We start from the raw sequence: 42,255 nt of genomic DNA on the forward strand, positions 1-42,255 counted from the left end.
CCTGCTTGGCCCCATCGGAAACATTCCGCCAGCAGAGGCTGAAGAGAACTTCTATGCACAGCGCGACGTGCTCGATATGGTCGCGTGAAATGAAGCTATAGGTCTCCGGTAAACCCGGGGCGATTCAGATCAATTCGAACTCGTCCCCCCAAAAGAGTTGTGGCCTGTCCATTACGACCAGCAAAGGCCGCGCCATCCAGCAGGAGCAGCGGCACGGTTTAGCTTGCAAATGGGTCGGCTTGAGAGGCTACGTTCCTGATTAAAGTGATTGTGTACGGAAGCTTGAACAGCGACGAATTTCTGCAAACTTAGTATGCGCCCGACCCGGAGCATTGCGCGCTCTCGTCGTCGAAACGGCAGATGTGAATTCTCGGCCCGATTATTCAACCAACGGTCGACTTCATGCCGGTTTGCCACACACCGATCTCTTTCAGTGCCGCACCGAAAGAGCGAAGCCGGTCTGTCGCGAAAACTTCAGGCCTGCAGTGCTTACGCATTACTTTCTTAAAGAATTTCAACGCTGCCTTCTTATTGCGCGTTTTTTTCATAAAGCTTTCCAGGACTTCGCTCTCGTGATCCGTGGCGTGCCAAAGGTAATTCCTCTCACCCTTAAACTTCGCTAATTTCTCATCTAAGTGCCAATGACAAAACGTGCATTTCATGCCTGTTATCAGCCACTTCCAGATCTTGGGCGCAAAGGCCGGACCAACCCCATGCCACCGATATCTTGCAGGTTCATGGCCGACTTCGACACCTCGTTCGTAGAGCCATCTTCCACATTTCGAAGGACAGCGGGAAACGAACGTAAAGGATCATCGCCAAGCGGATAATCCGAAGCCCGTTTTGAAATAGCGAAACGGATCAGATCTGGTCATGTCCAGACGCTACAAATCCCATCTGCCCAACTCGAGTCGGCGTGTTCTGACAATGCCGGAACAGGGCATGTTTTATGCCCTGCCCCGAACCGGATCTCGAATTTGGCCCACAAGTAATTCAGCCGCTTCATGCGCTACGACGCAAGGCTGCTCCCAGGCGGCTCAGAAAGCCGCGTTTCTGGATCTTCTTGTCACTGGCGACGACGGTTGACGCGGGTGCGGCCTTATGGGCCAGCGGTTTTCTGGCAAAGGCCGTGGCCGCTGCCAGGACAACTACCCCGGCCTCGCCTGCGGTACGCATTGCGCCGATCTGTTGCGCGTCCTCCCATTCAACCAAGGATCCGGTAACGGGATCGAAGATCAGTGCTCCCTGCTTGTCATTGCCTTTCCCCTTTATTTTATCTACGGGCACGGGGTCGTCATCCGGCGTCAGCGCGACTGTTGTCGGTTCTGCCGTCGGCTCTGTACCCACTTCGATCCGCGTAGATGTCTCAAGTTCTTCGGCCATGATGGCAAGCTGATCGTGTTCATATCCGAGCAAATGACCGATTTCGTGTCTCAAGACGGTCAACAAATCCACGCCCGAGGTCACGATGGCGCCCGCAGACGGTTCTTCATCGCTTTCGATATACCACCCTGCGCCAGCGGCCGTCGCATCGATCAGGATCGTATCGTCGCCAACCGTCCGCGCCAGAGTCGAGCCCTCGAGATCGGTGATGCTCAGGGTGACATTTCCAAGGAACGCGAGTTCTTCTTCCGAGATCAAACCGCTTGCCGCCCAATCTTCAAGTGCGATAGCGAACACGCTTTCAACCTCGGCCTGACTGAGCGTTCCCTCGATATAGGTCTCGCTCGAAAGCGCCTCATAGCTTTCCTGAGCGAGCTGTAACGCGGTGTTGAACGCTTCGTCATTGGTGGCAAGGCGGAAGTCGTCGAATATAGCTTCGCCGTCGAGCACGATCAGACCGAACGCCCCGTCAACAAGAGCGGCATTGAAGCCGAACTGACCAACGCTCGCCCCGTTGACCGTGATCCCGAGACCAGCGCCCTGGATCGTCACCTTGAGGCGGTCGTTAACATTGGCATTGAGATCGAATGCGAAGACGCCGTCGATGACCTGGCCATCCTCATCCGTGGCATGGCCGACAAGTACGCGGTCGTTCGCTGTGTCGAGAACAATGAACTTGTAGTTCAGCGCATCATAGCGGTCGAACACGAAGCCAGCCGTACCGTCGCCTTTCACATCGACTTCCATTTCCAGAATGCTGTTGGAGCCAAGCGAAACACCGAGGTCGACCGTCTGGACCGCCGGGGCGAGCCCTGCGGCAACACCGGTCAGGACACCCGATCCCTCGTTCCAGCCACTTGACTGCGACACGCGGGGCAGCTCGGCCACCGGCGGCGAGAAGTCGTCGGTTTCATCCAGCGTCCAGTCGGGTGGCAGCACCTGAACCTTGAAGTTGTCAATCCTGCCGCGCGAGCCATCCATGCCCACACCCACCATGCCGCGATTGAGCGGAATAGGATCGCCATAAACATCAAGTTTCGGTGTGTAATCGTAGGTGAACCAGTTCACACCAGCCACAGCGAGCGTCACGTTGTTGCCGTTGACGGCGACGGTCACGCTGTAGTTCTTGCCCGGCTTGATCTGGACCGGCTTGTTCGACTGAACGACGTAGTGCCAGCCGGAATCATCAACATAGCCCATCTCGATCTTGTTGGTGGACACATTGAGGCCCGCAAACTTGAAGTCAACGTCGCTGTAATAGTCGAAGATCACGTAACCATTAGCCTTCCATCCACCGGTCGGCTTGTCGAGATTGAAGGTTGCTTCGACCTCGTAATAGCTCGGCAGATAATCATCGAGCAGGAATACGGACGAGGCTTTGCCTGAATTAATGTCGGCACTGATTTCCAGTACGCCGCCCGTGGCCGTGAACTGTCCTTGATCGGCAGCGAAGCCACCCATGGTCCGGTCATTGAAATCTGCTGACCGCAGGATGTCGCGACGCCCGCCCGGAATATTACCGGCCTGCGGGTCGGTCGGCGGGCCGGACTGGTCTTGCCAGAACCCGCGATCACGCTGGGTGACAAGGCCGATTTCGCCATGCGGGTTGCCCTGGAGCTGGATCACGTTTGAATACCGCGAATCCTGTTCGATAGCGCCCAAGTCGCTGGTCCGGGTGATATCCACGCCGTCCGAATAGGCCTGAGCCGCGAGGAAATCCCACAGTTGCGGCGGAACCTGACGGCTGACCGTCGCGATACCGAAGGGGGCAAAGGGCACCAGATAGCTGTTGAACTCGCCCAGATGGTCGATCAGGCGGTCGCCGCCGGTGTTTCCGATCAGGATATCGAGCCCGGCACCTCCAAAGACCCGGTCTTCCCAAGACAGGTGCGACTCGGGTGTCAAATTTAGGCCTCCGTCGGCCTCGTCTGCCGAGCCGAATGCACCAGTGTCCCATACGGAGATATCGGTTCCGATCACGTCATCGGCATTCATGAGATCGTTGCCGAAGCCGCCGTAAATCCGATCCTGGCCCGTACCGCCGACAATCCAGTCGTTGCCCATGTCGCCGAATATCCGATCATTGCCGTCGCTTTCAACGGCGACCTGATCGCCGATCGGTGTGCCGTTCGGAGCGAATTCAACATAGCTTAGGACCGCCTCACCCTCGTTATCGGGAGCGTTCAGGAAGTACTGTTTCAGGCCATCTGGCGAGCCATCTTTCCAAACCGTTCCATCGTCGTGGAACAGGATCACGCGCCGCGGATCGTATTCGTCATAGAGATAGAATTCGCCGGTGCGCTCGCGTGTCGGGGTCGGTTCGTTCCAATGCTCGTCGCCATCGCCGAAGAGCAGGATGTTACCAGGGTTCCAAGGACGTGTGAAATCGGTCCGCGTCAGGCCGATCGGCGCAACGGCATCAGGATTGTCGCCACTGACATCGTCTATACCCGGTGTTTCGCCGTCGCCAAACAGCAGGATGTAACCTTCGGCAATCGCCTCATGGCCGCCCACCGCATCATCCCCCGATCCGCCGTGCAGATAGTCGGTGCCAAGACCGCCGAAGATCACGTCATCCGCGAAATACGGGTTGTGCGATGTCGGATTGGCCGAAGACACAGGGTTGATCGCACTGTCGATCACGTCAAACGGGGTCAGATCGACCGCTTTGACCAGCTCGAATTCGATGTTGATCGTTTCCTGCTGCACGCGTCCGGGCGTATAAATCTCTTCGTTCAGCACGTTGCCCTGGCTGGTCCGGCGATCGGGATCGTTGGTCAGCAGTTTCAGTGTGCCATAGAGATCTTCCGAGAAAGCCTCGCCGAAAGTCTCGCCACCCGCAAGTCCTTCGTTACGCTGGGTAAATATACGACCGTCATCGCCGAGTACGCCGTCAATGCCGGTGCCGCCCGAAATCCAGTCATTGCCCCAGCCACCAATGATGTCATCGTTTTCGGCATCCCCGAAGGCGATGTCGTTTCCGCCGCCGAGATACACGACGTCATCGCCGATACCGCCGTGGACCTCATCATTTCCACCGATGTCACGCAGAGCCCAGAAGCCGAACATTTCACGCCAGGTATCGCCCTCGACCTTGTAGGCAAGATCGGTGTTGGGATTACCCGCGTAGGTTGGATCGGTGATGAAATCGCCGTCAATGCCTGCTGGGTCGTCGCGCAGGAAGTCCGGTCCGCCCGGGCTGTAATCGAGCTGGCTGACCCCGCGCACGATGATCCGCTCGCCGTCTTCGGCATTGTAGGTGTCGTAGTCGAAGGCCAGGTAGAGGCCGTCGCGCGTTTCGTACAGCTCTCTGTAAACCGACGCGAACGCCGCCGGATCGCTCAGATCAATGGTTCCGTCAAGCACATCGGTGTCATTGATCCCCACGATGCGGACGATATCGGCATTGTCACCGGCAATCACATCAGCATCAGAGGCATGCCGCGACAGGGTCACCGTGGAGCCGTCGGTGTTTTCGGCGCTGTTGCGGGCGATTTCGTCCGCCGCGCCGGTTCCGCCAAACAGCATGTCGTCGTGGTCGGGGCGCAGATCGGGATTCGTCAGGCTGAAGAAGCTCGACGAGCCGCCAACGATGTCATCCTGGCCCAGGCCGCCAAAGACGGTATCACAGCCGCCGCCGCCCTCAATATAGTCGTTTCCATCGACGCCGTTGATATCGGCACCGGCAGCGACGACCTTCAGCGGGCCGACGGGATCTTCGGGGCCTTGCGGGGCGCGCCCGGCACTTACATAGCCGGTTGGAAGCTCGATTCCGTCGAACGTGCCGTCGCCACGACCGGCAACCGCGCCTTGGATCGTTCCATCTCCCTGGATTATGTCATTGCCAAGCTGACCGAAGAGTTGGTCATTACCACCGCCGCCTGCGATGAGGTCATTCCCGAAGGTGCCCGCCCCGGCAATACCGTCATTGATCTCGAAGGTGTGGAATTTGGCATAATCAATGGAATACTCGTTCCACCAGCCCGGTCCGTTCGGATCACGATAATCGCGGGCGACACGCTCGCCGTCCTCAAGCGTGACCATCAGCACACCGCTGCCATCTTCGGTAATCTCGAAGACACCCGGGCTCACTTCGGTGCCGTAACCGTCCGACGGTGCGCGGTCTGTGCGACCATACATGAGCGTTCCGGCCAGTGTCTGGAAGCGCAGGCTGGCAATGTCGTCATAAAGATTGCCATCGATTTCACCCATGCGGCTGAGCGTGACATTGTCGCCAAAAATCAGATCGTCGCCGTCGAGACCGTCAAGCGCATCGTTGCCAGCGCCACCAATCAGGATGTCGTCGAGTTCCGAGCCGAGAATGACATCGTCACCGCCAGTCGCAAACTCCGTCGTGACAATCGCGATAACGGTCGAAAGCTCGGTCGTCTGGATTTTTTGCGGCAGAGCAAAGGGCTGGTTCGGATCAACGACCAGTTGTTCGACCTGCCCATGATCACCGAAGATGATGTCCGGAGTATTGTCGGTATAGGCCGAACCGTTACCGATTATCATGTCGTCGCCCGCACCGGCAATATTGTCGAGACCGGTGGTGTCGCCGACACGGTCACCAAGGGGATCGCGTACCGGGCTTTCATACGGCGCAAAGGTGCCTTCCGCATGGGGCTGCCCTTCGATCAGCGTCGGCTCGGGGCTTGCATCGATCGTGGCAACCGTCAAGGCCCGCGTCAGGATATTGACGTTGAAACCGCTGTCGCCATAGATGTGATCGGTACCGGCTTGACCGATGATCGTATCGTTACCCGATCCACCCGCAAGATGATCGCCGGTTTGCGAGCCGATGATCAGGTCGTCGCCCATCCCGCCATAGGCGGTGATGCCAACGCTCTTGTAGATCCCCGCTGCGGCGTCATCTGCAAACAGCGCCGAGGCGTCGATAATGTCGTGACCGTGAAGATCGAACGGATTGGCGACAGCGAAAATGAACTCGTCGTCTTCATTCTGCCCATCCGGCAATTTCGGGAACGGATCAAAGGGCTTTTCACCGAACTCAAGCCCATAGGGATCGTTTGGATTGCCCGAGTACCAGATGCCATCCTGGCTGGTATCACCATAGATCACCAGCGGGCTGTCGGGCCCGGCGCCGCCGGTGACGATGAAGTGATCGCCCCCCTTGCGCTGTTCGCCGGCCGTCGTCCGGTCGTAGGTCGTGATCGTCAGGGTCGCACGACCGTGATCGTCACCACAATTGCCCAAGGCGGCATCGAGCAGCACAAGCGTGCGGTCATCCGCCAGGATGTCAGCGATGGTAAACGCACCGGCATAGCCCTCAATAAAGATCACGCCACCAGCTACGAAGCCAAGATCCGACCAGGTTTGCGCCGGGTCGTTGAGCACGACCACGGTTTCCAAGCCTTCGGTTGACGTGCTTCCCGGCACTACTGAAATCTCTACGGTCACATCAATCGTGACGGTGACTTCCTTGGCCTCCACCTTACTGATCAGGAAGAGGTTTTCGGGATGCGCACTCAACGTAACCGTATCGACATCTGTATAGTTGGAAGTCGATCCGTCATTTGGCGCACTGAGCACCATGACCGAATCCGTGCCCCAGTTGTCGAAGGTTGGCGTGACGCCGTAATCACCGGCCACCGCGTCTTCCAGGGTGACAATCGTACGGGTGAAGGTCTCGCCTTCCAGTTGGATCAGGTCGCCAACCGCAAATCCTGCCTCGACAAAGCTGCGGCCGTCAAGGCGCGCGGCCTCGGTCTGGCCAGCCTCTGTGTTCAGGTTAAACTTGCCGAGCACGTCGACATAAAGATTGCCGCCACCATGAAGCACGGTCAGTCCGCCATGGCTACCCTGCACCCAGAACGTGTCGGACAGCGTGCTCAGCCCGTCGAGCCCGGCGCCTTCGACGACGATATCCATGCCATCGTCGCTGAATTCGACAATACGGTATTCGCGGGCATGGTTGCCGATACCGATATTCAACAGATGTCCTTCCAGGAAGCCCGCATCGGCCCAGCCGGTTGCACCAGTCGTTCCATCATTGGCGTTCCAGCGCAATGTCGCACCGGCAGCCGTGGCCGCAAGCACATCGACCGTCAGAAGCTCGATCACGTCGTCATCTTCGGCAATCAGCTTGGTCGAGCCGCCGAAGTCAACGCCTGGCTCCAGTCCAGTAGCGCTCAGGATCAGGAGTGAATTGTCGGACGGATCGCGATATGGCTCGGTCGTCTTGGGATCGATATCGTCCACCGTGTAGGTCAGGGCGTCTTCAATGCCTATGACCCTCCCCAACTCGACCAGGGAGCCGTCAGTGCCTTCTGCGAAGACCGTCTGGCCTACCAGAAAACCCTCGGCTTTCCAGTTGAACCCGTCGCGAGTAATAACCAAGTGACCCTCGAAGTCTGTCCGGTCATAGAGGAACTGATAGTCGCTGTCCGACCAGTCTTCGATCGCGGTGAACTCATTTTCCGCCGAAACCGCAGGCGCCGGATTGAGCGTGCCTTCGACCTCGAGAAGATCATTGCCTTCCCCGAGCAAGACGTTGACGACTTCGACTGTGCTGAACTGGGTATCATTGGTGACAGCAGCGGCGCCAAAATTGACCTTGCCGAAGCTGATTCCGCCCGGGAAAACGAGTGTCGTGCCGGTTTCGCTTTCGGCCCCTTCACCGAAGAGCGGACCGGTGACATTCGGGAAAACCAGATCTGACCCCATGCCGAAGCCCGACAGGGTGGTTTCTGTCAACACACCCGAGGCGTCGGCTTTCGAACCGTCGTTGAAGATGTTGAGCACGTCGATCTGCTGGCTTTCCGGCGGCTGCGTGCCGATGGCGATCAGGAAACTGTCTTCCTCTCCCGGAAGCTTGACGCCATTTGTCAGCGAACGGTCTGCCCCAGACGGGCCGCCCTCGACAGCCAGCGGGCCGCGAAGATCGGACAGGCGATGCGCCTTGACCGGAAAGATTTTGACCCCTTCGCGCGTGGTTGGCACTTCGTAATAGGGATCAGCCGTCAGCTCGACCTCCTGCAACTGGTAATAATCCGTCGGCGTAAAGACCGCATTGGCGGCAATCCGCGTAACCTTGACCTCATCGTCAGCGGCATCGGTCAGCCATGCTGCGGCAGACACATCTGCGTTCGGATCAAGCGTGAACTGGATCGTGTGATCCTGGGTCGCGTTGAAGCCGCGGATAATGGCGATCTTCGCCTCGATCTCGTTCGTACCATCCGTGATCCTGACCCACTGTCCCTCAAGGAATCCTTCCTTCAGCCAGCCCTGCACGTCTTCATTCGTCGCGCCGAATGCCTCGGTGCGGATCAGGGCCGGTGCGCCGTCAACGGTGGTGTAGGCCACCGTGCCGGACCAGACGTCGCGCTCTGCCAGACGTGACAGCACCACATCGTCTTCGACCTCGACCATGGCGATCGCCGGTCCGACGGGATCGAGATCGCTTTGAACCAAGGTCAGTACCAACTCGGTGACCGACAGCACCTCGAAGTCGCTATCGGCAATGCCGGATCCGGAAATCCGGATCAGATCGCCGGCCTCCCAGCCTTCGGAAACGAAGCTGCCGAAGTCTTCGCCTGTGCCGCGCGTCAGAGTGGCATTGGCGCCTGTATCATCGAAAATGATTGAGCCGACAAAGACTTGCGCCGCGCGCAGGCCACCAACCTCGACGTAATCGTCCAGAGTTACCGCAACCCCGTCGATGCTTGTCACGTTGGCCAGACCGTCGGTCACAACCGCTATATTCACATCGGCTGTTGGTGCCTTGGTCAGACGCAGACTATAGGTATCGGAGATGGATTCGTCGTCCGGGTTAGTGCTCAGATCGTCGGGAATAAGCACCGTGTCGCGCCCGCTTTCCAGAACGACCGACCCTGCCGTATCGTTGTCAATCACCTCGATATCGAGCAGGCCGGTGCCCGAGCGCAGGTTCGGGAAGACGTAATCGCCATTGGCATCGAGCGTCGTGGCCCCGGAGGGGGCATCGCGCGTGACGGTGACACCGACAAGATCGGTCTCGACGATGCCGGTGCCGTCAACATTCAGGATCAGCGTGAGCCCGGCCTTGTCAAAGCCGATGATCTCGGCGTTGGTGATCCCTACAACCCCGGAAATGGTGACCATCTCGCCAATCTCAAAGCCGCTGGCAATCCAGCCACCCGACCTCAGGCTGAGGGCAGCAAATTCCGGACCGCCATCTTCATCGGACCACGCCGAAAGCTCCATGTCGGCGGTGATGTCGGCAAGGTTCTGACCAAAGCCGAGCACCGCGGTTTCCGGGTCTTCGCGGGCATCATCATTTTCGGCGTGAATGGTCACCAGAACGCCCTGATCCCAGTTGGTGGAATCGAAGGAGATCGTGCCCGATAGCGCATCGAAGCGACCGGTACCGCCATCGCTCATTTCGATGGCCTGATCGGTCAGAACGGTCAGTGCGCTGTCGCCATAAAGCCCGCCAAGGTTAACTTTGACAACGATGGTGTCACCTGCTTCGGGCGCTTTCTGAAGCCGGACGAGAATCTGATCGGTCAGTTCTGTGCCGTCCAAGTCCGAGGTTCCTTCGACGACCAGCGTGCGACCGTCTTCGGTAAAGGCGGTGACAACGCCGGCGACAATAGTTGCCGAACCATTCTCGATCTCGGTCACAAGAACACCGGGCGTGTCATTATCACGTACATCGACTTCGACGTTGCGAACGTCGATCGCGTCGTAATCGTCTGCGTTCGAGATCACCGAATGCTGAACCACGGTCACCCGGTCACCTTCAGCGCGCAGATCGTCCACGGCCAGCAGATTGACCGTCTGGGCTGTATCCCAATTGTCTTTGGTGAACTTGAGAACCACCGCACGGTTCGGCACATAATAGGTGGTGCCGTCCAGCACGATTTCGCGGAGGAAATCGTCACCGACCTGCGAATTTGTCGGGTCGAGATAATCCACACCAAGAATTTCAGCCTGCGAGATACTCGTCCCCGCCGAACCTGTGGAAGACACCCACATGCTGTCGCCGTTTCCACCGGGCAGGCCGTCATTCGGCAAGGTCCCGTCCTGTTCTTCCTGTGGTGAACGGGCGGCTGAGACAGTGACGTAGACGACCTCATCCCCGATCAGCTGGCGGGCAAGGCGCACAGTGTAGCTGTCGGTTTCGCGGAAGGTATCACCCTCGCGCACGGCTGTCAGGCCATCAGTGCCTTCGTCAATGACAACAAGCCCTTCGCCATCGGTCGTGACGTTGTAATCCAGCCCGTCGATGACAGATCCGTCGTAAAGGAAATCGTCGGAGACCACGATGTGATCCGCAGCGCCCGAAACACCTTCAAGCTCGCGCGTCACGATGTCTTCCTGAACGTCGCCGGCAACATTGATGATGTCAGAGCCGAGCCCGCCAATTACACGGTAGGCCACGCCAAACGCCGTCGAGCGGATAAAGAACTTGTCATCCCCCTCAAGTCCGTCGACCTCTACCACTTCAACCGTAGAGTACCGCACGTTCAGCCCAGCGCCGAACACGCCCTTGTCAGTTATCGCGATGTCATCTGCAAATTCGGTACCCAGAACCACCAGCTTGTCAAAGCCCGTGCCGCCTTCGACCGAGACCGGGGCGTTGATATTATAGCGCACCTCGTCCTGGCCGCCGCCGGCGCGGATATCCGGCGCCTGCGCGACAGAGAATCCGAGTCCGATCTGTGGGCTCGCCACGCCATCTTCATCCAGCACGATAACGTCATCTTGGGTGTTCCCGACAGTGATGAAGACGTCGAGATAGTTAATGCCGCCGTCCGCATTGCGGTCGGTGATATAGCCACCCCCTCCATCCGACAGCAAGGCCATGAGCGTCACCTCGTCGGCGCGACCGGCAAAGGCCGCATCGCCATTGGCCGCGACGTCTTCGAGCAATGCGACTCCGGCATCAAGATCGGCGACATCAATCGTACCGTCTTCGTTCCAGTCGTAATCCGTTGTTGCAGCGATCGCGAAGGCGCGGACGATAAAGAGGTCGTTGTTGTCATCGCCTTCCAGCCGCAGTTCGGATTGGTTGGAATAGACACGGAATTCATCGTTGCCACTGCCGCCTTGAGCGAGCATCGGCGCCGACGATCCGCGGCTGAGCCAGCCACGCGTTGTGGGCCTGAGGTCGGGGAAGACGTCCTGCGCAAGCAGGTTCCCGTCTGCCTCGTTCCGGTTTTCGCCGAATATCTGGCCGATCTGGAAGACGTCGTTGCCTTCGCCGCCGTCCATGGTGGTGATGACCGTTGTATCATCGGAATAGAAATGGTCGTTACCACCCTGCCCTTCGATCGTCAGGCGTCCGTTCAGCCCAGCATCGTAGGAGATTCGCTGAACTTCGCCGCTGTCAAACGTGTCGGGCAGAACATCCTGATATCCATCGAGCGTGCCATGCAGCAGAGCCACATAGCCCGGACGATCCGCAGTCTCGCCCGGCAGGGACGAGGCCGCACGCAGCAGGAAGATATCGTCGTTCGGGTCATCGACCCCGTTCAGATCGCTGTCAAATCCATAGATGAAGGCCTCGTCGACGCCGTCATCCTCTTCGCCAGTATCGAGAATGTTGATGATATAATTACGTTCATCCCCCTGGCTTCCGAGCGTGAACACTTCGTAGGTGTCGGTATCGGACTGACCATCAAGCGTAAGTGTGTGCATTGCCAGCACCGAGAGGTCAAAAAGCTCGCCAACCACAGCAGTCTCAGTGTCATAGGGCACTGTCGCATAGGTGATCGTTTCGATGGCCGGAGAGGTCTGTGTCGCCGCATCCTGCAAGTAATAGACGACAAAGCTATCTTGCCCGTCATCCCGGGCATCGGGCGTGGCATAATCGCCGGTCACCGCATCTGCCGATCCGTAGGCGCGGGTTTCCGAGCCCAGATAGATATACCCGTCATCGCCCCATCCGGTCATGCCAGTGGAACCGCCCGTGTCACCGAACTGGATGAGATCGACGTCTGTGTTGCCAAAGACCCGAGTGATCCCGTCAGCCGTGCCGTCTTGCAAGATATCGTCTTGCGTACCCCAAGGGCGCCATGTTCCGATCGGCGCGCTGCGGGTTGTGCCCGTTGGCGTGCTTGGTGAACCCGGCACCCGGTTACCCAATGCCACCATCACCGCACCGGCGATGATCTGGCCGCGCAAAATGATATCCGCGCCGTAATCGTCGTCGGCAAAGCCAAGGTCGCCATTGTCATCGCCAAAGATGTCGATTGCTTCTGCGGCCACGATGGCGCTGTTCTCGTGGGTTGCAATATCGTCGCCCACGCGCAGTTCGACATACCCCTGTTCGGCTAGGATCAGCCCGTGTGGCACGGGTCGCAGGGCATCATCATGCGTGCCCGGTTGTACACCGTTGGTTTCAGCGAAACGGGCCGAACCATTCTTGATCAATAGCAGATCCTGATTCTGCGTCGTATCATCGGCTTCGCGCACCGTGAGTATGACATCGCCGAGATAGCTGTGGGCGAGCACAAGGCGCAATTCGTCCTCGGTCTCGATGACCACGATGTCGCCATCCGCCTCAAGCGCGACATCGTCAAGCTCCAGCGTCAGGCTGCTGTTCGTCGGCAGATCAAAGCGGCTGTCGATTTCGAAGGCGTTGGTTGTCGTCCCGATCGAGCCACCATTGGCGTCAAGATCAATCGTCCGGGCGATCACATTGGCCGCCCATTCATCATCGCCGTTGGCGTCAAGAATCGAGCCCATCTTGGTTCTGAGGCTGACAGCGTCGCTGGTGGAAACGATGTAGGTGCGAAGATCGCCGTCGATCTCGTCAATGAAAATACCATCGGTCAGGGCGACTGCCGCAGCATCATAGGCCCGCAGCGCACCCGTCGCGTTGTCGGCATTTGCGACGTTGATCTCAAGATAGTTTCCGGTCTCGCCGATACCACCGCCCAGACCGCTGTCATACACGATAGGCGCACTGACCTGCGTGAAGACATCGGCGGAGTCAGGATTGACAAAGCCAGGTGCCGCGTTGAGCAGCGACGCAGAGGCGGACACCATGGTGATATTCCGGCCAGATACATCGGCGGGATTGGTGTTGTCGTCGTTATTCGCATCGATGATCGACTGAGGCGAATACAGAAGCACGTCCGACCCGGTCGACCGGATCTCTTCCACCCGCATGTGATCCGAGATTTCCGTGAGCGCGATATACCCGTCGGTCACCACCGTGATGTCGCCGTCGTTGTAATTGACGCCATGGTTGTCGATTTCCGTCAGTGCAAGAACGTTGATCTGCGGTTCGCCCGGAGTTGTGCTGGCGGCCTTGACAATGATGTCGCCGTTCTCGTTCGACGTGGCATAAGTCCCGGCCCCGGCCTCAAGGCCGGCAATGATGCGATCTTTGGTGACGCGATCAAGCCCGCGGAAGTCATAGGTGGTCTGCAGGATCGTCGTCTGCACCAGTTCGGTGCCGATAAAGCCTTCGATCGGCCCAACATAGGAATTTGACCCGGAATCCGGCTCAAAGAAGAACTCGAAGTAGTTGCTTCCCACAGATGTAGAGTTGTCGCCGACGACAGCATCGTCGTCCCATTCCACCGCAATGCCCACGCGACCCGCTGTGCTGGTCTGGTGCAGGCCATTCCGCAGCAGCACGTCGACCGTGTTGCCGGCAGCGATCCGGTCAACGTTGACGATATATTCGCCCGCGGCGACGCCCTCGCGCTTCAGGGCGCGCAGATCGAGGTCGATGTTATCCACGGCATCGACGGTGATCGCTTCAACCGTCGTCAGCGAATGGGTGTCAGAGAAATCGGCCCCCGCCAACAGGTCTTCTGCTGCACCATCCGGCGTCAGCGACAGTTGCACCGACAGGCCATCATCGCTGACCTTAACGTAGTAATAAGCACCATTGGTCAACCCGATATCGGGGCTCGAGGAGTTGTAGCGGACCAGTTGGCCATCGACGAACTTGCTGCTCTGACCGACAAAGATCGAATTGCTGAGCGCGCTGACCTGGCTGCTCGCGAAGCCCAGGCTGGCAGGCAGGCCCGCAACGCTGACCAGATCGACATTCAGCCGTTCGGTGTTGGACCCGACATCGTTTGCCGCGTCGACATTCAGGATATTCGTGATGATCAGCGCGGCTCTTCCATCAGGCGATGTCACGCCGCGGTCCTTGCCGGACAGGATCGAACCGAAGCCGCCGCCACCCGTGTTGATGATTGATGTCGTTCCGATCGGGTTGTTGATCGTACCGTCGATGATGACATTGCTGTCACCGGTATTGATGATCTCGATCAGCGTCGGCGCAACTTCCGCCTTGATCGTGAAGGTCAGCGGCGCGGTTTTCGACGGATTGAGCCAGACCAGCGGCCTGTCGCTCGACTGAACGTCGATGTTGTTGATCTCGATATCGCGATCCGAAGCATTCGTGATCCGCACCCGCTCAAGGGTTTCCCGGAAGGTCCAGACGCCGTTGGCGCCGGCCATTGTCGTCGAGTCAAAGGCCACATCGCCGGGACCCGGATTACCAATATCATTGACTACGATCAGGTTGCTCTGAATTTGGCCAGAGTCGAGCGTGGAATCGGTACCCTCGGCGCTATCGTCGATCGTGACGTTTATCGCTTTCTGAATGAAGCCGCGGTCATCAATGACGAGATCACGGATCACATCCAGTTCGGGCGAGCGGCCCGACAGGATCGTAACATCGCTGTCAAACGCAATATTTTCCGAGAAATCAGTGCTTTGGTCCCCGCTTTCGTCCGACCCGCCTGTGGCCAGCGAGCGCTTGGAATGTCGTGCGTTGTTGTCCACGGTGGTATGGCCACCGTTTACGGTGGAGACATAGAACGCGAGGCGGAACTTGGCATTGTTGAACTGCGCCAGCTCGGTGAATTCGCCATCTGGATTGGCCACGCCTGGCGTCACCAACTCGATCCGCGGACCGGCAATGATTTCGGCATTATCGACGCCCGTGACAAGACCAGTGAGATCCTGCTGCACGGTCGTGTCCGAACTTACATAACCGAACAGACCGGACGACCGGGTATATGCCGAGGCCTTGGTGCGCACGTCATCGAAAGACGTAATGAAATCGACGCCGCGATAGCCCGTCACTTCGGCATTCGCCGACACGGTGATGACGTTGTTCGCCTGGTACTTGGCAGTCGCGTTAGCCGTGCCTTCGGAATAAAATCCCCCGCCACGCGCATCGGAATCCGCCCTGATATTCGTGGCCCAGGAGGAGTTATTGTCACTTGCATCGCCAACGGTGGATTGCAGGATCACCTCCTGCGCCTCCAGCTTGGCGCTGTCACCGATCGAAACGTCGGCACGGGCGCTGTCGGTAATGAAGTCTGACCGGCCTTCGCCATCGCCACCGAACCCGTTACCACGTGCGGTCGACGTCGACTTGCCGCGCACCGCACCCGATGCGGCCAGCTTGGCTAGGTTTCCAACGAGGATGACCGCGTCATCTCCGATCGTCGCATCGACATTGTAGTCAAGATTGATGCGGCTGTCGGCATTCGCGACGCCGACGAATCCACCGGTTTTGGAGGTTGCTGCACTGTCAGAGTTCGCATCCGCGCCTGCGGTGATCCGCAGATCGTTGCCCGCGACAACTTGGGTATTGGCCCCGATTACCGACAGGCTGGTCAGCAGAGTCGTGGTGCGAGAGTCGACATTGCCCACGGCCACGAGACCGCCCGAGCCATTCGTCGTGCTGACGGTCTGGTGCACATCAGCCAGCGAGTTGAGGGTCACGTCGTGACCGGCACGCACGAGATCGGCGTTGATCGCCGCTGTTGCTGAAGAGGTTGAGGTCAGGTCGGCGCGGTTCTGTTTGACGCCGATGATCGCCCCGCTGGAGCCTTTTGCCGTGGCCGACGAGATTCCATCGCCCGATTGCGGCGCAAACAGGCTGAGCGGCACACCGCCCGGCCCGAGCAACGTACCGCCGCTAGCAAAGCTGGTCAGATCTATGGTGAGGCTGTGGTTTCCCGTGCCCACGCTGATATCTTCGGCAATCGCGCCGAGGCGATGGCTCGTCACCCCGTCGGCATTGGCGTCAAGGTCCAGCCGGGCGCCGCCCGGGGTCAGCGACAATCCGAACTCGGTAGCGCTGACAAGGTCGACGTAATAGGTCTGGCCATCGACCAGATCGACAAGACCGCCATCATTGTATTGCAGCGGCAGGTCCGCCAGACGGATCAGCGAATGAATGTCGGAATTGCCCGGATCCGTTGCATTGCCCGGGCTCGTGTCATTCGCGGTACTCAGATCGTCGAAGGGGAAACCCTTGTCCGGCGTCAGCGAAATGATCTCGGTATCGAAGGTATCGGAATCCGCGGTTGTCGCCTGCACGATAGCCCCTGCATGCGGACCGACCGCCAGACCGGCATCCGTGCGGCTCAGCCGGATCGTGTCGCCGTTTATCGCATTGATCGTGGCGGTGCCGCCAAGCGGCAAGCCGGCGAGTTCGATCGTCTGTCCAACGGTGAAGCTGGACACATCGCTCCACTGGGTTCCGCCGCCAAGCGTCAGCGTCACATAGTCGGTTGAACTGACCTCTTCATAGCCAAGCGTCATTGATTGCTCGACGCGGTTGAAGTAGCTCAGGTTGCCCGCCAGCACGATCTCGCTGTCGGAAATGGTGCTGATCGTGTAGGTGTTGTTATTCCCATTGCTGCCGGTGATGATGATGTCTTCGCCTGCCTTGAATCCGTCATCGATCCAGCTGCCGCCATCATCTCGGATGATGCGGTCAGACGAGCCGTTATTGTCGTAGTAGACGCTGACGTTTTCGGCAAAGGCGCGTTTGAGCGCGATGGTGCTGTCGTTGATCTTGACCACACGGTATAGCGTATCTTCCGTCAGCCCGCCGATCGGCGTCGCGCCGGGATCTGCAAAGCCGGGCAGATCATTTCCATCTTCATCCACCGGATTGGTGGAATCATCCACAAATTCAACGCGGTAGAGGACAAGGTCATTGTCTTCCAGACCATGGCTAAATGGTTTCCCCTCGTTGCTCGACCCATCATTGATTGAGAACCGGATGTAATCGTTGTCCACCGTTGACAGGTTCAGGTAACCACCTGAAATCGTGTTGCTTTCGTGGACATCCACCTGACGGTCGGTGAAGATCAATGCCTCCGGCGCCTCGTAGGTCACCGCCTGATCGTCGCTGAAGCCATGGGTGAAGCCGAAAATCGTGTTGTCTTCAGTGGCCGAAGCATCGCCGATGTCATCGACACTGGACGGAAGGAAGGACTTGTAGGCGCTTTCGGGATCGAGGGCGATTGCCTGATTCGTGGTCAGCTTGATTGTCAGCGCATCCACAACGATCACGTAATACGGATCGCCATCGGTCAGCCCGGGAAGCTCTGTTCCGCCGTCGCGATAGATGACCTTGTCGCCGACTCGTAATCCATGCTCGGACTCAAATGTGATTTCCTCGGTCAGCGGGTTGATCGTGGCGCCGTCGAATTCTGCCCCGAAGGCAATGGTGTTGGCATCAACAACGATGACCGCATATTCGCGATTGAAATTCTCGGTCGTCTCGACACCATTGGAGTCGAGAACGATTTCCGTCACGAAACCATTAAGCCCGCCGATGACTCCGCCATCGTCGACATATTCCACGATTTGCCCGGTTTCGAGGCCATGGGCCGCGACCGTGAGCGTATCATCATCAACACTGATGCCGTCGATCTCGAATGTGGGAACCACACCCGTGCCCGGCGTCGCCGTCGCATCCAGCGACACTGTTCCTTTGGCGTCGATGACGGCGCCGCTGTCGATCGTTGCTGAAACCACGGCTTCCAGACGAGCCACGGCGAACGACCCGCCAACATCCACGGCCCCGCCCGACGTGCCCTTGGAATAGGCATCGGCTTGCGGCTTGGCACCCGCGGTGAGCGAGACGTCACCAGTGCCGCCATTATCGTCGGTCACTAGGATCGCGCTATTGCTGCCTATATAGGCTTTGGCCGCCACGTAGTTGGAATCACGGGTAAAATTGCTATCGTCATTGCTCAACGGATCCCAGTTGCTGCTGTCTTCCTTGGAATTGGCATAAGCAACGGCGCTGTTCGCGGACGATGAGACCAGCCCGCCTGCAGCGGCAACTGTCTTGGCATTGGCGGTGTCGCTGGTGGTGGCAACAATACCGATGCCTCCGACCTGGATTTTCGGGGTGGCAGATGCCGAAGCCGAAGACTTGATACCAGCCATGGCCGAGCCGTTTGCCTCGGCATAAGTGTCGGTTTCGCCAACGCTGACGATGATCCCTACATTCAGGCTTTCGACATCGGCATCGGCGTCATTCACGCCCTTCGCCGAGATGGTTAGCGCGCCGTCGAGCGTCACGTTCGCATCTCCGTCGAGATAGCTGTCAAGCGTTGCAGAGGCGATCGCCCGCGCCTCGGTAAACTGGAATCCGAGCGCCGAAACCTTGCCCGCTTCACTATAGGCTTTCGATTTCCGTCCAGCCGCAACTTCGAAGTTATGCTGGGCGTTAATGTCGAGCGTCGCCCCGCCAATGGTCGCGCCGCTTCCGACAAATGCGCTCAACGTGGGCGACACCACGCTCGTCACTTCCATCGAACCGACACCCGCCAGAGATCCGGCCTTGGCCGAGCCCGACGCATCCGCATTGCCATCCGAAACCGCATTTACCTTTATGTCACCGCCGACCGTGGTCGTTGCATCAGCCCCAATGGAAGCCTCGATAACCGGCTTCGCTTCGGCATAGGAGATCGGAATCGTTACTTCGATCAAGCCGCCGCCGGCGGCTTCCGCGCTGGCAATCGCATCCGAGATAGCGACAGCCTGAATCGTCACATTCTGACCTCCGGTGATGTCGCCGTTCATCCTGGCTTTGACGCTGCCGCGCGATTTGGCTGTGGCAATCGAAGCACCCGCCGCTACGACACCGATCGAGAATGCAAAGGCATTGGCTTCGGTGTAGAACGCGCCATGGGCATCGACGAGTACATCGCCGGCACCGGTGTTTATCGCACCCGAGGTTGCCGGGTTTGCGTCTGCGGTAACTTCCGCAATAACGTCGGTGGTGTCTTCGGCTGTCGGCACCGAGCCCTGCCCCGAGAACAACCCGCCGCCGCCCGCGCCGGTGTCGACGAACACGCCGCGACCTGCATCCTTGACGATGGTGCCATCCATCAGCCGGTTATGATTGTAGAGCGCGATGACATCGAGGCCTTCACTGTCGGACTTCAGGTTGTTGCCGACCTTGGCGCGCACATCCGAGTCAAACTTGGCCCGTCCGAGCGTTACGCCGGCAGCAGCCAGACCGCCTGTGACCCCGATGATGTCGACATCGGCCTTATGGGATGCCCGGGCCAGAACTTCGATCTGACCGTTGGAATCGATCTCGACGTTGTTGCCGATTTCGGCACGCACCTTGGATGCATTGTCCACGTAGACGAAGTTGAAAGATCCCGCGACGACGCCCGCCGAACCTGCGGTCAGGTCGACGTTGAAATCAATGGTCGAAATTGCTTTCACGGTGATGTCGCCAACCTCATGATCGACAGTCACAGGGTCTTCGCCTGGTGCGCCCGGCTCTTCAGTTGACAGACCGATATCGACATTGTTGCCGATGCGGGCGTGCGTTTCGATGGTGCTCGCGTTGCCGTCGTCCGCTCGGATCTTGCTGAACGCGGCACCGACTGCAGCACCCCCAACTGCAACGCCAACGGTGTTGGACTTGAAGTCCTGATCCGTTTCCGCAACCACGCTGAGACTGTTGGCATCCCGAATAATCGAATTGTTGGATACTTCTGCCAGCAACGTGCTGTTGTCGTTGATCACCGTGACGGCAGCGCCAAGCGCGGCAATCCCGCCCGTCCCGACGAATGCAGTATAGTCGATATCGCGCATGCCATAACCGTCAACAGTGATGTCGCCCTGCGCGGTAATTGTTCCGCCAAGTTTGGCCTGAACCTTGCTAGTGACATTAAACACCGCGACAGCACCACCCGCGCCGACGAATCCAACGGCAACGGCGCCATCCACAACCTTGACTGTGATTTCTTCAGAGGCATCAACATTCACGTCGTCGCCCGCATTAACGATCACGCCGCTCTCGACAATGGCATTGACGCCACGCTGCGGCCCGGCAGAGGCCGCCGTGAGCGCAAGATTCATGTCCGATCCGGTAAAGCTGTTCTCATCCTCACCCAGTTTCAGCGCGGTGCTTTTCAGCATTTTGCCAGCACGGTCATCGGCGGAGTTTTCCTCGATGTCGCCGCTGGTTGTCGAGTCATCCATGCTGGAGAGGCCATCATTGATGTCGTCGGATGTGTCGTCAACATTTCCTTGCGTTTCAGTCGACGCATTTTTTGAATCATCTTCGTTGTTCAGCGCGTTCTGCGACTCGCTGGCGGCGGCGCCGTCCGTGTTCTCGCTTTCGGAATCGTCATAGACCGCACCGAAATCTTCGCCGATCGACCAGACGTTGATCGAGGCCGCAAGCCCGACTACGCCGCCTGCCCCTGAAATCGTGAAGCCTTCCAGAGTGCGCTTGGCCAGCGCATTGACGCTCAGATCGGTCTTGGTGTTGAGAACAGTACCTGTGCCGACCGATGCATTCACGTTATTCTTCATGGTCCCGAAGCTGACCGCACCAGCGAGGCCCGCAATACCACCCGCAACACTGCCTGCCGCGTCGATCATGCTCGCGTCGTTAGATGCGCCCACGTAGACGCCCTGATCAATAGAATCAGCCGTCAGGGCGTTGCGCGTATTGATCATCGCATTTTGCCCGATGCGGGCCGTGGCGTCGCTGTCGATCAGGCTGACGGTCACCGCACCCGCAATACCGGCATAAAGGCCGCCCGCGGCAGCCACACCGATGTTAAACAGACTTTCCGTGCTGTCGGCCTGCACGACAAGGCCATGTGCCGTGCCGCGATTGAAACTTCCGTCGCTCTCTTTCAACCCGTCGAGAAGCACGTCATCGACACCGATCAAGCCATTGCCGCCCGCGTCGATCTTGGCGCTGTCGCCGATCTCGGCGGTGGTATCCTTGTCGAACAGCATAACGCCGACGCCAGCGCCGACACCGCCGCCGCCGAGCCCGACAGCAACAGCGCCCGATACCATCAGCATCGAACTGTCGTCCTGCGCCCGCACCACCACATCGCCACCGGCCTGGACATCGGTAATATTATCCGAGGCGCTATAGATATGCGCAGAGGTTACATCGGTGAGCTTGACAACGCTGACACCACCGCCGCCAGCGGCGGTTCCGCTAATCGCAACACCGAATGCGACGATGACAAAATCGGCCTGCGCATTGGCATCTACATAGACATCGTTTGAGGCATCGATGGTCGATCCCGCACCGACCCATGCCTTGGTGTTGAGGTCGACGACAGAAACATCCACACCCGGCGAGAACGCCGCAGTTCCCGCGAACGCCGCGCCAACACCGACACCGACGTGATTGAAATCAGACGCCGCGCCAACGATTACCGATTGCGCACCCGCAGGCGTTCCTATGTGCTGATTGATATCCGCATCGGTGCCAATAAAGGCCGACGTGTCGGAATTGATGACGTTGACCGCCGCACCGACAGCGACGCCGACGGTTCCGCTCCCTGCCCCGCTGATGGCGAAGGATTCGATATCGTCCTTAGCGCTCGCCGTCACGGCAACACCACTGAAACCCATGTTTTTCGCAGCAGAGGCAAGGCGTTTCTTGGTCAGACCCTGCGCACTGTCGCTGCCTGCGTCGTCTGACCCGTCACCATCATAATCGCTTGAAATCTGGCCGGTCACTTCCGAGCTCTGACCAGCGCCGATTTCAAGATCGTTCTTGGTCGGCGCGTTCGCACGCAGCGCGGACTTGCTCGGCGCCGATGCGGCGCTTGCCTCGTAAGCTGTGCTATCCATCGCCGCGTCTTCGGTGACATACGAGGTGTCATAGCTACCGGTTCGCGCGGCCAGCGACTTATTGCCCTGGCCCGTCACGTCTGCGCCAGCCCCGATAAAGGCCTCGGTCACCTTGTTGACGACCGCGACGCCCGCCGCGACACCAACACCGGCACTGCCGCCGATCGATACCCCGCCCACGATCAGGTCAAGCTCGGTTTCGTCCACCGCTTCGATCCGGACTGAGCCATTGGCATCAATATCCGCTTTGGTAAGTGCTGCGTTGTAATCAGCCGGATCGTCATAGAGGCGCGGCTCGTCGCCGATATAGGCGCGTGTCGTTAGCGTCAGAACAAACACGTCCGCCGTCAGGTTGACGGCAGCGGATGTCGAGGCCGAAGCCGAGGCCGACACTGTCGAAATATCTTCCGCGCTGAAAGCATCGACAGTGACATTGCCGTCGACGTCAGCCTCGACATCATTGTCGATGAAGGCCGTGGTGGTCTTGGTCAGCGTGTGGACGTTCACACCCGCGCCGACGCCCGCGCTTCCAGCCGACGCAGCCACCGATCCGGCAATGGCCAGCATGTCCGTGGTATCCGAGGCTTTGACGGCGACATCGGGATCCTCGTCGCCGTCCTGCGCCGTAATCGTTGTGCCACGCCCGATGGAGGCTTCGGTAGTTTCTGTCTGAACGGAAACAACGACGGATCCGCCAACCGCCGCGCTGCTCGTTGACACGCCGGCCGCCGCCGATATCATAATGAGGTTGTCCGTCGATTTCGCATCGACTTTCAGGCCGACATCGCCGCCGGTAATCAGCTGCGCATTGCCTTCAACTACCGCTCTGACCGTGTCTTCATGCACCAGAGTAGCGCTCGACACGCCCGCGCCCGCGCCGCCGAGACTGAAGGCCACGCCACCCGCCAGCATGAAGACATCCGCATCGCCTTCGGCCAGAACCGATACGTTCCCGCCCGCATCAAGCACGGTGTTGTTCGCATCTGCAGCACCGCCATTTTTCACGATGGCCTGGGTGTCAGTGAAGAATACAACCACGCCGATCGAGGCCGCGACGGCCGTCGCGCCACCGCTTGCGCCGAACGTTGCGGCGATCGAGGTAACGGTATCGTTGCTGTCGGCCTTGACGAGGATATCGCCGGTTCCTGCAATCAGGTCGGCCCGTGAACCAATCTGCGCCAGCGTATCGCGCGTGATAACATTGACATCAAGGCCGATGCCCACGCCGCTGTTGCCAAGCGAAATCCCAAGACCACCGGCACCGGTGAAAATTTCGACAATATCCGTCGCGCTCACTGTCACCGCATCATCAGCATCCAGCGTAGCATTGAATCCGATGGTCGCTTTCGTCTCCATCAGTACGACGTTGACATTCACAGACCCGCCAACTGCGGTTCCGCTGTTACCAGCCGCGATACCTGACGCGAAACTTGTGAACGGCAGTTCCACCTCAGTCAGTATGTCATCCAGGTCGGAATCCGGGTCAGCTCCGTCATCCAGCAGTTGCAGCGTATCTGTCTTCGGCAACAATTTCGCATCCGAAGTCACAGAAACCGATCCACCGCCATTCGCGGTCAGGGTTGCGTTGCTGCCGACATCAACCTTGGTATCAAAATTGTTGAAAATATTAACGGCAATAGCGAGCCCGACGCCTGTTCCGCTCTTGGAGCTAAGCGCAGCGCCACCGGCGAGGTTCTGAACTTCGTTATAGGACAGCGCCTTGACAACGACGTCGCCCGCATTCGCTGTCAGGGCGGCGTTGTTGCCAACGTCCACATCGGTCTGAATATCGACGTAGTTGACGGCAATACCGCCGGCGATCGAATTATTGCCGGTAGCGGCCCCCGCAAGCGCCTGCACCTGGAACGCGTTCGGGTCGTTGACGTCGGGCGTGACGGCACGCACTTCGACGCTGCTGCCGGTCAGCACGACGCCGGTATCCTCGATGATGACCTCGTTTTTCAGATCCGCTATATTCACGCCAATCGCCGCCGAGACCGCGTTCGAATTGTTGGTTGCGACAGCCTTGGAATTCGCAATGGCGCGGGTATCCACGGCCATGTCGGCCGCCACGGTCACAGCGCCGGTACCTGTCAGCGAGGTGCCGGACTTGATAGTCGCGGTATTGTCGAGGTCGAGGTAGTTGACCACGACCGCAGCGGCGACCTTGGTGCCGGCCTTGCCGCCCGTGGCCTTGCCGGACTGTGCCGTGGAATTGCTGTCGGCCTGATCCAGCGACCCATCGGTTACATTGCTGTCACCATTCGCCGTGGGTGTTGCAGACCCGCCAGACTGGTCCTTGGCGAAATTCGAATTCTCGGTGGTTTCCTGATCAGACGTGCCCTTGCTGCTGGACTGGCCTTCGGCACCGGCCTTGGCTTCTGAAGTTACGTCGACATCGCTGTCGGCCAGGATCATCACCGTGCCACCGCCTGAGGCGTCGCGCCCCGCCAGCGCATCGGTGTCCACCTGAACAATATTCAGCGCGAGCGAGATGCCGATCCCGGTCTTGCCGCCCGAAACCTCACCGTCGGAGGTTGTGGTAACTTCACCGTCATGTTCAGCCTTCACGCGGAAATCACCGCCACCAAGACCGATCGCACCATCGCCAATGGCCTGGGTGCCGGTCGAAGCCTTGGTGTCATTTTCCACATACGATACGGCAACCGCACCACCGATATTGGTGGCCGCAGAGCCTTGCGAACCCGCCTTTGCGTCGGTCTTGACCGTGTCGTCGCTCTTGGCCTCGATGGTGAACCCGTTCGTCGTGCCGGTGACAGAGGCGCCGTCTTCGAAACGCGCAACCGTTTCGTTAAGTGTAATTCCGAGCGCAATAGAGATGCCAGCGCTGAAACCGCCGGATGTCCCGGCCTTTTTCTTGGCCTGCGAGGTGCCTTCGGCATCCGTTGTGTTCTCGGTCGTGTTCACCGCGTTCAGTACGACTGCACCGCCACTCAGCGTCAGATCGGCGGCCCCGTCATCCATGCCATCCTGGTCGGCGCCAAAGATGGCTTCGGTGGTGGTATCGGCCACACTAAGCGCGAAAGAACCGGCCACACCGGTACTGCCACTGGACGCCCCGGACATGGAGACGGCCCCGTAGCTGTGTTTCACATCGCCCGAAAGAGAGCGCATCGTCGCCGCCAGACTCAGCCCATCGGCGGTGATATTGGTCCCGTCGCCGATAATGGCGCGGTTTGACATGATGCCGACATTGACCGACACGGCGATCCCGACGGCAGTGCCGCCCGCTTCACCCTTGGCGCTGCCGTCGGCCTCCGTGGTCGCTGTCTGGTTGGCGCTTGTCTCGACCGAGACAACACCCGTACCGGCATCGTTGTCGTCATCATCCGCAATGATGGTCAGCCCGTCGGCGACAGACGCCGACGCCGTCAGGAAGGCGACGTTGACACCAATCGCAGCGGCGACCGAGACCGAGTTGCCATTTTTGTTGGCGCTCTTCGAACCGGTTAACGTTTTGCCGCCGGTCGAGGTGCTGGATTTGCTCTGTCCGACCGTAGTCGCCGAGTTTTTCTGTTCATCGGCCGATGTCTTGCTCGTCTTGTTCTTATCGGCACCTTCTGCCGACGCAAAGACCTCCATGGTCGACGATCCGTCAGCATCGGCTTTCAGCTTGACCGATCCGTCAGCGGTCACGTCGCGCTCCAGCGACACGCTGCCAATGTCGTCTACATAGGCCACGCCGATCGTAAAGCCGACGGCTGTGCCTGACCCTTTCACACGACTGTCGGCTTTGGCCACGCTCTTGCCCGAGTGGTCGGCCGAGGCGTCAAGCGTTCCGCCGAGTACCAGTGTTCCACCCGTGCCAACACGCGCAAGTGTCTCACGGTTCACGACCGCGATGGCAAGGGAACCCGCCCCGGTGGTGCCACCACCGGTCGCGCCAGAGTTTGCAATAGTTTGTGTCTCATGATCACCGAGCGCGTCCAGCGTCAGGTCGTTCGCTCCGACCAGGATCGCACCATCCGCCACTTCGGCCTCGGTATGCGTGTCCTCGACCCCGATAGCGATCGACACGCCAACACCGGTCGTATTGGCACCGGCACTTTCGGCGCCCGCCGCAACGGCATCGGTCACCGCATCTGCGGTATCCGCAGCACCATCCCGTTCGGGCGCTTCTGACTTGGATTCCGCATCGAGCGTCACGTCGCCACCACCGGTGATATTGGTGTCCGAACCAGCCTCAAGCGCTGCGCGTGTATCGAGATCGGTAATCGAAAGCGCGAATGAGCCGGCCACTCCCGTATCGGCGGTACCGGAAACGCCCGAAAGTGCCGAGGCGCCGGACCCGTGAGTGGTATCGCCACCGACATTGCGCATCTTGGCAGACAGCGTGATGCCGTCACTGCCAAGATTCAGATCCGCCCCGTTGGCCACCGTAGCGGTGTTGGTCATTGCGCCGACATTGATCGCAACCGCGATCCCGACGCCTGTTCCGCTGCTCGCGGAGGCAGAGCCGTCAGCGACAGCGTCGGCTTCCATGTTGTTCGTGGATGCCAGCGTGAGCCCGTCTGCGTCGATCGTGACGTCTTCGACCTCGGTAATGGCCTCGGCATTGGTGACATTCAGCGACAGGGCCGCCGCAACGCTGACGTTACCGCCACCTTCACCGGTTGCGGTGGTATCCTTGCTTTTCTTCTTGCTGGCCAGATCGGAACCGGTCTTTCCCGCTGCAAAATTTTCCTGATCGCTGGCCTGCGAATTGGCGTTTTTACCATCCTTGTCAGCTTCTTCGCCCTCTGCCGTCGCTACAGATTGCGCAACCGACTTGCTGGCGTTCTTGGCCACGAGAGCAACCGTACCGCCGCTGTCGATATCGCGCCGCGCCTTGGAGGACGCGCGGTTATCGACAAACGCCAGCACAATTCCCGCACCGATCGCGGTGGCTCCGCCTGACACGTCGCCGCCGGCCAAGGTCATGCTTGCACCGGTGTTATCCGCTGTCGCTGACACATCGCCCGTGGTCACGAGCTTGCCGCTGGTGCCCAGATCGGCCGTCGTCACGTTATCGACGATCGCTACAGCAATCGCGCCTCCAATGGTCGTGCCGTTGCCCGACCCCGACCCGCTTGTCCCGGCCCTGGCCGTCGTCGCATCGGTGTGGTTGCCCGTTGCCATGAGTGAAAGAACATCGAGACCTGACACATCCTCGCCAGCATAAGCCGCATCGTCCAGCGCATCCCCGACAATCTCGGCGCGCGTAGTATTCACGCCCTTGTAGAGAACGAAGGCCGCCCCGACCCCCAGGCTTGCGCCACCACCCGTGTCTTCATTGGGTGTCGCGCTCGACGTGACGTTGGTCGTACTGCTTGCAATCAGCGACAGATCGGCCCCGTTGAATCCGATGAGAGCGCCGTCGAGAACGAGCGACTCCACATCCGTGGTTACGAAATGCAGGATCAGCGCCCCGGCCACGCTGGTCTTCGTGGGATTGCCCGCGCCGGACACAGTCGTGAGCGAGTAGCCGCCAGAGCCATCAAGCGTTGCGGTCGCGAGGACGCTGCCGGTGTTATATGAGGTTGTTCCGCCCAGATGCGTCGTCACGTCTGCATCAACGACACCGATACCAACCGCGATGCCAACGCCTGTTGCCGTTTCACCAGTGTTGATGCCGCTGGCCGACGAGGTAATCGTATCGGTTTGAAGTGCGGTCAGGCTGACGCTGCCGCCACCCACGGTCGAGATGCTGCCGCCGGTATCGACGAGGACGGACGTCTCGGACAAATAGACCGAGACGACAACCGCGCCCGCAAAAGAAATGTTGTCGCCAGATGATTCGGCCTTGTCGGAATCGTTGCCGACCCCTTCCCCATCCTTGAGGGGATCCTTCAGCTGTTTCTCGGACTCGTTGTCGCCACCTGCACTGGCGTCGGCCCCGCCCGACGTCGAGGTGGCCGTCGTCACAAGCGTGCTGGTGGTGGTCGCCGCAAGCGCAATGGTGGTGGGGCTGGGGCTGGGGGTGGGGGTGGTCGTTCCGCCGATAGATGCGCTGTCGCCGACCGCAACCGAAGTTTCCACGTCGGCGACGGTCGCCGCGACGGAGGCACCCGCCGTGCCGCCCTCTCCGTCGGCAATGGTGATTGTATTCAAGGTTGTCGTCGCATGCAAATCAACACCGGCCGTGTCGTTGATGGTCGAGGTGCCGAACACACCGATAATCGAGTCGGTGAAGAGCGTCGTCAGAGCGATGGCCGCATCGGTCGCCGTATCGTCATCCGAACCGTCGGCGTCATCTTCGCCGGTTAGCGTGACGGTCACAGCCGTATCCAGATCGACCGCCCCGCCGGCCGCGGAAAGAACCGCAGCCGAGAGTAAGTCACCGGCAACACCGAGCATGATCGATGCCTGTGGCAGGCCCACGACGATTGATCCGCCAATCGGCCCAAGCGAGAACGAGCTGGCCTTCACGTCGACGAGTGCACTCGCAGCCATCACAATGTCGCCCGCAGTGGACGCCACAGATCCGAGAATGCTGATTTCGGCAATCGGCGATGCCAAAATGAAGCCGTCAACCGGACCAGTCGGAATCAGCCCGTTGCCTTCCGCTTCGGCGTTGAAGGTGACTGATCCACCCGAAACCAATCCACCCGCCGCGACTCTAATGTTCTCGGCATTAACAACAATGGCCCCGGTCGTGACCAGGCTTCCTTCGAAGACAACGGTATCCAGTCCGTCGTCACCGCCCGCACCATCATCGCCGTTTACGGTGAAGTCGGCGCCGCCCAGATCGACCGCCCCTTCGATCGTCAGAAGATCACCCGCCAGGAATTGATTGAGATCTATACCGGCAATCTCTGGCACATCCGGCAGAAGGTCGGCAAAGACAGTGCCCTGATCATCTTTCAGGTTGATCGTCAAGCTGATGGCCGGGACATCGAACGTGACTTCTTCAAAAGTCGGAATCGGCGAAGGGGCGTTGTTCCCTACCGTGATCTGGTGGCCATCCTGTGTAAGCACCGCATCGTCAGATACTGCCGAAAGATCGACTACGATCTCGTCGCCGCCCGTGACCGTGACAGGTTCCAAACCTGTAAAGTTCAGCGATTTGCCATCCACAACCACCGCTCCCGAGGTCGGACCGGTGGCAATATATTCTACGGTGTTCGCACCAGACGCATCGACGACCAGCGTGTCGTAGCCGACGTCGCCGCCGTCAACCCCACCGTCCAGCCCGCCCTCAGCAGAGACGTAGAACGTATCGTCGGTGTCTGCCGCGCCTTCGAGTCTTTCCACGGCCTCAAAACGAAGACCCTTCACGGTACCAGTGTTCTGGCCATCCACATACCATGCGGTGTTTTCTGCCGGGCCGACGACCGAGTCGTCGCCCAGACCGCCGTCAAACAGGATTGACACGCCTGCCGGGAAATCACCCGAGATATCCAGTGTCAGCCGGTCATTTCCATCCGTCCCGAAGATCGTCATTTCGGTCGTATCTGCCAGCGCTTTCTCGTGGACCAGATCTCCGGTTTCGTCGTCGTAGATTTTGAACGCGAGCGCTGTCGCGTCGAACTCCAGTGTCCAGCTATCGCCACCGTCGCTGTTGAGGTCGGTCATCGGAATGAGATCAGCGGAGAGAAGGTAGCGCGGCTCAAGTGCCTCGAGCGTCACAGCCGACACTTTGACGGGGACACGTCCGTCCTGCGCAGCACGGAATGCCCGCAGGAGACGATGTCGAGATTCAGTTGAAAGCCAAGAGGATCGGGATCGGGCTCTACTCACATCGGCCTGATCGACCTTTGTCGCACCCGCAGAAAATGCCTTAGTTCCGAATGGAAATGCCATGGACTGTCCCCCCGAATTTCATCTCTTTTTCAAAGCATTACAAAAAAACCCGGCTTCGAAAATGAGCAGCAAAAAATGTGCCCTAACAATATTTCACGCTCGGACTCATGTTGCAACTATACACAATTTTAAGAAAAATTGGAGCGATTTATGGATTTCCCCAAGATAACTCTTGCTTTCCCCAGCGATCCAAAACTCGAAAAAGATGAGTCAAATTCGGATCAAACGAGTTCTAAAGGCATCATGCCGGGTCGAAAGTCAGCGTGCAACGGTGCCCGGCCGGCAGAGCCCGATCCGGGTTTGGCAGTTCAAGAAACACCGAAAAAGTCGCGCTTGCGGCATCGAACACACTGTCAATCGAGGTTACCGTCGCGGCAAAACTGCCCTCCAGCGGTGGTGCCGGATGCACGGTCGCGCCATCACCGACGGTGATGTGGCTGTATTCTTCCACAGGCAAGAAAGCTTCGACAATGAGCGGGTCATGCTTGAGGATCGTCAGCAGGTGATCGTCGGTCCCGACGTATTCACCGGGCACCAGATTGCGTGAATCCACTACACCGTCTGCCGGACTGCGAATGGTGCGTTGCTGTAAAATGATCTCGGCGCGCTGAAGTTCCTGCTCGGCGATTTCGCGGTTGAGCTCTGCCTGGAAGAGAAGGCTTCGTGCAGCGATCCGCTCGGCTTCGACCTGGTCATAGGCCTCGACGGTAGCGATTTTCTTTTCGCGAAGTCCCTTGATCCGCTCGAACCTTTTTTCGACCATGGCAAGTTGCTCGCTTTGCGCGTCTATGACGGCAGTCGAATTGGCACGGGTGCGCAACAATTCGACGGTGCTTTGTTCAACCGCAGAATTGAGGCGTGCCACCACCTGCCCTTTGGTGACGATGTCACCGCGATCCACAAGAACTTCATCAAGCAATCCTGCGACCGGGCTTCCCAGTTCAATCACTTCAGCAGGATCCATAAGACAATCGAACCCCTGCGCCTGCACCGGCAAAGATGCCATTGCCACGACAGGGATTACCAGAAACCTGATCATTCCATTCCTCCTGCAAAAGATAAGAGCTGGTTCAACCGCCGGTCTTGGCGTACGAGATCCCGCCGCGCGCGCGCATGAACTTTCTCGGCACGTTTTTGCGCCCGATCAAAAAGACGTAACCGCAAACCAATCGTGATATAGGGCAACTGCGCAAGCGTTTTCAGAACCGGGGCCTCGATCACATCAAGCAACGGATCTTCAAGCGACAAGACAGTCGAAAATGACCCCGGTTCCCCACGTCTCGCGCACCGTCCTGCCAATTGCCGGTCAATCCGACCCGCATCGTGCCGTTCGGTCAGGATGACGTGCAGCCCCCCGGCCTTCACGACCTCATCCTCAAGCGCAATATCGACGCCACGGCCCGCCATATTGGTTGCCACGGTGATACGGCCCGTCTTGCCTGCATCCGCGATGATCCGCGCGCTTTCCGCCACCGTTTCAGCATTCAGCACTTCATGGGCCAACCCGGCCAACTCCAATGCCGCCGACACCTCGCGCGAGGCCGCGACCGAACGCGTTCCGATCAGCACGGGCCGCCGAAGCGATACTTCGCGCGCCACCTCCTGAGCTACAAACTTCCACTTCTGGGATGTCTTGCGAAAAACGCGTGGACGGCGAAACCGCAACCGTGACCGTCGGTGTGGGGGAATTCGCACAGTCGCCAGCCCGAAGACCGAATGAAGTTCCCCCTTCACCTCGCGGGCCGTCCCGGTCATGCCTGACAACTGCATGTAGCGCCGGAAGAAACGCTGGTAGGTCATCCGTGCCATGACAAGGTTCTGTCCCGTAATCTCTACATTTTCCTTGGCTTCGACAAGTTGATGTAGTCCGTCCGACCATGACCTGTCTGGTTGAAGCCGTCCGGTGTATTCGTCAATGATCTGTACCTTGCCGTCATTGACCAGATACTGTTCGCCATTCTTGAATATATAAAGCACAGACAGCGCCTGGCTGATCACTTCCTCGCGCCGGATTGGGCTTTCCCAAATCCCGGATCGTCCCGCGGCGATCTTGCCGATAGTCGTCCGCCCCCGGTCGGTCAGCCGCAGCCGCCGCTCATCACCGATCACAATAAAATCCTTCCCGCGTTCCAGCGCCTGCGCGATGTCCAGAGCCACACGGGTCCAGACAGCCTCGGCTTCGGGATCGCTTTGCCGCGAGATGATCAACGGCGTTCGCGCTTCGTCGACCAGAACGCTGTCAGCCTCATCGACTATGGCAAAAGACAGCCCGCGCATCACGGGATTTTCCGTGGCCATCGGTTGGGCCACGCGCCGCAACTTGGCCCGCGTGCCCCGCGGACCTTCGCGCCCGAATGTAATGCGGTCACGCAGGTAGTCGAAGGCGATTTCAGTGTTCGATGCGTAGACGATATCCGCCCGGTAAACCTGCCTCCGGTCATCGGGTTTCATGTCTTCGAGGATGACGCCGATGCGCAGGCCGAGCCGTTCGTAGATCTGGCTAAGGGTGTTGGCGTCGCGTTCCGCGAGATAGTTGTTCACGGTGATCACATGGGTGGGAATGCCCGCCAGCGCAGCGGTCGCCGCCGCCAAGGCCGCAGTGATCGTCTTACCTTCGCCGGTGTCCATTTCAATCAGCGAACCACGCAGCATCGCCAGTGCGCCGCGCACCTGAACACCGTGGTGGCGCAGGCCCAAGGTCCTGAATGTGGTTTCGCGTGTCAGAGCAATGCCAAGCCAGATTGACCGGTTCGACAACATGTCCCGCCTGAGCCGGACCCGGGCACGCCTGATCTCGTCTTCGAAGTCCGCATCGCTCAACTCCCTCAACCGACGCGAAATCCGATTGATCCGGAGAAGATCATACCAGACCCGAAACGGAGCGGACGTTGCGCGCAGCGGCTGCGAAAGCGCGCGTAACGCGCTTTCGCCCAATTCATCAAGCCACTGGGGATCCCGGTCCGCCCGTTCGGGGTAGAACCGAACCTGTGGCGGGGCGACCCCGATCAGAGCAGTGTCCGACGACATCGCCGTCAACTGTCTTCGGATTCGAGCTCTGCCTTCTCTGGCGCATCGCCGTCATCAGCGGGTGCAGCGGCCTGCGGGTCCGAGTTGGCGAACTGCGTCAACATCGTCTGGAAGTGCCGCATCGAATGAAGATGCAGGTATGTGCATTCGAGCTCATCGGTATCGAACATCTGCCGCAAGGTTTCATCATCGATTTTACGCAGTTTTTCGCGGTCGACCGACATGAACCCCGAAAGTGACCGGCGCTCGCCATCAGCAAGATTGAACTGCGCCTGCATCGGCTGAAGCAGTCCAAGATCCATGAGCCGTTTGCAATAGGTCTCGGTCCGACGGAACTGGCCCTGATATTCCTGCAGGAACCGCAGGATGTTTTGCAGGTAGATCGTCTGGTTTCCCTCGGAATCGAAGAGCCGCTCACCACTGCCGTCGCGATTGCAGCCTGAGTAGCCCTCGTCGATGTTCAGAATGAAATTATTGTTCTCCCTGTCGGTAGAAAATACGAAAGGATAGCGCCGGACGAAAGCGGGCACATAGGTCTGAGCTCTCCAGTTTCCGTCTTCGCCCACGAAGAAGTTCTCGTGATCCTTCACGCCAAGGATCACCGTCGGCATCACCTTTTCTTCGGTTCCGGCGAAAACGATTGGGTAATGCCCCGCCGCAGCCGCAAATTCGATTGCTGTCAGCGGAACCGAGTTGACCTTGGACGCAAATCCGTAGCCGTCCGTGCCGCGAACGCTGAGATCACCATGCGCTTTGACCGTGACCGGGCGCGCATTTTTGTAAAAGAGCAGTTGGGTCGCCATGAAATCTTCCTTCTCTCTCTCTGTTGGTCGTTCTTAATTTCAAACTCCGGCATCAAGCGATGCGAAGTATTTCAGGAATACACGGACGCCCGCACGGTAGATGCGGGACGCTAACGGGGTTTCACCATGACTAAAACGGACATAGGCACGTTCGCCGTAAACTGACAATTGAGGGGCTGCATCGAGTGTTAGGTCGAGCAGCAAAACCGGTTCCAGAGCTAAATTCTGGTCGCGCGGTGTCGCCGGATCGAGGGCAAACCGGCCGCCCCCTTCCGTCGAAAGGGCACGTGAGGGCAGCGCGCGCGTCAACCCGGGCAGGGTTCGCGACACCGAAGCTGGATAGGTCAGGTCCGGATTCGAGGACAGCCTGACACCGAGCCCCTGCGTTCCGGATCGCACAAGATCGGCTTGAGCTTCCGGAACGACAACCCGCACGACCGGATCCTCAAACCGTGCAACCACCGCAAGCAGGTCGCCGCGCTGAGCGAAACGGCCAAGAAGATCGGTTGAGACTGGCAGGATGACCTTACCACTCGCCGGTGCACGGACGATCATCTCTGCAATGCGCTGACGGATCAGCGCCCGGTCTGCCTGTGCAGCCTTGAGTTCTTCTTCCATGATGCGAACGGCAGTCTGGTCGAACAAATTTTCGGCTGCAATCCGCCGCTCAATCTCGACAATGCGCGCATTTACTAGTTCAAGCCGCGCCGAAACAAGGGGATCGGACAGGCCGACAAGTGGAGCCCCGGCAGCGACAATCTGGCCTTCCGAGACATAGACAGCTTCAACAATTCCGTCGGCTGTCGCGTTCGCGTAGGAGCCTGAGTCCGGCAGGACAATTCCCTCGGCGAGGGTGTTGTGCGGCACGGGAGTGACCAAAAGCAATGTGGCAAGCCCGGCAACAAATATCCCGGTCGCACCTAGAGCCCTGCCACGTTTACGGCGCAGTGTCGGGCTCGTGAAAACGAACCAGATGCCCTTGAGGATTGGGAAGATCAGCATAAGGAAAAGCGCCCATGCGGCAAGCGCGATCCCCACGAAAAAGAATCTCGTTGCAACGACCCCGATGATCGCGGCGGTGATAAACAGCCGGTAAATATATGCGGCGATGGCATAAAAAACGAACCAGCTACGTTCGTTGCGGGCGCTCACCGGGCTCTCGGCATAGGAGGAGCCGAAAACGTAACGCTGTACGAGATAGCCGAGGTATTTGTTCGCCCGCTGCCCCAGATTGGGTATCTCGATAAGGTCGCATAGCACATAGTAACCGTCGAAGCGCAGCAGCGGGTTACCGTTAAAAAGAAGCGTCGAAATCCCGCCGATCAGCATTACGTTGAAGGCAAAGGCACGGACCAGACCTTCTTCCGCCCCGGTCCAGACAATCATCGCCACACTCGCCAGAAAAATCTCGACAAGGATCCCCGCCGCGCCAACCAGGGCGCGCTGCCACTTGCTTTGAAACGCTATGCTTGCCGAGGCATCGACATAGGGAACCGGCATGAAGACGAGGAACATGATTCCGATTTCATGCACGTCCCCCCCCCATCGCTTGATGGTATAGCAATGTCCAAGTTCATGAAACGCCTTGATGAGCGGATAGGCGATCAAGAGAAGAACAAGGTTCTCGGCCGACAGAACACGGTCGGCCACGTTTTCCGTAAGCACCTCGATACTCAACGCAGCCAGGACGATCGCATAGGCAGTGATCCCGAAGAAGAGAAGCCACCCGAACCATGAAAACAGCGGGCGCACGATCGGCATCGTGGCGTTAAGGAATCCGTTGGGATCAAAGACCGGAACACGGAGCGCCAGCGGGTTGATCAGGCTCTTGATGATCTTGCTGCGCTTTGTCCGGCGTCCGCGATCGGAAAGTTCGATGATATCTGGCGGCACGTCGCCAGTCAGCACATCGGCCGAATATAACTGCCCCACAAGACGAACCAGTTCATCCTGTGTCACCGCGTCGATGTCCATTTTGTCGACGGCGTGTTCCCAGATTTCCTCCAGCGTCCTTGTGCCGTTCATCATGGCGATCAGCCGATAGGCAGCAGGTCGAAATCGGTGGAAGCGCCCCGATGCCCTGTCCTGCAAAACATGCCAGACATCGCCACGGTAAAGGTGCCGGTGAATGCGGGCGTGTCGGCGCAGGCGCGGCCGGAAGTCTGACACGCGATACCACGAAGCGCTGGTCCAGTTCCTCTGAGCGCTCATGGCTGCCAGGACCACAGTTTCAGGCGCATCCAGTCACCGAGATCATGCAATAGAACCCAGCCCAGCCGACGTTCATCGATCGTCGTCCGCGAGATTCCCTCCATGCCCGGTCGCAGCTTCTCAATGTCTCCGAGTAGTTCGGCCTCGATCCGAAAGAAGTTGCGCCCTTCGCCCTGCCGCGCCAGTGGCGTAATCACCTTAACCTTGTAATCCAATGGCTCTTCGGGGAAAGCCGCGAGACGCAAACTGCCGATCTGGCCTTCTTCGACTGCACGAATGTCGGCCTCGTCAATTTCGAGCACGACGCGAAACCCGTCAAGTGGGGCGATCCGGAACAAGGTCTGCCCGCGCTCAATCGACGCTCCCACAGATTGAGACAAATCACCCTCGACCACATACCCCGAAAACGGGGCCGTGATACGCGTTCTGGCAAGCTGTTCGTCGATCAGAGAAATTTGTGCCTCGGCCTGTTCCAACTGGGCGCGTATGATGTTGGCTTCCGCCAGATCCCGTGTCGCGATGGCGCGGTCAAGCTCGCGGCGGCGCTGACTGAGAGCTGTTCCAAGCCGCAGCCGTTCGAGCGACAAATCCTTTTCGTCGAGAATGGCCAGAACCTGATCAGCCCCAACGAGATCGCCGGCCCGCGCGCGCTGAGTAGCAAGATAACCGTTGAATGGGGCAACCACGCTGCGCTGAATTGTCCCTTCGAGGCGGGCCGGTGCACTGATCGAATAGTCAATGGTGCCGTACCAAAGCGTTGCCGCCACTGCTCCCACCAGAAGCGTGGCAAGTTTCGCACCGAAGTGTGACGGGCCCAGAAGGGCCTTTGCATATCGTAATGCTGTCGACGCAATCTTGTGTGGCAGCCACCTGTCAGCAAGGCGCCTGTCTTCGATTATAGGGCCGACGATGCTTGCGACCCCATCCGCGACTTCGATGTCGCGTGCCGTGAACGGGAGATCTTCGCGGCGCTCGAACGTCAATGCGCCGACAATATCGTCACCCGACACCAGCGGAATGGTCAAAGTCGAGCCGACATCATGAGATTTGGCCAGATCTGCATGAGCGATAGCCACGCGAAATTCCCAATCTTCGGGCTCAGGCCAGAGGATCACCGCTTCCTGATCCGTCGCCTCGACCATGGCGTGGGCAACTTCGCGAATCAGGCTTGCGCGCCGCCCGAAACTGGCGGCGCTAGATACAGCCTGCACCTTGATACGGCGCCCCTTGCGCAATCCCAGGCTGACGGTTTCACAGTCCATTCTACGCGCAAGTTCCGTGACCAGCGCCGATGCCGCTTCGTCCAGCCGATGACGTTCAAGCAACGTCGCGAGCATGTCAAAGGCAACGGTAACCCGTTCGCGCAGATCGCCATCTTTTGCCTCCTGCTCCCGCCGAAGCAATAACTCGATCCAGCCCGCGCCCCATTGTATGCGCCGAAACAGCGCAGAGGTTGCCACCCCTGTCTTTGGAACATGAATGGCGATAGCGCCAAACAAGCCGTCAAGTGCCATGATCGGATAGGCGAGAACGCGGCGCTCAGTACCCTCACCAAACACGACGCTTTGCCGAGTGCGAACGGCTTCACCCGCGGCGCGGCTCAGGTCCTCGCTGATCGCCCCACCTGTCGGCCATTGCGCCACCGGTTCGAATGGGCCGACATCCAATTCTTCGGTCGCGACAAGCAGCCCCGTCGCCATGCCGTCGACGTTCCGTGTCAGGATGCCAAGCCAAGATTCAAGATAGTCCCCAACTGATCCCGCATCCTGAAACCGCGCCCAAATCGTCTGGTCCAGAACAGCATATGAGACCGACGCACTGTTTTCGGCTTCTGAAACTGCATCTGCTGGGCGGGTATCGCTCACGAACATACCTCTCGCGGTGGATTCGGCACCCTGCCGTGACCGTTGGCGCCGCATTCAGTGGCATAAATCGTTTGGCCATACGAGTAACCCTGCGCCAAATTCGTCGCTAGGTGTGCCGTTGAAATTTGACCCGGAGCGACCATACGGTCACACGTGCGCCGGACTTTTTTCGCAGGTCATCTAAACCTCTCCCCTGTTCTGTCAGGCAGCATTCCCCGCTTCAATCATGCAAAACTGGCCCAACCTAAATAATGCGCACCCTTTCACCTAGTAATCGGCAAAAACGCATTTCTCTGAATTGAGACTAGCGAATTGCGAATCGTGACAATCTTTTCGATGCAAGACTGAGTGTTACAGGACAAAGCGCTTTTGCCAAGCTTTACGGCCGCTGACCTGAGCCCCTAAGACTTCTCTATTTGAGTGCTAGCAGACCAATATGAACTCGTCGCTACAAGGACAGTGGCTCTGGAGGGTGCTGTCAGAACAATTCGAACCAGTCTCTGAATGGGCAGTGAGGCCGCCATTTATCCCGCGCCAAGACCACGCCACTCAGAAAGAGCTGCTGCGCGGTTGAGCTTGAGGTTTGGTCCGGAGTTGAGGCTTCTTTCCGAATTGAACAGGTTGTAAATCGAGGCGTGGACAGCGGCGAACTTTTGTAGACTTCGCATCCGTCGGAACCGCAACATGGCCATCTCTCGTCGTCGAAACGACAGATTTGAATTCTCTGCTCGATTGTTCAGCCAGCGGCCGGTTTCTTAGCGGTGTTCCGCACCAATTTCCTTCAGCGCCGCTCCGTATGAACGCAGTCGGTCCGTGACGACAACCTCCGGCTGACCATGCTTGCACATTGCTTTCTTTAAAAATTTCAATGCGGCCTGCTTATCGCGCGTCTTTGTCACAAAGCTTTCCAGGACTTCGCCTTCATGATCGACCGCGCGCCATAGGTAGTGTCGCTCACCGTTAATTTTTACAAACACCTCGTCCAGGTGCCAGCGCCAGCGACTGGATTTCATGCTCGCAATTCGGCGCTTTCGGATCTCGGCAGCGAACAGCGGACCGAAACTATGCCACCAGTATCTCACAGCTTCATGGCTCACATCGATGCCGCGCTCATGAAGCAGATCTTCCACATTGCGCAGCGTCAGTGGAAACCGTACGTACAACATCACCGCCAGGCGGATAATCTCACGGCTCGTTTTGAAATAGCGAAATGGATCAGGTTTGGTCATCCGACGACGTTACGGAACCACTCTACCCATCTCAAACTGGTTTGCTCTTACAGTACCTTGCGAAGTAATAGTCGAAACCGGACGCACAACATCACAGCCGGGCGAATGATCCCGGGGCTAGTTTTTAAATGCCTAAAAAGGGCGCATTTTGTCATTATAGCAAGGTTACGAAGCCACCCTGCCCGTCTCAAGGCCGTTTTCTCAGACAAGACCGACTAATTCTTGTATATTAGCTCAGTGCAAAGCGGATTTCTGCGGCTTCAGATCGCTGAAGCAGTCGATGGTCGGCACAACTATGAGAGATTTGAGATGACGACCAAGAAAAATGCCGTGTTTACCACTGGCAGCATCATGCGTCACGTGTCGGTGTCATCTTTCACGGCTAGCATTGGCCTGATGGCGATCTATGCGGTCGATCTGATCGACCTGATATTCATTTCGATGCTCGGGTATGAGGAGATGGCCGCCGCAGCTGGCTATGCCAGCGCCCTAATGTTCTTTACCAGCTCTATCAATATCGGCCTATCGGTAGCTGCAGGTGTCTTGGTATCACGGTCAATCGGTGAGGACGACGAGCAAGAGGCCCGTGAATATGCCACAAGCACGGCGATGTTTGTTGTGGTTACCGGGCTCGCTATACCATTTATTTTATTGTTGAATATTCAATTTTTTGTAGGACTTCTCGGGGCTACGGGTGAGGTGGCCGAACTGGCCGCAACCTATCTTTGGATAATCGTCCCATTTACGTGGGTATCGGGGCTGTCCATGGTCGCGGTAACGGCACTACGTTGTTATGGTGAGAACAGGCTAGCGATGTACCCATCGCTTTTGGGGGCGGCGACCAACGCCGTACTTGACCCTATATTGATCTTCGGTTTGGACATGGGCATGGAGGGCGCTGCCTGGGCGACGGTTGCAGCTAGGTTCGTTACGCTCGGCTGCGCATTTTATCCGGCGTTGCGCCGACACAATGCTTTTGTTTACCCACGAATCAGGTTGCTCTGGCGTGATTTCCAGACGGTTTCACACTTCGCCTCTAGGGCAGTATTAGCTAACGTGGCCACGCCAATCGGCACCGCGATCGTTACCCGTGAAATGTCGAAATTTGGCCCTGAGGCAGTCGCTGGCATGGCGGTGATCGGGAGGATGACGCCGGTTGCATTCTCAGTAATTTGGGCACTTTCGGGCACCATCGGGCCGATCATCGGCCAGAATTTTGGCGCGGGCAATATGGATAGGGTCAAAAGAGCTTATGTCGACGCTCTTAAGTTTGTTGCGATCTATGTGATGTTCATCACCATGATATTGCTGGTGCTCCGCGCCCCGATCGCCGAGTTGTTCGGTGCCGAGAACTTAACGAAATCACTGATTTTCCTCTACTGTTTTCCAGTGTCGCTTTCATCGTTCTTCAGTGGCGCTATATTCGTCGCCAGCGCCTCGTTTAATACGCTGGGCCGCCCATCTTATTCGACATGGTTGAGTTGGGGGCAAAACACGCTTGGCATTTGGCCCTTTGTGGTCGCTGGCGGTATGTTGCTGGGTGCGCCTGGGGTTCTGATCGGACAGGCACTTGGAACCGTCGTCTTTGCATCAATCGCGATTTGGATGGGCTGGCGGTTGATCAACAACCCTCCGCAGGATAACATATGGCATCGCCAGCATCATCCCCTGTTTGGCCATGGCAGCCTCATCGCGTATACTCTCAAGAAGCACGCGGGAGACCAATGATCCTCACCAAGAGGCAAAACCCTGTCGCAGAATCTCCCCCTTGTTGCGCTCGTTTGGTGCAGGGGTCGAACAGGATATGCTATTCAAAGAACGCCTACTTCTTTTCTGACATTCGGTCTCGTTCAAAGCTGGTCTCTATAGCAGGTAAAAGCTTGAAACATGCCTGCTCACCGATGTGAAACTCTTTTGTTAACTCGTCCTCGACCTGTATAGTCCCTAACGGAAGTGGTGACTGCACTGCAGTGCCTTACCCATTTCATGAATTGGACCCTAGCTCGATGGGCTTATTAGGAAAAAAAGCCAATGGAACTAATCACCGCGCACCACATCATTGAGGCCGTTGGCTGGCTCGCTGTCCTGTTGAAAATAGCCACCTTCTCAATGCATTCAATGATCCGGCTGCGGATGCTCGCACTGGTGTCGTCTGTCTGCTTCATCATCTATAGCGTCGCGCTTCAGATCTGGCCGCTTCTGGCGATTGAAATCTTCTTGCTCTCCATGAACGCCTTTCGCCTCTACCAAATCATCGCACTGCGCAGATTGGTGACAGATTTGACGGATGACTCGGAACCTGATTTCTCCGCCGCTATGACCTACGGCAAAAAAAGTGCCATCAAGGCGGGCGGTGTCATTTTCAATAAGGGCGATCCGGTGGACAGCCTTTATTACTTGGCTGAGGGTCGCGTTGAAGTCGAGGATCAGCATGTATATGTGGACGCGGGGAAGATTTTCGGCGAGATGGCTTTCTTTAACAGCAATGCCGCGCGGTCGGCGACGGTTCGTTGCCTGGAGGATACGATTGTCTATGAACTCAACGAGAAACGCTTTACGCGATTGCAATATGAAGACCCCGAATTCGCCATGGCCGTGATGCGCTTGGTCACCAGGCGGCTCGTGGAGAACGCCGCGCACCCGCAGGAGGCTAAGCCCACTTAATGTCGGGTGGAGAGCCCATACCCAGGCAAGGCGATTCCGCTTTGCAATAGAGCCGTGAGAGAGGCAGGGCTGACATCCCTGTCCAACACGCGATGTCCTGTCATGCCGCATGCTTGGCAGCCGATCCGGAAATATCCTACGGGGCGGCGAATGGCCCGAGATAGCTGGTACGGTGATCACCTTGGAAGACATGGCAAGAGAGTTGCGCCGTAAGCGTCCGGTCTGACCGCCCCTATGGCGCGGTTTTCCATGGGAGCAGGTCGTCGACGCGGTTGATCTTGTAGTCTGGGATGCGGGCAAGTGTGTCGGCGAGCCATGCTTGCGGATCGATACCGTTCAGTTTGGCCGTTTCGATCAAGGTGTAGGCAATGGCGGCAGCTTTACCACCGGTCTGTGATCCAACGAACA

Annotated in this window: 9 protein-coding genes and 2 pseudogenes; 2 read left to right on the forward strand and 9 right to left on the reverse strand. The window is 58.4% G+C overall.

Annotation, left to right across the window (positions count from 1 at the left end):
- Positions 1-171: 171 nt before the first annotated feature.
- The 8 genes and pseudogenes from ROG8370_RS14190 to ROG8370_RS14225 all read right to left on the reverse strand — a co-directional run bounded on the left by ROG8370_RS14190 (position 172) and on the right by ROG8370_RS14225 (position 39,183).
- Positions 172-875: pseudogene (locus tag ROG8370_RS14190) on the reverse strand (IS6 family transposase).
- A gap of 127 nt (positions 876-1,002) precedes the next feature.
- A complete protein-coding gene (locus ROG8370_RS14195; RefSeq protein WP_170925254.1) occupies positions 1,003-29,874 on the reverse strand; it encodes an LEPR-XLL domain-containing protein in 28,872 nt (9,623 codons plus the stop codon).
- Between the two features lie 415 nt (positions 29,875-30,289).
- On the reverse strand, positions 30,290-31,087 hold the full coding sequence (locus ROG8370_RS14200; RefSeq protein ID WP_085827844.1) for an efflux RND transporter periplasmic adaptor subunit: 798 nt from the start codon (positions 31,085-31,087) through the stop codon (positions 30,290-30,292).
- Positions 31,084-33,075: a preprotein translocase subunit SecA gene (locus ROG8370_RS14205; protein WP_085827845.1), complete on the reverse strand. Its 1,992-nt coding sequence runs from the start codon at positions 33,073-33,075 to the stop codon at positions 31,084-31,086. Before ROG8370_RS14205 ends, ROG8370_RS14200 begins: the two co-directional genes overlap by 4 nt.
- A 5-nt stretch (positions 33,076-33,080) precedes the next feature.
- On the reverse strand, positions 33,081-33,878 hold the full coding sequence (locus ROG8370_RS14210; RefSeq protein ID WP_085827846.1) for a SapC family protein: 798 nt from the start codon (positions 33,876-33,878) through the stop codon (positions 33,081-33,083).
- A 39-nt stretch (positions 33,879-33,917) separates the two neighbouring features.
- Complete coding sequence (locus tag ROG8370_RS14215; protein ID WP_245827399.1) at positions 33,918-35,906, reverse strand: efflux RND transporter periplasmic adaptor subunit; 1,989 nt, start codon at positions 35,904-35,906, stop codon at positions 33,918-33,920.
- A gap of 179 nt (positions 35,907-36,085) precedes the next feature.
- Entirely contained in the window at positions 36,086-37,954 is a 1,869-nt protein-coding gene (locus ROG8370_RS14220) for a GAF domain-containing protein (protein WP_170925255.1), read from the reverse strand.
- 524 nt (positions 37,955-38,478) lie between these two features.
- A pseudogene (locus ROG8370_RS14225) lies at positions 38,479-39,183 on the reverse strand (IS6 family transposase).
- 309 nt (positions 39,184-39,492) lie between these two features.
- Between ROG8370_RS14225 and ROG8370_RS14230 the strand changes: the two are divergent.
- Positions 39,493-40,911, forward strand: coding sequence for an MATE family efflux transporter (locus ROG8370_RS14230; protein WP_085827848.1), 1,419 nt, complete (start codon positions 39,493-39,495; stop codon positions 40,909-40,911).
- A 303-nt stretch (positions 40,912-41,214) separates the two neighbouring features.
- Positions 41,215-41,847, forward strand: a complete 633-nt coding sequence (locus ROG8370_RS14235) for a cyclic nucleotide-binding domain-containing protein (RefSeq protein WP_085827849.1) — start codon at positions 41,215-41,217, stop codon at positions 41,845-41,847.
- A 232-nt stretch (positions 41,848-42,079) separates the two neighbouring features.
- Here ROG8370_RS14235 and ROG8370_RS14240 read toward each other — a convergent pair.
- Positions 42,080-42,255: transposase domain-containing protein (locus ROG8370_RS14240; protein ID WP_139838167.1), on the reverse strand; the 176-nt coding region annotated here is incomplete at its 5' end.

Source organism: Roseovarius gaetbuli, from assembly GCF_900172365.1.
Lineage (GTDB): Bacteria > Pseudomonadota > Alphaproteobacteria > Rhodobacterales > Rhodobacteraceae > Roseovarius > Roseovarius gaetbuli.

What these genes read in the sequence shown, in the direction of transcription:
- ROG8370_RS14200 (WP_085827844.1), bottom strand. Translation starts at nt 31,087, where the DNA reads ATGATCAGGTTTCTGGTAATCCCTGTCGTGGCAATGGCATCTTTGCCG.
- ROG8370_RS14215 (WP_245827399.1), bottom strand. Translation starts at nt 35,906, where the DNA reads ATGATGAACGGCACAAGGACGCTGGAGGAAATCTGGGAACACGCCGTC.
- ROG8370_RS14235 (WP_085827849.1), top strand. Translation starts at nt 41,215, where the DNA reads ATGGAACTAATCACCGCGCACCACATCATTGAGGCCGTTGGCTGGCTC.
- ROG8370_RS14205 (WP_085827845.1), bottom strand. Translation starts at nt 33,075, where the DNA reads ATGTCGTCGGACACTGCTCTGATCGGGGTCGCCCCGCCACAGGTTCGG.
- ROG8370_RS14210 (WP_085827846.1), bottom strand. Translation starts at nt 33,878, where the DNA reads ATGGCGACCCAACTGCTCTTTTACAAAAATGCGCGCCCGGTCACGGTC.
- ROG8370_RS14230 (WP_085827848.1), top strand. Translation starts at nt 39,493, where the DNA reads ATGACGACCAAGAAAAATGCCGTGTTTACCACTGGCAGCATCATGCGT.